The sequence below is a fragment of the Paenibacillus sp. Soil766 genome, from assembly GCF_001428105.1.
In the GTDB taxonomy this organism is placed as follows: Bacteria; Bacillota; Bacilli; order Paenibacillales; family NBRC-103111; genus Paenibacillus_E.
This window is the reverse complement of record NZ_LMSJ01000008.1, coordinates 115,343-168,750: the sequence shown is the minus strand read 5'-3', so window position 1 is coordinate 168,750 and position 53,408 is coordinate 115,343. Positions and strand designations below refer to the sequence as shown.

The 53,408-nt window shown below is 48.0% G+C and carries 31 protein-coding genes (1 of these 31 cut by a window edge); 2 read left to right on the top strand and 29 right to left on the bottom strand.

All coding sequences use genetic code 11. The features are described from left to right. Positions 1 to 258 precede the first annotated feature (258 nt). The 7 genes from ASG89_RS07580 to ASG89_RS38585 form a co-directional block, all read right to left on the bottom strand. Positions 259 to 777 (bottom strand): DinB family protein, encoded by a 519-nt coding sequence (locus ASG89_RS07580; protein ID WP_057309985.1) that lies wholly within the window; start codon positions 775 to 777, stop codon positions 259 to 261. A 108-nt stretch (positions 778 to 885) separates the two neighbouring features. Next, positions 886 to 2,481 (bottom strand): extracellular solute-binding protein, encoded by a 1,596-nt coding sequence (locus ASG89_RS07575; RefSeq protein ID WP_057309984.1) that lies wholly within the window; start codon positions 2,479 to 2,481, stop codon positions 886 to 888. A gap of 83 nt (positions 2,482 to 2,564) precedes the next feature. After that, positions 2,565 to 3,437 carry a carbohydrate ABC transporter permease gene (locus tag ASG89_RS07570; protein WP_063867766.1) on the bottom strand — a complete coding sequence of 291 codons (873 nt, stop codon included), beginning with the start codon at positions 3,435 to 3,437 and terminating at the stop codon, positions 2,565 to 2,567. Positions 3,438 to 3,452: 15 nt separating this feature from the next. Further along, positions 3,453 to 4,385: an ABC transporter permease gene (locus ASG89_RS07565; protein WP_057309983.1), complete on the bottom strand. Its 933-nt coding sequence runs from the start codon at positions 4,383 to 4,385 to the stop codon at positions 3,453 to 3,455. A 40-nt stretch (positions 4,386 to 4,425) separates the two neighbouring features. After that, positions 4,426 to 6,057, bottom strand: coding sequence for an extracellular solute-binding protein (locus tag ASG89_RS07560; RefSeq protein WP_235549651.1), 1,632 nt, complete (start codon positions 6,055 to 6,057; stop codon positions 4,426 to 4,428). A 226-nt stretch (positions 6,058 to 6,283) separates the two neighbouring features. Further along, positions 6,284 to 7,102: an S-layer homology domain-containing protein gene (locus tag ASG89_RS38590; RefSeq protein ID WP_414813249.1), complete on the bottom strand. Its 819-nt coding sequence runs from the start codon at positions 7,100 to 7,102 to the stop codon at positions 6,284 to 6,286. Positions 7,103 to 8,291: 1,189 nt separating this feature from the next. After that, on the bottom strand, positions 8,292 to 9,556 hold a 1,265-nt coding region (locus ASG89_RS38585), incomplete at its 3' end, for an InlB B-repeat-containing protein (RefSeq protein WP_414813248.1). Between the two features lie 1,159 nt (positions 9,557 to 10,715). Between ASG89_RS38585 and ASG89_RS07550 the strand changes: the two genes are divergently transcribed. Continuing rightward, complete coding sequence (locus tag ASG89_RS07550) at positions 10,716 to 13,322, top strand: LuxR C-terminal-related transcriptional regulator (RefSeq protein WP_057309980.1); 2,607 nt, start codon at positions 10,716 to 10,718, stop codon at positions 13,320 to 13,322. A 90-nt stretch (positions 13,323 to 13,412) separates the two neighbouring features. Here ASG89_RS07550 and ASG89_RS07545 read toward each other — a convergent pair whose 3' ends face one another. The 10 genes from ASG89_RS07545 to ASG89_RS07500 form a co-directional block, all read right to left on the bottom strand. Then, positions 13,413 to 14,981: a response regulator transcription factor gene (locus tag ASG89_RS07545; RefSeq protein ID WP_057309979.1), complete on the bottom strand. Its 1,569-nt coding sequence runs from the start codon at positions 14,979 to 14,981 to the stop codon at positions 13,413 to 13,415. Further along, a complete protein-coding gene (locus ASG89_RS07540) occupies positions 14,953 to 16,797 on the bottom strand; it encodes a sensor histidine kinase (RefSeq protein ID WP_057309978.1) in 1,845 nt (614 codons plus the stop codon). The genes ASG89_RS07545 and ASG89_RS07540 overlap by 29 nt, the downstream gene beginning before the upstream one ends. A 181-nt stretch (positions 16,798 to 16,978) precedes the next feature. Then, entirely contained in the window at positions 16,979 to 17,224 is a 246-nt protein-coding gene (locus ASG89_RS07535) for a hypothetical protein (protein WP_057309977.1), read from the bottom strand. Between the two features lie 119 nt (positions 17,225 to 17,343). Beyond that, positions 17,344 to 17,571 carry a spore germination protein gene (locus tag ASG89_RS07530; protein WP_057309976.1) on the bottom strand — a complete coding sequence of 76 codons (228 nt, stop codon included), beginning with the start codon at positions 17,569 to 17,571 and terminating at the stop codon, positions 17,344 to 17,346. A gap of 102 nt (positions 17,572 to 17,673) precedes the next feature. After that, positions 17,674 to 19,668 carry a family 10 glycosylhydrolase gene (locus ASG89_RS07525; RefSeq protein ID WP_057309975.1) on the bottom strand — a complete coding sequence of 665 codons (1,995 nt, stop codon included), beginning with the start codon at positions 19,666 to 19,668 and terminating at the stop codon, positions 17,674 to 17,676. 63 nt (positions 19,669 to 19,731) lie between these two features. Next, a complete protein-coding gene (locus ASG89_RS07520) occupies positions 19,732 to 21,579 on the bottom strand; it encodes a heparinase II/III family protein (protein WP_082592832.1) in 1,848 nt (615 codons plus the stop codon). Continuing rightward, positions 21,473 to 26,110 carry an Ig-like domain-containing protein gene (locus ASG89_RS07515; protein ID WP_063867764.1) on the bottom strand — a complete coding sequence of 1,546 codons (4,638 nt, stop codon included), beginning with the start codon at positions 26,108 to 26,110 and terminating at the stop codon, positions 21,473 to 21,475. The genes ASG89_RS07520 and ASG89_RS07515 overlap by 107 nt, the downstream gene beginning before the upstream one ends. Positions 26,111 to 26,173: 63 nt before the next feature. Continuing rightward, a complete protein-coding gene (locus ASG89_RS07510; protein ID WP_057309973.1) occupies positions 26,174 to 27,043 on the bottom strand; it encodes a carbohydrate ABC transporter permease in 870 nt (289 codons plus the stop codon). 13 nt (positions 27,044 to 27,056) lie between these two features. Then, the gene (locus tag ASG89_RS07505) at positions 27,057 to 27,956 is read right to left on the bottom strand and encodes an ABC transporter permease (protein ID WP_057309972.1); all 900 of its coding nucleotides are present in this window, start codon (positions 27,954 to 27,956) and stop codon (positions 27,057 to 27,059) included. 93 nt (positions 27,957 to 28,049) lie between these two features. Beyond that, on the bottom strand, positions 28,050 to 29,609 hold the full coding sequence (locus ASG89_RS07500; protein WP_057309971.1) for an extracellular solute-binding protein: 1,560 nt from the start codon (positions 29,607 to 29,609) through the stop codon (positions 28,050 to 28,052). A 303-nt stretch (positions 29,610 to 29,912) separates the two neighbouring features. Between ASG89_RS07500 and ASG89_RS07495 the strand changes: the two genes are divergently transcribed. Continuing rightward, complete coding sequence (locus tag ASG89_RS07495) at positions 29,913 to 32,246, top strand: helix-turn-helix domain-containing protein (RefSeq protein ID WP_057309970.1); 2,334 nt, start codon at positions 29,913 to 29,915, stop codon at positions 32,244 to 32,246. Positions 32,247 to 32,289: 43 nt separating this feature from the next. Here ASG89_RS07495 and ASG89_RS07490 read toward each other — a convergent pair whose 3' ends face one another. The 12 genes from ASG89_RS07490 to ASG89_RS07435 all read right to left on the bottom strand — a co-directional run. Beyond that, positions 32,290 to 32,766, bottom strand: a complete 477-nt coding sequence (locus ASG89_RS07490) for a GNAT family N-acetyltransferase (protein WP_057309969.1) — start codon at positions 32,764 to 32,766, stop codon at positions 32,290 to 32,292. 273 nt (positions 32,767 to 33,039) lie between these two features. Further along, on the bottom strand, positions 33,040 to 34,563 hold the full coding sequence (locus ASG89_RS07485; RefSeq protein ID WP_268795595.1) for a response regulator: 1,524 nt from the start codon (positions 34,561 to 34,563) through the stop codon (positions 33,040 to 33,042). A 1-nt stretch (position 34,564) separates the two neighbouring features. Next, positions 34,565 to 36,301 (bottom strand): sensor histidine kinase, encoded by a 1,737-nt coding sequence (locus ASG89_RS07480; RefSeq protein WP_082592830.1) that lies wholly within the window; start codon positions 36,299 to 36,301, stop codon positions 34,565 to 34,567. A gap of 211 nt (positions 36,302 to 36,512) precedes the next feature. Continuing rightward, entirely contained in the window at positions 36,513 to 37,628 is a 1,116-nt protein-coding gene (locus ASG89_RS07475) for a glycoside hydrolase family 105 protein (protein ID WP_082592828.1), read from the bottom strand. A gap of 100 nt (positions 37,629 to 37,728) precedes the next feature. Beyond that, the gene (locus ASG89_RS07470) at positions 37,729 to 39,372 is read right to left on the bottom strand and encodes an extracellular solute-binding protein (RefSeq protein ID WP_057309966.1); all 1,644 of its coding nucleotides are present in this window, start codon (positions 39,370 to 39,372) and stop codon (positions 37,729 to 37,731) included. 41 nt (positions 39,373 to 39,413) lie between these two features. Next, positions 39,414 to 40,286, bottom strand: a complete 873-nt coding sequence (locus ASG89_RS07465) for a carbohydrate ABC transporter permease (protein ID WP_057309965.1) — start codon at positions 40,284 to 40,286, stop codon at positions 39,414 to 39,416. Positions 40,287 to 40,305: 19 nt separating this feature from the next. Next, entirely contained in the window at positions 40,306 to 41,262 is a 957-nt protein-coding gene (locus ASG89_RS07460; RefSeq protein WP_057309964.1) for an ABC transporter permease, read from the bottom strand. Positions 41,263 to 41,535: 273 nt separating this feature from the next. Beyond that, positions 41,536 to 46,110: a family 43 glycosylhydrolase gene (locus tag ASG89_RS07455; protein ID WP_235549655.1), complete on the bottom strand. Its 4,575-nt coding sequence runs from the start codon at positions 46,108 to 46,110 to the stop codon at positions 41,536 to 41,538. A gap of 103 nt (positions 46,111 to 46,213) precedes the next feature. Beyond that, the gene (locus ASG89_RS07450; RefSeq protein ID WP_200963443.1) at positions 46,214 to 51,412 is read right to left on the bottom strand and encodes an S-layer homology domain-containing protein; all 5,199 of its coding nucleotides are present in this window, start codon (positions 51,410 to 51,412) and stop codon (positions 46,214 to 46,216) included. Positions 51,413 to 51,835: 423 nt separating this feature from the next. Next, positions 51,836 to 52,357 (bottom strand): ADP-ribosylglycohydrolase family protein, encoded by a 522-nt coding sequence (locus ASG89_RS07445; protein WP_057309961.1) that lies wholly within the window; start codon positions 52,355 to 52,357, stop codon positions 51,836 to 51,838. A 175-nt stretch (positions 52,358 to 52,532) separates the two neighbouring features. Further along, entirely contained in the window at positions 52,533 to 53,084 is a 552-nt protein-coding gene (locus tag ASG89_RS07440; RefSeq protein WP_157276560.1) for a DUF2569 domain-containing protein, read from the bottom strand. Between the two features lie 222 nt (positions 53,085 to 53,306). Further along, positions 53,307 to 53,408, bottom strand: the final stretch of a protein-coding gene (locus ASG89_RS07435) for a hypothetical protein (protein WP_057309959.1). It continues 687 nt past the right edge of the window; 102 of the gene's 789 nt are visible here — the last part of the coding sequence; the start codon falls outside the window, past its right edge — the gene reads right to left on this strand; its stop codon occupies positions 53,307 to 53,309.

Sequence of the window (53,408 nt, the reverse complement as noted above, 5' to 3'; positions counted from 1 at the left end):
GGAGCTGCTTTTTAACTATGTTAGTTTAAAACTTTGTGAATTTTTGCACGAAGATGTACCAAGTTGATGATGTGTAAGGTCTAATGCAACGCTAGTGCAGAAAATCCATCTAATTTGCGGAAGGCATGGGAATGTGCTCGATTTAGTGCAGATTTGAGAGGGTGGGGCGTGAGCTAGTAGGTTGAGCAAGTTCTACAAGCCCCTGAACATGAGCAATACAGTAAGTGACCGCGCAACGAAACCGTGGCTTCGACGCGTTTAAGCGTGCTGCTCAGCACCCGCATACCAGAACAACGCGTATTCCGTCATGACGGAGGCATGGCCCATTTGGCGCAGCATGGCCGTAACATTCCCACGATGATACGTAGCATGATTAACGACCTGTAAGACCATTTCAGTCATACTTGTGTCCCTTACACTTGCATAGGGATTATCGACCGTGATTTTCTTTTCCAAATCAGGCTGCTCCTGTAGAAATGCCTTGAATCGTAGCGACAACTCAGTGTACATGACTTCTAACTCATCCAAGTTTTTGCTCTCAATTGCTTCAGTTATCTGCCAAGAGGCTTCCATTGCCGCCTTCATATCCCGACCTCCAAGTATGTCTAACCAAACGCGATCCGTTAGGTAGATATGCGCAATCACTTTCGCAACCGTCGGAAACACACTTTGAATCTCCTGCCTGAATACCTCTGATGGAAGCTCCTTTAACCTATTTATTAGTGTTTGGTTCGCCCATACATGGAAGTCATACATACGTTCAGCTGTTTGTGTCATTCAACACACGCTCCTTCAATTCAATTGGTTTTATCATTATTTCCAGTTATGTCCTTATTATAAAACAAGTACCCTGACAGCATATTGTCAGGGTACTTCACGTTTTTTTTATTTTCCTTGCTTGTTCATGTAGTCCACATATTCTTTCTCTGCTTCCGCTGTAGCTGGATACCATTCTTTCTCCAAGAAGTCCTTAAACTGTTGGAGAGTCAATGTGCCCATCAAGTATTTCAATTCTTGATCGTCTTTTTTCTTCACTAGATCTGGAATTGCAGTATTCAGGTTCAAGATTTTAGGTGAGCGAACGGCAGGCACATTTACTACTGTCACTTGCTTCATCGCAGCATCCAATTGCGCTTTGTACGTATTCAGTCTTTCGATTGTATCCGCACCCTCGATTATAGCCGGGTTCCCATCAATCGCGTTCGCAAGCGTCATATACGTGCTCGTTGTTGCAGCAAGTTTAGTTGCTTGATCGGCTGTACGGGAAATATTTTTCGTAGCAGGGTCATAGCTGTCAAAAGTTAACCCTTTCATACCTAGTTGGAACAAGGTGTTCGCTTCCGTCGTATTACCCCAATCTATGAATTTCAATACGCCATCCACATTTTTGGATGATTTCGGAATCATCCAGCCGCCCCATGTTGCCGGTAATACAAAATCAGTAGCTACACCTTTACTATCTTTTAAGACAGGTTGATAGGAGTACTTTTTGTCAGACTCCTTATCCTTGGACAAATTCGCCATCACCGCATATTGGTGGGAATAAATGATACCGACGCGATTCTGATTCAGCTTCTCCTGATCCACATAAATTTTATTAATCAGGAACTCAGGATCGATGAGTTTTTGTTCATTTAGGCCTTTAAGATACGTCAAGAAAGGAATATATCCAGACATTTTCTCTCTGATTTTATAAGCACCATCGGTATCCTTGACCCCATTGATGATCGGAAGATTGAAAGCAGAGGCTAGGAAGAAACTGGAATTCCACACCGTGTTTGCGCCAAGGGTAGGATTGGACAAGCTCAGACAATAGGTGTCGGCTTTACCGTTTCCATCTGGATCATTATTCGTAAAAGCTTTACACACATTCGTAAACTCATCCAATGTTGTAGGTGCCTTCAGGTTCAGCTTGGTCAGCCATTGCTGGTTGATCATATAGCCCCAGTGATTCACAACGTTCGTTCTAGGGATTAGATAAATTTTACCGTCGTTAATGGATTTAACAGCGTCCCACATTTCTTTCGTAATGTTTTTCGTCAAATTCGGATACTTTGCAATCTTATCATCGAGCGGTGTCAGTAGGCCGTCTTTGGACCATTTCTCTAGATTCGCGTCTGCCCCGCCCCAGTTGTACACGAGATCTGGCAGATCACCGGATGCCATCATTACCTGAAGCTTCTCTACATAGTTGTTAATTGGAGGTGCTTCTACCGACAGCTTCACATTCGCCAGCTTCTCAGCCTCTGCAATTACGGGATTATTATCAATGACCACGTTCGCATTGACCCGGTTAAACATTTTGATGCTGACTGGCGCTGCTTTGGCCGGTGCTGCTGTCGCAGTACCTGCACTTGGTGCCGTAGATGCAGCAGTTGTGCTAGCAGGCGTATCTGTGTTAGAACTACAAGCCATAACGATGGAAGACAGTAACCCGATGCAAATGAGACTGCTTGCGATACTATTGACTGACCCTTTCAATACCAACATCTCCTTTATGATCGCTATTATTAAACTGCGGGATTGCAGATTTAATCGAAAGCATGGCACTACGAAATTCGAAACTATCCTTTAATCGAGCCTACCAGTACACCCTTCATGAAATACTTTTGTAAAAAAGGGTACACAAGCAGGATTGGCAATGTAGCAAAGATGATGATCGCCATTTTGATCGTAAATACCGTTATCCCACTGTTATTCATATCCATGGCATCTTTGGCAATGCCGCCATCATCGACGACCATCTCTCTCAAAATCAACATCAATGGCCACAGACTTCGCTTGGAGGTGTAAATAATCGCTGAGAAGAACGTGTTCCACTGAGTCACCGAATGGAAGATAATGAAAGTCGCAATAGCCGGCTTAGAAAGTGGTACGATAATTTTATATAAAACCTTGATTTCATTGGCCCCATCGATAAAAGCCGATTCTTCCAAGCTCGCCGGTATAGCGCTTACAAAGTTCTTCATTAAGATCAAATTGTAGGCGCCCAAGACGCCAGGTAAAATCATTGCCCATAAAGTGTTGTATATATGCAACGTTTTGATTAAGTAAAAGTTAGGAATCAAGCCGCCATTGAAGAACATCGTGAAGGTGATCAGAACCATGATCGTGTTTCTGCCCTTTAAATCCGTCTTTGAAAGCGGGTAAGCCGATATGAGAAGTAGGAAAATATTCAAAGCTACCCCGACAATCGTGATAATCAGCGTATTCTTATACCCCGTCCACATGAGCGGCATCTGCAAAATCTGCTTATACGCCGCTAGCTCGATATGATAGGGAATGAGCTTCAAGGGATTCGCCAAATACTCAGAGTACGGCGTAATCGAGAATGCAGCCACATAGAAGAATGGAAATAAGCAAGCGATTGCGAACAACGTCACAATGCCATAATTCACACCATCAAAAACTTTATCGCCAAACGATCGGATACCCACAACTGTAACCTCCTCTTACCAAATCCCATCTTCTTTCATCCACTTTGCGATCTGATTGCTCGCTAGCAGGAATATCAACCCAATCACAGAGGTGAACAGCCCAACGGTTGTACCGAAAGAGAACCTTCCACCAATCAAACCAACGCGGTATACATAGGTCTCAAACACTTCGGAAACACTGAGGTTCAGCGGATTTTGCAAGACAAAAATCTGTTCAAAGCCATTGCCCATAATATGACCCAGCCTTAGAATTAGCAGGATAATAATCGTCGATTTGATCCCTGGCAGCGTGACGTATAAGATTCTTTGGAAGCGGTTCGCTCCATCGATACTAGCGGCCTCATACAGTTCCGTATTGATGCCAACCATCGCGGCTAAGTACAAAATGCTTTCCCAACCCGATTCTTTCCACATGCTGCTGAAGATCACCAAAGGTCGGAAGTAATCCGTATCCGCTAGGAAGAACACCGGCTCGAAGCCAAATTGCTTCAGGAAAATATTCACGACGCCCCATGATGGGGATAAGAAGTTGACCAGAATGCCCCCAATGACAACCCAAGAAATAAAATGCGGCAGATAGATGATCGTCTGCGTAATCCGTTGATAGGTACGGTTACGCATCTCATTGAGAAGCAATGCCAGTAGAATCGGGAACGGAAACCCAAATACAAGTCGCAGAAAACTTAAGTACAACGAGTTCCAGAACACCGTGTAGAAATCACTGAGCCCGAACATGTATCGGAAATTCTCAAAGCCAATCCATGGGCTTCCGACAATCCCTTTGGAGAAATTGAAATCCTTAAACGCAATGATAATGCCGTACATCGGCACATAATTGAAAATGAGAAAGTAGACAACAGCTGGAATCAAAAGGATGTACAAATATTTCTTCTTATTGATGTAGCGCAAGGCAAGCTGCGTCTTACTCCTAGCCGTCTCAGATGCCATACCGATTCGTCACCACCTAACTGAGTGTCCCGTACGCCTCTCATTTGTTCTGAAGCGCACGTTGTTGCTTGAAAATATCATAAATATCCCTGCTCAAAATAATCGTATCCTTGTCCTTCTCATAAAAGGCTTTATACCAAGCGTCTACTTGTGCGCCTCCCGCTTTCTCCCACACAGCAATCGCATCCTTCTTCGCTTGTTCTGGCGAATAATTCGGTGTCAGTATGGCCTTCATCCAGATGGCACCCTCACCTACATCCACTTGTTTCATCGTATCTGTGAGAATCTGCTGAAGATCTTTCGGCAGCTGTGGCATTTGCTCGGAATGCGTGGGACCTGCCATCTGCAAATTAAAATCGATAAAAGAAGAATTCGCTTCGAACATCTTCTTAACTTCCTGCTGCAAAGAATCCTTCGTGTCCATTTTCTCCACACCGAAATAACATTTACCAGCAAGCGTTGGTGAGGATAGCATCCCGAAATCTCCAGAGGCATAGTTGAATTCTGTTTTCCACTTATTCAAGTCCGTCACCTGCGGACATTGCCCTGGCGGCGTCTTGCTATGCACACCTTCGAACCCATAGTACATGGTCTTCATGAATGTCTCCGAGGCTGCGAAATCTACATATTTCATAACCGCTTCAGGATTCTTCGCTTCGGCATTTACGAGACCTGTCATTTGAACCGGGTTGACGAGAATCGGGTTAAAGCGTCCCACTGGGGTTGCCGGATACGGCATAATAGCCAGCTCGGCATCTGGCGTACTCTTTTTCAGACCCAAATAGAAGTCATTATAAAAGGTAATCGGGACATTGAACTGGTCCATATAAATGCCGATTTTCCCATTCAAGAAATCTCGCTTGGCCTTAGCCCCGTACTTATCGATATAAAATTCCTTGTCAACCAATCCCTCATTGTACAATCTTTTCTTGAACGCTGTTACGGCTTGCATATTGTCCCATCCATGAATAAGCTCATTGCCCTGAACAACGAAATTCGGATAAGTAACACCGAACATTTCGTTCAGTATAGCGACTGAGTTATAGGCCAGCGCGAGGCCGAAGGTGTCCTTTTTCCCGTTCCCATCGGGATCCTGCTCGGTAAATGCTTTGGCAACCTGATACATCTCTTCCGTTGTTTGTGGAATGTTCAGATGCAGCTTCTCGAGCCAATCCTTACGAATAAAAACCCCTCGCTGTGGAATCGTTTCATTAATCCGGCCGAATTGATACAGCTTGCCATCTGTCCCCATCCCTGCTTTGCGCAATGCTGGAAATTTCGCCAAGAGTGCCTTGTACGTCGTGCTGTAACTCTCAATCATATCGTCGATGGGACGAAGCTGCCCCTGATCGATCAACGGATTCTTAATTTGCGGCGCATACTCAAGAATTAAATCTGGCGCGCCTCCACCTGCGAATAACGTGTTCAGCTTCTGCTCGGACTGAGTCCGTGGCACAGGTACGAAGGTAACATCCACAGGACCATCTTGATTGATCCACTTCGTCATCAAATTGTTTTCAATCGTTCCTTGGCCGGAAGGGATGTTGCCACGATCATAAATCGTGACCGTAATGTTGCCCCGTTTCGCAGACTTCTGCGCGTCGGTTTCTTGTGTGTTCTCAGAATGGGTAGAGCAGCCAGATATAATGGATATGATCACCACAGTGGTCATCAGTTTTGGAAGGCAAGTTCGTTGGATTGGATTACGCAGCGTACTTCCCCCTCTCGTTGTCATTGTGTTTATCATACCATTATGTTGTTAATTATAAGAAAATTAGGACGATGCGACATCTACGATTTATGGGAAAACGGATACGATTTTTAGATTGTGGAAAGGAGTAATAACGAAAAAGCAGCCCTCAATTGATTGGGGCTGCTTCATTTGGAATAATTTCACTTTAGCTTCTCTTCAGCGCCAACAGGTTCAGCAAAACCGTTACAGCTTCTGCTCTTGTGGCATGGTCTCCAGGAGCGAACTGGTTATCGCCTTTGCCTTGCACAATACCTGCTTGCTTCACTAGCGCAACGCTTGCTTTCGCCCATCCTGGAATGTCCTTGTTGTCAGCGAAGTCAGTTTCGGCATTCACTTCGACCAAATTATCCAAAGCACCTGCCATCATCGCGACCATTTCAGCGCGTGTAATCTCTGCAGCCGGACGGAATGTACCGTCCTCATAGCCTTTAATAAACCCTGCTTGCACCGCTTGTGCAACTGCTTTCTGCGCCCAACTTCCAATCTTTGCTGTATCTGTGAACGTCAGTGCCTCTTCTGTACCTTGCGGCTGCAACACATTCATCAGCATAACCGCAAATTCTGCGCGAGTCACGGTATGATCCGGCTTAAACGTGCCGTCAAGATACCCGCTGACCATTCCGCTGCTTACTGCTTGCTTGATATTGGCCTTAGCCCAATGTCCAGCAATATCGCTAAAGCTAATCGTTGGTTTCGTATCTGGTGCGGGCACAGTTGCTCCTTGACCTACAGCGAATACTGCATATTTCGTAAAATGGTTTACCTGAACCGTGATGGTACCCGCGTTTACTTTACCGCCTGTAACTTCTACCCAATCCTTCTTCACTTCATCATAGTAAAATACTGAAAGCTTTTTGTTGCCTTCTAAGTTTGCCCGATCAAAAACGAGGGTAAGTGTTACCGGATTGTTGAAGTCCTCTGAGAAGTTTTTCAGAATCTCAAAGATTGGACTGGCTAGAGCCATTTTGTCTGTAATAAGGTTTTGCGTATCCAGCACTTTGTCTATCGTTAATTTCAGTTCTTGGTTTGTAGCATTGGCTGGAATCCAAATCTTGACTACATCTCCCAAGCTAACCTCGCCGGCTTTACCTGTAGGAAGCGTTAATCTTCCATCTGTAGAAGTTACAGGGGTGTCGCTCGGTGTTGACGAACTATTCCCGCCACCTGATGGTGCTGATGCGGATACAACGACAACTTCTATGGTTACTGTTAAGCCGCCAGTATTGGTTGTATTCGCTGGTAAGCTTCCTAGTGTTGCTGTAAATGTATAGCTGCCTGCTACGGCTGGGTTGTAACTGTCTGTATCTTCCCATACCGTTACTGGCACGGTTATCGTGCCACCGTTTGCTGTTACCGTTGCATAGTTTGTTAGTAACGCGGTGGATACGGCTGCTCCATCTGCATAGGTTGCTGCGCCGGCTGTTCCTGCGGTAACATTCGCTAGTGCAACAAATCCTGTGATGTTTATAATCACTGGATTGACGACTACTTCCACAGTCGCTGTTAAGCCACCTGTATTGGTTGTATTCGCCGGCAAGCTTCCTAGCGTTGCCGTGAATGTATAACTCCCCGCTACAGCTGGGTTGTAACTGTCTGTATCCACCCATGCTGTTACTGGCACGGTCATCGTGCCACCGTTTGCCGCTACATTCGCATGRCTTGCCAATAACGCCGCCGATACGGCTGCTCCATCTGCATAGGTTGATTCGCCGGCTGTTCCTGCGGCCACATTCGCTAGTGCAACAAATCCTGTGATGTTTATAATCACTGGATCAACTACAACTTCCACTGTCGCCGTTAACCCGCCAGTATTGGTTGTATTCGCTGGCAAGCTTCCTAGCGTTGCCATGAATGTATAACTCCCCGCTACAGCTGAATTGTAACTGTCTGTATCCACCCATGCTGTTACCGGCACGGTCAATGCTCCAGCGTTTGCTGTTACCGTTGCATGGCTTGTTAGTAACGCGGTGGATACGGCTGCTCCATCTGCATAGGTTGCTGCGCCGGCTGTTCCTGCGGACACATTCGTTAGTGCAACAAATCCTGTGATGTTTGTAATCACTGGCTCAACCACAACTTCCACTGTCGCCGTTAACCCGCTTGTATTGGTTGTATTCGCMGGCAAGCTTCCTARCGTTGCCGTGAATGTATANGATACGGCTGCTCCATCTGCATAGGTTGCTGCGCCGGCTGTTCCTGCGGACACATTCGTTAGTGCAACAAATCCTGTGATGTTTGTAATCACTGGCTCAACGACAACTTCTACGGTTGCTGTTAACCCGCCAGTATTGGTTGTATTCGCCGGCAAGCTTCCTAGCGTTGCCGTGAATGTATAACTCCCCGCTACAGCTGGGTTGTAGTTGTCTGTATCCACCCATGCCGTTACTGGCACGGTCAATGCTCCACCGTTTGCTGCTACATTCGCATGGCTTGCTAATAACGCCGCCGATACGGCTGCTCCATCTGCATAGCTTGCTGAATCGGCTGTTCCTGCCGCTTTATCTCTAATCCCATCAAATCCTGTGATGTTCGTAATCACTGGCTCAACCACAACTTCTACGGTAGCTGTTAAGCCGCCCGTATTGGTTGTATTCGCTGGCAAGCTTCCTAACGTTGCCGTAAATGTATAACTCCCCGCTACAGCTGGGTTGTAGTTGTCTGTATCCACCCATGCCATTACTGGCACAGTCAATGCTCCACCGTTTGCTGCTACATTCGCATGACTTGCTAATAACGCCGCCGATACGGTTGCTCCATCTGCATAGATCACCGCGCCAGCTGTTCCTGCCGCTATATCTCCAATCCCATCAAAACCTGTGATGTTCGTAATCACTGGCACTGACTCTGCTGTTGTCGTTGCAACTGCACTTACGGTCTCTCCTATCGACTGTGCGGTTACGCTGATCGTATCTCCTGGAGCCAGCGTCAGCCCAGACACTGTCCAATTGCCGCCCGTTGCGGTTACCGGCGTCGTTGGTGTTCCGTTTACGCTAAGGATGATGATTGCTCCAACTGCTGCAGTACCCGTTACGCTTGTATCGCCTGCATGTACCGTGCTGGTTATCATAGGCGTTGCTGTTATGGTTATGCTCGTCCACTTTGCATACAGCGTCATATTCTCTGTAACGGCTGTCGTGAAGTCGTATGCTGTGAGCAGTTCGCTATCCGCATACCAACCTGCAAATATGTATCCTTCCTTTGTTGGCGGAGCAATAGGTTCAGCTGCAGTACCGCCGTAACTCACATTCTGGCTGCTCACAACTGAGCCGCCATTGCTGTTAAAGCTAATCTTCGGGTTCGAGTTACTCCATTTTGCAACAAGGCTAACCGAATCACTGCCTGTTGCTGTGAAATTTCCTCCTGCGTAAACGGCGGTGTCCGATACGACAATTGTATTCACGGTATTGTTAAAGCCCATGCCTTGGCTGGACCAGCTAGTTCCATTCCATTTGGCTATACGATTGGCCTCACCGCTGCCCGCTGTCGTGAAATTTCCGCCTGCATAAACATCAGTACCTGATAATGCTATCGTAGAAACCGTATTGTTCATCCCCGTGCCAAAGCTCGACCAGCTAGTCCCATTCCATTTCGCTATTTTATTGGCCGAAATGCCTCCCGCTATCGCGAAATTTCCGCCTGCATATACGTCAGTGCCCGATGCGGCAATCGTATACACTGAACTGTCAAAGCCCGTGCCAAGACTCGTCCAACTGGTCCCATTCCATTTCGCTATTCTATTCGCTGATACACCGCCTGCTGTCGTGAAATCTCCACCTGCATATACATCCGTGCCAGATACAGCTAACGCATAAACAGAATTATTAAGGCCCGTGCCCAAAAGGGACCAGCTGGTCCCATCCCATTTCGCTATATTCTTTGCCGCGATTCCTCCCGCTGTGGTAAAGCTTCCAGCTACGTATATATCCGTTCCTGATACGGCTATCGCATACACCGTTCCAGAGATACCTGAGCCAAGGCTGGACCAACTGGTCCCGTCCCATTTGGCTATTGAATTGATCGGGTTTCCGCCCGCTGTCCAGAAAATCCCACCTGCATATACATCTGTACCCGAAACAGCTACCGCAAACGTGGAACTATTAAGACCCGTGCCTAGACTAGACCAACCTGTCCCGTTCCATTTGGCTATATAATATGCCGAACTGCCGCCCGCTGTCGTGAAATTTCCACTTGCGTATACGTCTGTGCCTGAGAGAGCAATCGAACGTACATACGTGCCGCTAAGTCCTGTTCCCATACTAGACCACATACTACTAGATGCTTGCGCTGACCGGATGCCTGGTAAAAACAACTGCGCAACTACTGCGAGCACCAGAATACTTTTAAGAAAAATACCAGACACCTCTTTGTTCCAATTTCGTTTTGTTATATGCATAATACATTCATCCTCCCAAATAAATAACGCCGCACACTTCATTCAATCCCTATCAATCTCCCATTCTAGCAAAAGTGATAATGAAAACAATTTGCAAAAGTTAATTCCTTCCCATTTTCGACAAAAAAAACAGCGTATAGGGTATAATGGAGCAAAAGGTTTTTGCCACTATTACGGAGGAACGATGAACACCACACCCGATCATATCCTTTTAAAAACAAAAATAAGCATTCCCGTTACTAGAGAAAGCTTGGTCAAACGCAATCGATTGATGAGCGTCATTACAAAGGGTTTGCAAGGCCGGTTGACCGCTGTTTGCGCTCCTGCCGGTTATGGGAAAACGACGTTGCTTAGTCAGTGGGTTCGCGAGAGCGGAGGTCTCTGCGCATGGGTTTCTCTCGACGAAATGGATAACGATCCTGTAAGGTTTTGGAGGTACACAGCCCAAGCCTTGTCCGGTTCCTTACCTGCCGAGTCGCTTACGCGCATTTCATCGCTTGCCCAAGCCTTACCAGCGGTATCCATACACATGTTCCTCGATTCAATGATTAACGAACTGTGCATTTTATCCGAACCGCTCGCCCTCATTCTGGATGATTATCACGTGATTACCGATATGCGAGTTCACGATAGTCTTTCGTATTTTATCGATTATTTACCGAATAATGTCCATGTGCTGTTGGCAAGCAGAGCTGAGCTTCCCTTTCCTACTAGCAAATGGATGGCAAGAGACGAACGAACGGATATTAACGCTCTGCATCTTCAATTTACGATAGATGAGACCGAGTCATTTTACCAGGAAACCATCGAGCAACTTCTTTCCAATCGCCAGATCTTAAAAATGCTCGACAGAACAGAGGGCTGGGTAACAGGGCTGCAATTAGTGGCCTTTGCAATTCGTTCTCATCCGAACCATGACCATTATATTGAGCAGTTCAAAGGGTACAACCGCAATGTTTCCGATTATTTATTCGAGGAGGTGTTTAGCAAGCTTTCTGACGATTTTAAACATTTCCTGTTGCACACCTCTGTTCTGGACCGAATGGATGCTTGGATCTGTAACATTGTCTCAGAGCGAACCAACAGCGATCAAATGCTGGAACAATTGAAAGCTTTGAACCTGTTTCTAATCCCACTTGACGATCACGGCATCTGGTTTCGCTACCATCATTTGTTTTCCGAATTTCTCCGCAGTATGCTAAAGCGCAATGACCTTGCCAAGTGGGTGCAAGTAAACCAGTTGGCGAGCCAATGCTTTGCTGAACGGGGGTTGATGGATGAAGCCATCGATCATGCGATTGCAGCTGGCGACTTTCCGCTCGCGGACCGTTTATTAGAGCAACATATCCCCGATGTATTACAACGAGGAGAATTTACCACTTTACTCCGTTGGTTTGAATGCGCTCCACTAGAAATGCCGCGATCTCCGGAGATGTCGCTCTTTTACGCCTTTATTTTGACAGTAACCAATCAGGCGGATCGCGCCGAACTGCAATTACGGCACATTGGTCTGCAGGTTGATGCTGTGGATTGTACGGAAAGACGTATGCACCTTCAAAGCGGTATGTTATTTCTGAGATCCAACTTGCTTTTTTTCACTGGAAATTACGAAGAATGGCAGCAATTTGCGGATAGTATTACAGGCAGCATGTTGCCTGACAACGGGGTATTTTATAATTTCAATTACAATATGACCGAACCGCTTGTAAAACGAACGGCTTTGGGACTAAAGGGAGCACTCTCCTCCGCTGTAGAAATGGTTGGCATCCGATTTACCCATGTACTGGAGTCACATGGATGGAATAACGCACTCATTAACCTGTATGTGAAGCAATCGATGTGCGAAGGGTATTACGAATGGAATCGGTTGGACGATTGTCGGGCTCTACTTCACCAAGTCGGAAAAGCCGCAGGTACTAACCAGACCCCAGGACTGTTCGTACCCCACCGAATCATGCAAACCCGTCTTTATATGACAGAGGGGCACTTTCAACTCGCCCATGAATGTATAAACGAAGCGATTGAAGAAGGGGCAGCGAAGCTATTCGAACATCGTTGGCTTTTGTTTTTACGTGCCTTTAAAATTGAAATTTATTTATTGGAAGGGCGCGTTGCGCAGGCCAAGACTGAAATAGCCGCACTCCAAATTTCGCCGAAAGATACGCCAACCTTTAATAAAGAGTTCGAATATCTAACCTTGGTGCGGCTTTTGAGCAGACAACATAAATATTCGGAAGCTCTCCGTTTGCTGGAAAGGCTCAAACCACAGTCCGTACGCGAATGCCTGCTATCAAGCTTGGTAGAAATCTCACTGCTGCAAGCCCGGATCGAACATCAGCAGGGACAGCAAGCGGCTGCACTGCGCTGTCTCCATGAAGCGCTATTAATCGGCGAAGAGAACGGCTATATTCGCAGCTTCCTCGATGAAGGCAGCGTCATAGAGGAACTGCTCCACATGTATCTCAACAATCAAAGAAACCCTAATTCCCCTTCCTCGGAACGGAAAGGGGTATCTGCAGCGTATGTCCATAAACTTATCGAATTGTTCCCGCAAAGAGAGGGACGGGAGGCTGTCTCTTCAGCTTCCCGTCTAATCGAGCCATTAAGTCAAAGCGAATTAATCATGTTGAATTTGATCCGAAAAGGAGCATCCAACAAGCAAATCGCTGAGGAAATGGCTTTATCCGTGGGAACAGTCAGGGTGTACCTTTCTCGCATTTATGCAAAGCTAGGCGTCTCGTCCCGCACCCAAGCCTGGAGTATAGCCCAGAAGCTCGAAATTTTGGGCTAAATGTGCAGACAGCAACCCTATTCTGCTTCCGTTTCACGGCAAAAAAAGCCCCCATCGTCTGACTACGACAATGGGGGACTCTATGCATAATCAGTTCCGTATACTGCTCATGGGATCGGGGCGAACCATCTTGCGGTAATCCTTCGGCGTTAGACCTGTCGTTTGCTTGAATAGCTTAGCAAAATAGTTCGGCAAATCGTACCCGACGACGCCAGACACCTCGGTGATTTTCATATCCGTGTTAGCCAGCAGGCCCTTCGCTTTCTCCATCCTCAGTTCAATTAAATAATCAACAAAACTGCGTCCTGTTTCTTTTTTAAACAAATGACTGAAGTACGTTGCATTCAAATGCACTTGCGAGGCCACCAGCTGAAGAGGAAGCTGCTCCGCATAATGTTCCTCCATGTACCGAGCCGCCTTCCACACGACATTCTCGCTATATTTCTCCTGCCACGCCGTAAAGCTGCTCATGAAACGGTCCAATTCCATGCCCGTCCAATGAGATACCTCGTCATTGGTGCCACAGGCGTGCAGAAGCGCGATGCGCTCTGTCAATAACTGCGAGTCATACGCCATCTCAAACTGCTTGCGCGCTGTATCCTGCAAGGCAAAGCTGAACGACAAGGCCTCCACTTTCCCATTTTCCACAGACAATCTATAGATGTCCTTCATCAATTGGGCCAGATATAGCTTCATCGACTCGATTTGTCCAGCCAGAATAAAAGCAATCGTCTGCGTACTAATCAACTGCTGCTGCGCACGATTCGTCGATAACTGTTTGTCGACCTGAGCATCGTTTTTGCCCTCTGCCACAACCATCGAGGTACCTAACATCCTGCGCCCGGCCTCATATAGATCGGCAAGATCCTGTACGCCAGCTGCTGCCCCTGCACAATAAGAGGTCATCTGTAAGCCAAGCAACCGTTCCACCGTTTCACAAGCCGCTTCGCAAACAATCTTCTCTTCGAACGAATCCTGACAAAGCAAGGCAAATTGCCCATTCTCGATCAATAACAGCTTTCCATCCATGTGATACATATCGAGCAATTCGTCGATCATATTAAGCACCGCAAACTGCAGTAACGGCATATCCCGCTTCATATACTGTTTGTGTGACGGCATGAAGTCCGTGATCTGGAACAAAATCAATTTGCAGTCCGCTAAGCTCATCTCTAGCTCCACTGCTAATTCTGCACGATAGGGAAAGCGCAACAAGAGCCCTCTCAGCGTGTTCTCCAACAATAGGGCATGCTCCGTTTCCGCTTTGCGCAGATTCGCTTGTTTCTCCAATACTCGAACCTCAGCTTTATCTAGCGCATCATAAATATCCTGCTTACCGCAAGGCTTGATGAGCAAATCCATGGCACCGTACCGCAATGCGGCTTGTGCATATTGGAAATCCTGAAATCCAGTTATGACAATGAACTCGATATGCGGAAATTTGGCTTTGCTCCGTTTCAGCAGCTCTAGGCCATCCATCAATGGCATACGGATATCCGTAATGACGAGGTCTGGCAGCCTCTCAGCTATGAGGATTTCTGCCTCCTGCCCGTTCTCGGCCTCTCCGCAGACATGCCAGTTAGTTTCAGAGCCCGTAATCATTTTGGCAAGCCCTTTTCGAAATAAAGGCTCATCCTCCACTAATAAGATGTGGTTCATCCACCGTTCCCCCTTCGAAAGACATCATCTGTTCACACGGAAGAATCAAGCGCATCCGCGTGCCTTGCGGCAAACGTTCAATTTCTAAGCGATAGGGTTCACCATAAACCAAGTAAATACGACGTACAACATTCCGAACACCAATGCTCTCCCGTTCCCTCTGGTGATCATACACTGATTGGTCTTCCGTCAAACGAACAAACGTCTCCTCATCGATGCCGCTCCCATTATCCTCAATTTCAATCTGTAAATCCGCGCCATGGCGGAACGCTCGAATCCATAACCGCTTGTTGTCCGGCTGATCCCGAAACGCGTGAACGAATACATTCTCTACTAACGGCTGCAGGATAAGCCTCTGCATGCCGCACGCCAACAACTCTTCCTCTGCTTCAATGGAAACATGCAGCCCTTCACCGTGCCGAGCCTCTTGAATCGTCATATAATTGCGAATCTGCGTAAGCTCTTCCTGCAACGTACTTGGCGTAGATACTGATTCCAATGAATACCGCAACAAATCAGATAAACTTGTCACCAAAGAAGCCGTCTCTACATCGTCGTATAAGAGCATGATTTTCCAATAAATCGAATTCAGTGCGTTGTATAAAAAATGCGGATTCAACTGCGCCTGCAGTGCCTTAAGCTCCGCTTCCTGTTCACTCAGTTTGCTGACGTACACTTCCTTAATCAACGATTGAATGTTCTCAACCATCCGATTGAAGCTTTCCGCAAGAAAAGCAAACTCATCATTCGATGTTTTGGGAATTTCAACCTCCAAATTACCTCTGCGCAATTGATGCATAGCGGATACTAATCCGCGTAAAGGCTTCAACATCCTGCCGCTGAAAATCGAGACACAGACTGCCATCAGCAGGACACTGACGAGACCAGAAATGACGGCAACCTGATAGACCATCCTGCCCTTTTCCTCGATATCCGCTAAAGAAATACCACTAACCAGCTTAAATGAGCGGGCATCGTAGGTACTTTTCACAAACAGATAATCCTCATTTTCATTCCGCTCGATAAAAGAGCGCTCCTGATTCTCCCATGCGGGAATAATCCCAGCCCTGCCCTGCGGCACTCGACTATACAGCAATTGATTATATTGATCGAAAATATACGCCCCAGTCGTCCTGCCAGCCATTAGTTTGTCTAAGGGACTCGTCAGAAAAGACTCATCAATAATCATGACCAGCGTCCCGTAAACAGCTTGCTGCTTCGTCGATTTGAGCAAGCGGGTTGCGACCAGATTGCTCCTCTCCCCGGAAGGATCAGAGGAATCCGGAATATTTAATCGCTGCCACACGATCTCTGCCGAGGTCTGGTTCACACCCGTCTTCACCCTCTGGTAGAAGTCAGGAAACGTGATCTGCATCGACGGGTTCGTATGACTGAAGTAGTAATTATTCCCTTCCAAATCAACAATATATAGCGCACGTATTTGCGGTGTTTCGTTTTTCAATGGCAACAAAATTTCCGACAATTCACGTTCCAGAATAAATCTGCGATAGGCTTTGGTCTCGCCCGCTGGCGGCTCCGCACGGATCCCTTGCACAATTTGCTCAACTCGGGGGTGAAAAATAATAAAATCGGTAATCCGATACATATCTTGGATTTTGAATCCAATCTGCTCAATCGTCTGTTCACTAGTCGTTAAATATTGTTTACTAATTTCACTCTCGAACAAATTCAAATAAATACGATACGAAATGTACCCCGTAATGAGGGAACAAAGAATGATGATGATCGACAATGTCAAAATTAATTTCACTTTAAAATGTTGATTAATGTACTGCAGCACTTGCCGATGCTTCATCTACAGATGGCCTCCTGAATTGTGCCATGTCTTTCCTCTGTAATAATACCTACTAGTGTAATACATCCCCTTACTCCCTGACATCTATTTATTATCGAAAAACGGATACGATCTTTAGATGCACGAAAAAACCGCCGGTGCTTATCGCATCGACGGTCAGTTAGTTTTATTAGAATTGACACTAAAATTGACGGTATACAACAGATTCATAATCGAGCCGTTTTTTATCAAGTTCACGTTGTTCACGGTGTACCTGAAACCATGAACAGATACATATGACAACAATGCTAGCAAAGAGTAGAACGCCCAGCGCCTTCCACCAAAAACTGCCCAAGACAGAAGGATTGACCCCTATGATCAAAATAAGGACAGGAAGGAACCAGATCATATTTCCGATATATATCCGAATCACTTTTCGTTTTAACAAGCTTCTCTATCCCCTAAAATGGATTCGCGTTCCGTATATCTTTCGCAGCACCTTATCACTTTATGACCGTCAATTCCCACTCCAGTATCGTCCAATTTATGGAAGAAGACAGTCGGCAATTATATCGTATTATTCGGCGTATCCACAACATCAGGATCAACCGTATTCGTGCTCCCATTCAGCACATTCTGCACACTTCCAAAGCTATCCCCTGGCGAAAATGAGTTGGCTCCCGCAAAAATTTTGGAGCTGCTAGTCAGGTTAATTGCTAAGGTATCGCCAATCTGGACATTGGAGCCCTGGGCGACATTAAGAATTTTGATTCCTCCGTTAATAATTGCTGGCATGCTCCGGCCACTCCCTTCCAGCTCTTAACCATTGTATGTACTCATGTGCCTATTGGTCACTTGTTAGATGGATAGCCGGTTGAGCATGAAGAAGAACAGGTCCTAATGAACCTGTTCTTCTTTCGTGGAACATTCATACTCGATGACAACCATCTGGTGACACTCCAACCTAGGCATAGTGTAGAAAACCGTCTGGTCCTCGTATGTAAAGGTGAGCGCTGTCATCTGAGGTGCCATATACACGTTCTTCACGGTTTTGGAAGTACGTATGGAAACCTGGACGTCATATAGGGGAACGATATCTTCGATGACTTCGATGTTTTTCCCACGGCGGATTGGGGTTGCGTACAGCAAGTGATTAACCAGACGATTCTCTTCCTTTTGATCTTGCAGGGTGACTACGCCTTGCACCGGGAGATTGGTTCGCAGTGTCTTGTCAGGGAGCAGTCGATCCAATGCATGCAGGACCGCTTCTTTCAATATGAGGCTGCCTTTAGTCGCGTAATCTTCAAATACGTTCCACGCTATATACATACCTCTTCCGTTTTCTACCATACCCGGTCCGCCATATTCATTGCTGCTTGGCGTATGTTGGTGCGAGCAGAAAGTAAACAGATCGCGGTTAAAATAAGGGTTTTCACGGTGTGCAAGCTCGGTTCCGCCCGCGAGTTCGATTTTTTGTCCTTGTGAATAGAAAATGTAGGAAGCTTCTCTACAGCTTCCGAGACTGAACAGAGTACGGAAATAGTCGGGGCGATATGGATTTGTTCCTACATACCGCACCCCGAGTTCGATTGTAAATCGAGTCCCCTCCGGATCAAGGCAGGACCAACCCGTGGCGAGAATTTTGCCACCTTGTAATAGGAATGGCTCCAATTTACTCTGAAGCTTATCATCCACCGCTACGTAATCTGGTAAGATTAGCACCTTGTATGCCGTAAAATCATGTTCTTGATCGATGACATCGAACAGGAAATTGCCCTCAAGCAGCATGCGCACAGCTCCTGCATCGGAATCCGACTTGGACACATTGGCCTTCGGATGGAAGCCAGTTGCTTCCAATGATAGCAGCGCCACATCTGCAACATTCGTCGTCTTTACGCACCATGACTCCTTGGCCTCGACCTCACGATAAGCCGCGCCAATCAGGGCATAGGTCGCTTCATCCATATACCCGTCAGGATGCAGCTGATCGCCAATCGAACAGCCGGCGCCATTGGCCATGCTGAGTGCAGTTTCGTAACGGAGCGCGTTCGGGTGCTTATAGCCGCCGAATTCTCCCCAAGATGTATGGAATTTCCCCGTCATCCCGAGAAAATCGACGCCAAGCGGTTGCACATACCTAGCCGACAGCGGGAAGTGGTCATAGCCCCAACCACCCGTCGGCAGCGACTCCAGTTCTACATGTGTGTTCATACCAATGAGATCGCGTCTACCTCTCGTAATGTGTCCGCCATTGTGGAAGATTGGCAGCCCTGGCTTGATGGATTGGACCGTTTCCTTCACACTCGCCGTATAATTCGCATAGGTTTTCTCCCACAACTTTCGCATAGTCTGCTCATCCCGTGGATCCTGTCCTTCCTGGCGCACACTCTCTACACAGTTATGACAGTAGCATTTGCGGATTCCTATGATGTCCAGGAACAAGCCATCCAGATCATATCGGGACACGACTTCCCGGATCTGCTCGATCAGGATGTCCAGATAGGGAGAGTTTAAGCAGAACTGGTGATAGCCTGGCTGCATAAAGCCCTTGGCCCAATTCGTTTGGTCGCTCTCATCACGGATGAGCCATTCCGGGTGTTGTCTCGCCAGTTTTTCATCCAGGCCAGCCGATAGGTATACGGGTGTTTTCACGTTAATGTCATGTGCAGCCTCAATCATGGCGGCAAGCAAATCGAAGCTCAGCCCAGGATGGATGTCATTCGCCTCTGACGGATGGTAAGCCCAGCCGTGGTGGCATTTGGAAAAAAGTGTAACAGAATCCACATGGCCAAGCTTAAGCATGACCTGAAACTGCTTGGTATCAAAGCGTGCTCCAATTGGCGCTATTGCTTCGGAAGTATGAAAATCAAGATGCACCTGGCGAAATCGCATGCTTTCTCTTCCTTTCTATTCAGCAAAATCTATATAGTTAATTTCACTTTTCAGTGAAGGAGTTCAGTATAGGCAGCATGATATGATTAGCCTGCATGCATACACTTGAGCCAACTGCCTGGCTTGAAGATATAATCGATACACCATCAATGGCTGGGGATCTCGACTAGGTATCTCTACCGTTTCCACATGCGCCGTCAGTTCTAACGGGTCAAATCGTAAAACGACGCTCCCTTTCTCTCCCAACCAGGTTACCTCGCCACCGTTGATCACAGGCCTGTGGAAACTGATGAAATGCTCCGATATGCTCCGTTCTGACTCACTTGTTCCCTCATCAAATACGAAATGATCCGTTAACGTTAGCTCCGCTCTCGCTTCCTCTTGGCTGACCTTCCACTCGAAGGACCGTTTGAATGCGTGGATTCGTGCCTCCGGTCTATAGGCAAGCGTCAGATCCAGTTCAAACCTGACAGCGCCTTGATCCGTTTCGTATCTTGTGACGAAGGCCCTGTGCGCTTCACCGGCTGCCTGCTGCTCACCATTGATGATAGGAACCGAATGTCCCCCAGATGAGGCATGCAGGTGGTCATAGCGTTCATTCCCGAAATATTCTCGCGTGTATACGCCCATTCCGAGATCTGCCAACAGCGTATCACCCTCAGTATGGATAATAAAATGACCGAGGTCGTTATGGTTGTGAGGCTCGTTGTTATGACCTCCTTTGGCCGAGAAAGCAAGCAAACCTTTGGAGGTTTCGCGTTTATCCACCAACCAATCCGTACTGGGAAAGTAGAATGTTCCCTCTGCACCTTGCGCATGCAGCCATTCGGGCTCTGTCCACATCAAGTTGCGGAACACGAACGGCCAGCGATAGCAATGATCTTCATGAAACGAGGGCACACTTGACATTGTCGGTGGAGCGATGCCAAGTCTGCGGCATAACCGACTGATTAGTCCAGTTGCCGGCCTAAAGGTGGGCCTGCAATCCGAATAATTGATGCAGGAGGAATCGCTAAGTGCAACAGCTGCCGGGAATTCGGCAATCCGCTTGATTTTTTCTTGCTGTAACAAATCTATCGATCCATTCGTAAACTCATACAGCATCTCAGCCCAGTAGACAAAATACCCAAAACCGTACCTCCAATAGGCAAGGCCTTCAGGACAGCAGCCATCCTCTCCATATCCAGCAAGAAAGCTATCCATGGCGCTCACAACCCGATCCTGCATGCCAACAAGCCGCTCCCGGTCATCGATCAGCAACAGCGCTGCCATCCCGACGGCACCGCCACATACGGCCGACCAATTATTCGTCTTTGAAGTCCAGATGAAATGATGAGCACTTTCGAACACAGGCTGGAACACACGGTGCTCGATTTCTTGCTTCACCCTGTGCGTTACCCAATCATTCAAACGGTTCCCTACGAGATACAGCACTTCTGCCAAAGCATGCGCCGTTTCAGCGGCGAACAAGTCCACATAGCGGTTCGGAGGTACACGCGATATCAATACTTTCTCTATCGTATCCGGTAGATGGGCCGGTACGGCCCAGGCGTACTCATTACAAATTTCCCAGATCAGATTTTCTAACGTCTCCTTATACTCATCGCTATCATCAAGCGCCATCGACAAGGCAAGGGCAAGTAAGCGTCCTCTGCGTTCAAAATATGGCTTTTCGAATTCCTTACGAGTTCCTAACGAATGAAATGTCTGGAAATCCGAGAAAGACAGGAGAGGAACAGGCTCACGCCTGGCCCTCTCTGCTTCCTCACGTATTTCCTTCATTAATTGGGCTAGATGCGGGGCCTCAAGCAGGTCCCTTCTTCTCGCCGGTGTCAGAACCCCAGATGTCAGGGTTGTCGGCCTTTGTTGAACGGCTATTATCGCTTCTCTTAATTGATGAAACGGAATCATGGAATTCTCCTTTTTGGTTCATCGTCAGGTTCACCGTCATCGGCAAGTTACTCGCATCCCTCAGGAGTATCTCAGCAGCAGCTGATGTGATATGCTTACCCTTCTGTGCTTCCACTTCATGAATAAATGCATCCAATTGGTTATGCTGCAGCTTTACAACCAGACTGTTGGCAATTCCTTTATTATCAATCCATGACATGGCCGTAAACTGACTAATGAGCGCTTGCATCGAATCGATGTCCGCATAGGTTTGGAACGTGACCGTGTGACTTCCTTCGTTCCCCACTGCATCAACCCCCGTCACGCTGAGCGCATGCATCCCTAGAGGGAGCGTGTATAGTAGAATCTGATCTCCTTCAACGATTTGTTGCTCATCAAGCCATACTTGGGTCCTCGACGAATCTACACCGGACAAGGAATCGGTTAATATAAATTGAGGCGTGAGCACTTCACTGTTCTTCAACACCTGATTCACGCTCGGCGTGGAAACCGTTATACTTGGACCCGTCATATCTAGCTGAATAGTTTCCGATTGTACGACTTCCACGTTCCCGGCGTAATCAATAGAACGATAAGAAACCGTGTGGATGCCCTCCGTATCGATCACAATTGGCTGCAGATAAGGCTGCCAAGTCGCCCCTCCATCCAAACTATAGTTCGTTTGGGCCAGAGTGGACGATCGTTCACCACGATCTAATTGAATCGTAATCGGATTCACGTACCAGTTATTGGCTCCATCCGGCTGGGCAGGCGTGATGGATGCTGCCGTTATCGGCTCACGAAGCTGCGTAACCACGATGTCGTCAAAGAGCAAATTATCGAAGCCGCCTGCATAGAACCCAATCGTTCCGGTCAAATTGTGCGCAGGATCAGAAGCTTTTAACTTGAGGACCCCATTGACCAATAGGGAGATATCCGCGCCATTCACGATCAGTTCAAAGGTATACTCCGTATTCGGAGCCAAGTCCTCATAGTTCAGGTTGGACTGTTTCACAGTCCCCCAGGCACCGTTATACAGAATCCATTGCGACGCTCCGTCCACCGTCTTCCTATACCCAATTCGATCACCGCTGCCGGAAACCAAGCGATCAAAGATATATAACGTCGCTGCGCTCGGGATCGTGGCTGGTGTCTTCATCTTGAACGTCAAATTGTAGTTTGTGAACGAACGTGGAGATGTGGCGGACGCCCCTTTTAACAGCTTATACTTATGATCACCGTTAACCGTGATAATGCTACGATTCGGATCCACAGGCCAGCCGCCTCCGCCAGATTCAAAGTCCGTCTTCTGCAGAACGTCCGACACGATGATGTGGCTAGTTGCTGACGCCTCTGGAGTCTCGACCGATGTCACGGTAATGTCCGTCTCACCTGGTCCGACGGCGGTGACTAAACCATTCCCATCGACAACAGCTGCGGCGGGATTGCTCGATGTCCAAATAACAGCATGATTAACGCTATCTGAAGGATCAAAACTCACATGCAAGTTCAGCCCTTCATCTGCCCCGAGATTTGTGCTAGTTCGATCCAACAGGAGCCCTGCTACCTTCGTGGTCGGCACCGACAGCTTAATGTCATCGAACAGCAGATAGTCAAATCCACCTGCATAGAAGCCGACCGTTCCAGACGGATTATACGTTGAATCCGTCGCCTTTAACTTCAGCACACCATTCACATAGAGGCTGATGTCAGCCCCTTTTACAAGCAGCTTGATACTGTACTCGGTATCCGCCGCCAAATCTGAGTATGGCAGGTTCACTTCCTTAACGGTCCCCCAGGCTTTATTATAGAGAAGCCACTTGGACGTGCCGTCCTCAATCTTGCGGTAGCCGATGCGGCCCCCGCCGCTCGAACCTAATCTGTCGAAGAAATAAATCGTGCCGAGGCTCGGCATCGTTGGCGGTGTCTTCATCTTGAATGTTAGTTCGTAGTTGGCATATTCGTTCGGTGAAACTGCCGTCGCGCCTTTCAGCACTTTATACATATGATTGCCTTCCATATCTACGACGGAACGATTCGGATCCACCGGCCAGCTGTTTCGCCCCGTCTCGAAATCGGTATATTCATAAATACCGTCTCCGATCTCGACGTTAATCATGACTTCATCTTGAAGCAGCGGATTTTCTGCGGAAGTGACCGTGATGACGGCCTGACCGATGCCCGCCCCCTTCAGCGTTCCTTTGCTGTCCACTTTGACCACGCTCTGATCGCTGGACGTAAATAGCAGCTGTGGATTTGTCGCATCCCATGGCAGCACAGCCGTGTGAAGCTCATACGCTTTGCCGATTCCAATCGTCACGTTTGCGTCGTAAGCCCGAACACTTTGTACGGGAATGGTATCTGGCGCCAGATACGGTCCTGCTTTGCCAATAATTCCTATGTCGTCAAAAGGAATCGGATGGAAGCCAGGTATTTGCTGGAACACTGCGGCGTCGCTTTTCAGATTGAGATCGCCTCCCGCTAGATTGACAAAGCCAGGATCACTGTTCGTCACCCAGTTATTCGCATACTGCAGCAAATTAAACTTATCGTACGCCCCTTGCGCGTTAGTGATGCTGCTGCGAGCCCTGGTCGGGTTATATATCACATTGTTCTGTAAGGTATTCGTCGTCGGATAATACCGATTTTCCGTAAAGAAGTCCGCGAGCTCCGGATATTTGACCAAATACGGCGTGCCGACAAAATTGTTGTTTTGGGCAAATAACGCCTGCCATTTCGGCATGTAGTTCTTCGGGATCTGCTTATCTGGTGCATCACCTAGATAAATGTCGGCATAATCATAAGGGACTTCACTATCAATGAACAGATTATTCTGGGTCTTAATGTGTGCCCCGCCGTTATTTTTAATTGCGGAATTGCCCATTTTGTAGAAAATATTATCTTCAATCGTCAGCCCCATCGTGAAATTGTCTGGATAAACGCCCTCTACCCCAGCTTTGGTTTCGCCAATGTTGTGGAAATAATTTCCCCGAATGACAGTCCCCCGCTGTTGCGGTGTCTCGCCTGCGTTCATATAGATAGCTCCGAGGTCGGAGAACATTTTGCATACATCATAAATGTTATTGTACGCCACAAGATGGTCGTTGCCGAAGATCAGAATGCCAGGATGCGGTGCATCGTGAATTTCGTTGTGCGACACACGGTTGCCAACACCGGTCAGAATGACGCTCGGATTGTACGCCTTGTGATAATAAGCGAAGTCGTGGATGTGCGAATTTTCCACATAGTTGTTGCCAGGCTCCAGGGTGACACGGCTGCCTCCGTTCAATGTGACCGCTGTCCCGCCGATATGATGAATGTGACTGTTCGTTATCCCGTGATTCACCCCCGTAGCTGTCGCAAAATCATTGTATAACCATCGGCTTTGCGTATTAATCTGCACGCCGCCATTTGTAAAGTTGCGGATTTCGCAATGGGATAGCAGCACATGATCGCCACCCATAATCACCACAGCTGAATCGCGCCCATTCTCCAAAGTCAGATCCTCGAACGTGACATAGGAAGCCCCGACCGCATTAATCATCGGTGTTTTCAGCATCGTAACGGTAATCTCGGGATGCTCCGCTTCAAACGATGCGGTCGGCATGAAATACAAGACTCCCTGCGTACGATCAATGTAATATTCACCAGGCATATCAATTTCCTCGAGTAAATTTTGCGCGAAATGAAAATCCGGATACCAGTTCTTAAACAAGCCGCTCATTTCACCATAGCGCAATGTGATCTGTTTATTCACGGTATCAATCGAAGCGATTTGGTTATACGACCATTCCCAGCTGTAACCGAAAATACCGTCCAACCAAATGTCGTTGGCATTCGTCCAATATTGCGGCCGGTCGTACGTGTAACTGAATGTCCCGCCTCGATCCTGCAGATCAGCATCCTTACGTGTCGGACCCGCATCGATAATGTCCCCCATTTGCACCGTACCGTTATTCGGCCAGCGCGCAAGCGTCATGCCCTCGCCTGCCACGTACAGCTCCATGGGAGGAACCTGACTGACATCGTTCGCCTTGTAGTAACCGTGTCGGCTCATCACGCCGTAATCCGAAATGCCGTGACTACTCAGATCAACCTGCAGCACTTTAGTGCGGGCATCGGCACTAATGATCCGCTGCTGGATGGCCGGATCAGTAACTGGTGTAAACCAATTCTTTTCGAGTGATTGGCCGCCGGACAGACTTACTTTCTCGTTCGGATAGGCTTTGTAGATGATCGGACTTGCAGCCGTACCTGAATCCTGTCCCTCAATCTGGAAGCTAGCTGTTCTACTATACGTGCCGCCACGCAAATAAACGGTCACACCACCCTCCGGCAAGCCGGAAGTATTCTTCAACTGACGAACTGCATCTCGAGCCTTCTCTATCGTTTGAAAAGGTTCATCGATCCCACCTGAATTGGAATCGCTTCCATCGGTGGCTACATAGAAGGCCGTTTCCGGTAATCCGGATTCGGCATGAACGGCAGGTAACATAAACAAATTCGACATCATAGCTGTGATCGCGAGAATGATTGCTTTTTTTCTAAACATAGCACTACATCCCTTCGTAAAGAAAATTTTACTTGTCACAGGAGAGACGTATTCAGGACAGCGTTATCCCTTCACCGAACCAATCATTGTACCTTTCTCAAAGTAACGCAGCAGGAATGGATACATGACCAACACGGGAAGAGCGGATACAATGACCGCTGCCATCTTCAAGCTCTCAGGCGCAGGCGGAACTTCATTCACAGCTGTCGTAAACGGATCGAGCCTGTTCTCGATCAGAATTTGCCGAACGATCTGCTGTAACACGAACTTGGATTGATCGGTCACATACAGCAAATTGTCCATAAATGCATTAATGTGATACACAAGCGACCAAAGTCCGATCGTAACTAAAACAGGAACAGACAGCGGCAAAATAATACGAATGAGAATTCGCAGATCACGCGCTCCGTCAATCCGTGCTGCTTCAATTAGCGCATCCGGAATTGAGCGGAAGAACGAGATCATCACCAACACCTGAAATGCGTTCGCCGCATGCGGAAGCACGTAGACCCACCGCGTATTCAACAGATGCAGCTCCTTGATTAGCAAATAATTCGGCACGATCCCACCATCGAAGATCATGGTAAAGAGCAGGAGCAGTACCAATACCCGCTTCCATGGCATTTCATTGCGAGACAGCGGATAAGCTGCGCAAATGGTAACGATCAGGGTAAGGGCTGTGCCAACGACCATACGGAACAGCGTATTGCCGTACCCTTTCCAGATGAACGGGTAAGTCAACAGTTCCTTGTATGGCGTCAAGGTCAGATCCCTCGGAATCCAGTGAAAGCCGCTGCGGAGCGCCTCTCCCCTTCCGCTTAGCGATACCGACAGCACGTGAATAAAAGGGTAGACGACAATAATGGCGAGAACGCCAAGTACGATATAAATAAGGCTAACGCTTAATCGATCTTGCCAGTTTCCAGTTCTCATGTTGCGAATCCTCCTACCATAAGCCACTCTCTCCCTTGCTTAGTCTGCGCACCGTGAAGTTAGCCCCGAGAATCAGCAGCAACCCTACTAAAGACTTGAACAAGCCAATCGCAGCCGTATAACTGTATTGAAATTGCTGTAGTCCAACGCGATAGACGTAAGTGTCAATGACATCTCCCGTATCGAAGGTGACAGGATTGAGCAAGTTGATAATTTGTTCAAAGTTTGCGCTCAAGAAGCCGCCTAGGCTCAGAATGAACATAATCGCAATGGTTGGCATAATCGACGGAATATTAATATGAAACAAACGCTGCCAGCGATTCGCGCCATCCATGGTTGCTGATTCATGCAGTTCCGGATTAATGCCCGACAGGGCAGCAAAATAAATAATCGAGCCCCAACCGATATCCTTCAAAATGGCCGAACCCACCACAATGGAGCGAAAATATTCCTTATGCCCCATATAAAATACCGGTTTCCCACCAAACCAGCTGACGATCTCAGCCACAATGCCCGTGGTCGGCGACAGGAAATAGATAACAAGACCGGACATAATGACCCACGAAACGAAATGCGGCAGATACATGGTCATCTGCACAAAGCGCTGAAAAAAGCGGGATCTAATTTCATTCAGCAGAAGCGCCAGCACGATCGGTGCGGGAAAGGCGAACAGCAGCAAATAAAGATTCAGCAGCAGCGTATTACTCAGCAATCGGTAGAAATCGGATGAATGAAAGAGCGCCTCAAAATGCTTAAAGCCCACCCATGGGCTGCCCCATATGCCATCGACAACGCGAAAATCTTTGAAAGCGATCAGCACTCCGTAGATCGGGCCATATTTGAATACGAGAAAAAAGGCAAAGGCAAACAAATAGAGCGCAAACAGCTCCCTATTTTTCATAATCGTCTTCATGTCATGTGCACTTCCTCAGGGCCAGTTGCGGCTCCTCCCTCGGCAGCAGCGTATGACTTACAGCCGAGGATACGGATTCGCTTCTTAAGCTGATTATTTTTTAAACTGCTTATTGTACATCTCATTGGCTTCTCTGGTTAACTCGTCTCCACCCTTAGCTTTCCATTCTGCGACATACTTATCGAAATCACTAAGCGGCACTTCTCCACTGATGATTTGTGCAAAATATTTTTGTGTCAGCGCCGTCAAATCTTTTTTATATTTGCCATCGGACGGAAGCGCAGCGAATAATAACGCATCTGTCTGATTCGGTGCGGAAGAATAAGTACGAACCGCTTCGTTCAACTGCGGGTTTGAATATTTATCCCGGTAGGCCCGGGTCGTGATATTGCCAAGGGAGAACAACCGGATGCCAACTGCATCACGTTGCTCCTGCTTTTCGAAGCCCGTTAAGATTTTCGTTGCGCCAGAAGTCGCTCCGCTCGCTGCAAAATCCCATTGCGTTCCTTTAACACCCAAGCTCGTCATATTGATCGTTTCTTCGTCACTGCTCTCTGCTCGCAGTATTTCAAAAATTTTGTTCAGCTTAGCCGGGTCATTCTTCACCTTGTTGCCAAGCACGATGTAATTACTTTTAACTCCCCAATCCCAGCTGCCGCTGCCGCCAGGTCCCTTCGGATTTTTACCCAATTGGAGCTTGGCATTCGGATTGATGTCTTTCATCGCTACATTTGTCGCTCCATCAGCGAGTGCTGCTTTACCAACTTGCTCCTCAATCACACCGATCCGACTGTTATACAGCTTCTTGCGGTACGAATCTTGTGTATCTGTTATATATTCAGGATCGATCACGCCGTCTGCATACCATTTGCGCAGTTTCTCAAGAGCAGCCTTGGCTTCTGGCATAATGGAACCGTTCGTAATCTGACCTTGCTTTTCGTGCCACATGGTTGGTTGTACGCCAAATGCGCCAAATATCGAGTAGAAGCCCGTCGACCATGTCGACGTTGCCGTACCGGTCAAGCCGTAGGTGTCGTTCTTGCCGTTGCCGTCAGGATCCTTCTTGGCGAACGCATAAGCCGCCTGCTCGAATTCATCCAGAGTCTCTGGAAGCTTCGTGATACCGACCTTGTCGAGCCAGTCTTTGCGCCACAACATGGTAAGGTCATAAGGTTTCAAATCGATAAACATCGGTACTGCCCAGAGCTTCTCGCTAAATGTTACCGTCTGGAACAGCGCCTTCGACTGCTCAACATCTTTATAGTATTCAGGCATTTTATCTTTCACCATGCCCGGATCCAAGTCCATCAGAACCCCTTGTGCTTGGTAGGCAGATACATTCGATGGATCACCCAGCATGAACACATCCGGTACGTCACCGGAAGCGATACTGGCATCGGTCACTTTGACCGGTTTGATTTTGATATTGAATTTCTGTTCAAGCCACTTCTGTACTGGCGTATCGGCCACGACAGCCGGCGCTTGGAATTGAATGCCCCACGTAATTTCAATCGGCTTTGCAGCAGCAGTACTACTCGGTTGACTCGATTCGGAAGTTGTTTTCTTATCTGTGGAACATCCGCTAAGTACGCTTGCGGCCATACTAGCTGCTAATACGGTGAGTGCGACTGGTTTCATTTTATAGATAGGCACAATAATCTCCCCCTGCTTCACATCATGATTTCCGTTCCTTAACGCGCTCTACCCCGGCCGGGAATTGGGAACGGTTACATCCTTTACGATATCCCGTGGCACTCAACTACACAATGATCTCATTCGATTTTCATTATGTTTTTCCTTTCTGAGGCTGTTTTTATCGCTTTATGTTATCCGATTTTTCGTATGTTTTTCGCCTCTCGCCTTCCCCGTGCTTCATTCTGTGCTATAATTTGCATGGTGCTGAGTACGTTATCCACCCGAACTTGAAAACGCTAACACTACGAAAGGAGGGTTTGGATGCCTAGTCTTCAACTCATTCGCAACCGATCTCTCTTCGTCAAACTGCTGTTGTCTATGACGGCGATCGTCATTGTCACGGTCATCCTCATTTCCTCGGTCACCTATACGATTTCTGCCGATACCAGCATTCAGAATTCGATTGAATATAATCAATCCATCATGGAGCAGCAGCGAGAATTGATTCATAAAGAACTTTATGCGATACAGAATATCGCCTCGAGCATGGTCATGACCCAGTCCTATCTCTATCATAAAATCAACGATAAGCTGAGTGTATCTTCACTCATTGACTTGACTCGCTTTTTGGAAGAGCAGCAGAAGCTGAGTCCTTATATCGACTCCATTTATCTCGTATACAATAAACTTGATCTCATACTGACCTCCCGTTCCGATATGAAAATGTCTCCATTATCATCCTTCACAGACCGTTCTTGGATGACAGTCATGAATGAAGACACAGCGAACCGGACGGTGTGGCTTACCAATCGTCCTGGCAATGCGGCCAAAGGGACATTGGCCACCAGTTTAATGCAGAAAATGCCGCTCATTGGTCCAGTTGATGGGGCTATTGTGATCAATTTGAAGCTCGACGTGCTCTTTAAAGAATATTTGAGCCATTATCATAATAAAAAGGGACTGACGCTTGTCCTCGGTTCCAATGGCGAACCGCTCTACAGTGAAACGGAAGAAGCGGCTGCCCTCATCGGGAAGTTTGATCAAAGCGTGCTATCCGCTCCGGAAAGCGGCTCCTACGTTGACGATCGTCATTGGATTGTGACCTACACGACCTCTAGCGTGACAGGCTGGAAGTTTGTTAATTTGACCAAACGATCTGTTCTGCTCCAGGGCCTTAACCGCATTAAAATGATTGTGGCTGCCATTTCTGCGATTTACGTTACTGTTGCCATTGTGTTGTTGATCTATATCTCACAGCGACTATATCGGCCGCTCAAAAGCGTTCTCGCCTATATCAGCGGCGGCGAGAGAGCAAACCCAGAAGCCTCCCTGCCTGCCGCCGACGAAGCGAGCTTCATTCAGATGGCTTTCGAACGGCTTCGTCATAGCCGGGAAACGATCCTCAGCGAGAAGGAACGGGTAGAAACGTTGCTTGGCGACAACCGTTCAGCGATCAAGGAGAAATATTTGAGCGATCTTATCAAGGGACGGGCGATTTCTCAGCAAAGCAGTGGTCTGGAGAAGGATGCAGCGGAGCTTTTGGGATTAAAGCTAGATTTTGAACGCTTTGCCATCCTCACCATCGAGTTGGAGGAACAATCACTGCTGAATGACTCAACTGGCAATCTCCATTTTCATCTCTTTCAATATGGCTTAATTGAAGAAATTGGACTCGAGATCGACGGTGAAATCTTCGCCAGAGATGATGAACGCATCTTAATCATCATGCTTGCTGTACCAGCCAATCAAGATGATTTCCCTGTTGAGCTTGCGAGAAAACTGCAGAGTAACATGGAGAGCCGTTACAGCATCATGGCTACGATCGGCCTTAGCCGCATCCATGCAGGTGTGCAGTCGGCTCAAAGCGCCTATGAAGAATCGGTCGAAGCACTCAGCCTCAAAATGTATGTCGGCAAGGGAGAAATCGTGCCTTATACCATCGTTAGCTCTTGGAAGCAGGATGAAGAGACCTATTTCTACCCCTACGAGCTAGAGACCAAGCTGCTTCAGGCGCTGCTTCAGTTGCACGAGGAGGAATGTGCGGAGACGATTAGCCGTATCACCAAAGAGGTGACCGCCCGCAGGCTGGGAAAAGCCAATGTACAGCAACTCTTCTTTCAATTAAGCGGGGAGATTGTGAAAACGCTGGTGCAAACCGGAGGAGATATGACCGCCGTGCTCGGAGATCGACCGTTCGTGCCCTCCGATATCCAGACACTTCGCGATATGGAGGCACGCTTGATGGAGATGTGCGCCCAAATCATTGCGCACAATCGGGAGAAGCGGTTGAAGCTCAATGATATGACCTTGCAGCTTGCTACCGAATTTATGGAGAAGAACTATAATAACAACATCACGATCGAGACGGTTGCCGGACACGTGCAGCGAAGCACGTCCTTTTTGAGCCGTATTTTTAAGGAAACAACGGGTACAACAATCAACGACCATCTGATTCATCTGCGAATCAAACGTGCCTGTGAACTGCTGCGGCAGCCAAAATATTCGTTGGAAGACATCTGCCGTGAAATCGGCTATGCGAACGTCAGTTACTTCAGCAAGCTTTTCAAATCTCGCATGGGGAGTACGCCAGGACAATACCGCCTACTGCAGACGGTGGACCAGGTTCCGGCGGGGGGTATGGGGGATTCGGAGTAGGCGCGGGACGAAGTGGCTTAGCGGAACGTTGTAAACTAGCATATCAGAGTCGCAATACTGTGATGGATTCGTTATTAAACACTTCCCCGTTGTCACGAAAGCCGAAACTCTCATATAGCCTTTTGGCTGCGACGTTATCGGACTTATAAGGGATCCAGCAGAATTGTGCTCGCCCTGCTGGGAAAGTGCGGATAAATTCCAAGATTTTAGCCATGGCATTCCGACCATAACCACGGTTTTGGTATTGCTTGTCAATCATGAGTCGCATGATACAATAGTTGTCTTCTGCGATTGACGGCTCATCGTATCCAGTGATACCATAAGCCACCATAACGAACCCGACGGGTTGCTCATCCGCGTAAATGACGAACGGGAATGGATGTCCCCCATTCGTTGAAAGAACATAACAAGAAGCAACACTAGACAGATTTGACGCAACAAAGTGGCGTTGGTCCTCCGAAACTTCCAAGTTAAACATAGCACGCCGGTTTTCCAAAGTGATTTTTCTGAGAGTAATCATGCAGGGCTTCCCCCTTAAAATTTTTATTGTAATTCAAGCCATGGTTCTGGCTGACTCGGATTCTATTCATAGCGAAAGGAAACAATTTAATTTTTTACCTTTATTAAACAAAAATGTACATTTCTATTATAAACAAAAGAAGAGTTGCCGCGAGCGCAACATTTCAAAATCAAAAAAACACACCGGCCTATTGGAACGAGTGTGTTTTTTTGATTGCTGGTGTGAATGACTTCATTTTCTTAATGCTTTTGAGCAACCTTTTTCTTTGAGGAGTCACTGTCCAGCCATTTGCTTGCGGTATTCCTTCGGGGAGACTCCCGCTATTTTGTTAAACATATGAGTGAAATAATTAGAATCGTTGAATCCGGTAGCCTCGGAAATTTCGAATATTTTCATTTCTGTGCTTTTCAGCAGAAGCTTCGCTTTCTGTACGCGCAGGTTCTGGACATAGACGGTGACACTTTCCCCAATCTCCTTTTTAAACAAATTGCTGAAATAGCTGGGGTTGAGATGGACATGGGCTGCCACCTCAGCCAAGCCGCATACCCCCATGTATGACTCTTCGATAAACCGAATGGCCTGCTTGACGGGATTATCATTCTTACTAGCAAGCCAGTTATTGTGGGACTGCAGGAATTCATTAATGTATCCCTTCAGCCATGCTACAATTTCCTCCGACGTTGTACATTTGTAGACAGAATCCCACTCTATAGGGCGAACGATCATTTGCCATTCGGGAAACTGGACCTGCACCAGCCGGAGAATGGCAGCAGCCAGCAGCAGCGCTTCGATCTTTGCGGATTGCGGAGGTAAATAGCATATCCGGAGAGCTTGCCCCTGCATCTCCCGGCTCAGCAGACTGTTATCCTCCGACATAAGCCAGCTTACAATCTCCTTCTCCTTCTCGTAAAGCGCTGTCTGGTTGAGCAGTGATTCATTCACAGAACCGTGGTGCTTATACCCTTCCCGGCAATACCGTCTGTAGCCCTGGTGTAAGTCCTCCGTACTAGCGCATTGCCCTTGTCCGTTGCATTCAAGAACCAACCTTAGATAATGATGGACAGAATCGGTAAGTAACTGCAGCCATGAAGAGGATGTATCCTGCCGGGAAACACTCCGGTCCACCAATAAAGCCCACTCCGAAGCGTTCAAGGGAAACAGGCGAAAGCCGCCGGGAAACCATTTATTCAACTGCTCCCCTGCTATATTGGAGAAAGCAAACTGCAAAAGCGGCACATCCTGATCTGAATAATGCTTTTCCGGTGGGAAATAGGTAGGAACACGGAGAAAATGCAGTTCGCATTGCTTCATCCGTTTTAGCAGAGCGTCAACCTCTTCACCGTTGCAGGGCATGCCCATGATCGCCGAGCGTAGCTCGCTGTCTTCATGCTGGCGCTTCCAGCCCTCTACCAAGAGCTGGGACTGGCTTTCTTTAATCAGCTGCACATAAATCCGATCGAGTACGCATAAGATATCCGATTCCACACAAGGCTTCGTGATAAAGTCCAGCACCCCGAACTTGACGGCAGACTGGGCATATGTAAAATCCTTAAATCCGGTTACAAGCACAATTTTAGTTAGCCAACCGCGGTTTCTGATTTCTTCAGCCAGCCGCAGACCATCAATATGGGGCATCCGGATATCGGTCAACAAGAGATCCGGGACACATTTCTCCATCATTAACAAGGCGTCCCGGCCATTTCCAGCTTCCCCCATGACCACCCACTCGGCGGACCGCTTCCCTACCAGCCTCCTCAATCCCTTACGGAAGTTTGGCTGGTCTTCTGCAATAAACATCTTACCCTTCATCCGTCCCCTCCTCATGACTCCCCAGTGTCCCGGACTTAATAGGAAGCGTCATGTGAACAACCGTTCCTTTTCCTATACTGCTGATAATTTCCACTCCATAAGAGGGTCCGTATACCAGTTGAATGCGCCTCAACACACTTTTGTAGCCGATTCCCGTCTTATTGCAGTCTGGCAGCACAGCATCCTCCTCAGTCAAAATTCTCAGGGTTTCTTTATCCATGCCACAGCCATTGTCAGCTACCTCGATATGCAGCGCTTCATTAAATAGGAACGCTTTAATCCGCAGCACTCGGTCACTCTCCATATCACTGAAAGCGTGCACAAAAACATTTTCCACCACCGGCAGTAAGAGGGATCGCATCATCCGCAGATTCAGCAGAGACTCCTCAGCTTGAATAATGGTTTCAATCTCGCCAGTGAACAGCTCTGTCTGGATTTTGATGTAATTGCGGATCTGATGCAGCTCTTCACCAAGAGTCGTATCCGTCTGAACAGATTTAATGGAATACTTCAACATCTCCGAGATGGCATTGATCAGAAGCGCCGTCTCCTCTTGGTCGTCGCTATACAGCTTCCAATACAGCTCATTGAACAGGTTGTGAAGAAAATGAGGGTTCAGCTGCGCCTGGATGGCCTTCAGCTCCGATTCCCTCTGGCTGATTTGCGCCAAATATACCTTATTGATCAGCTCACTCACTTGCTCCGCCATGCTGTTGAAGCTGTCTCCGATGTAGCCCAACTCATCGCCGGAATCCACTCTTACACGGACCGTGAAATCGCCGGAACGCAGCAAACGCAGTCCCTGCATCAGATGGGCCAGAGGAGTCAGGAGTGTCCGGGTGGAAATCGTAATAAGCAGTGCACTTAGCAGGATCACGCCGATTCCGGCAAATGCCAATACCTGAATGATGTCTTTATTTTTCCTCTGTATCTCTTGCAAGGAAGCCCCTCCATAAAGGGTAAATCCTGCCGGAATCAGCTCGTGGCGGACAAACAGATAGGAGATGCCATTCATTTTGACGTAACGGGGATAATTTGCTTCTGTCAGTTGCAAGAGTTGCTCCATCTCGCTTTGGTCGGTATTGGAGTAAAGCATACCTCCCATAGGCTCCAGTAGCAGCACCTTGCCACTGCCGTTCTCCGTAAGATCTCGCAGCACCTTGGATACCAGGCTTTCCTCCATCACCAGCACCATGGTGCCATATGGGATAAGCTTCTCATTGAGCATCCGCCTAGCAGCAACCAGAACCGTTCTGCGACCGTCGGGATCAATGGTGCTGGCCGCCTCGGCCCGGCCCCAGACCATATTCCCCCGATGGGGCTTAAGCTTATCCATCATCCTGGTCAAGTCATCTGTTCCCGGCTCTCCCGACGCACCTGTCTTAGAAAGAACCGTCATTTCCCCGTTTTCATTGTATAAGAAAACGGAACGGATAGACGGCGCATCCACCAGCAGCATATTCAATTGCTCTTCCACATACTTACGGTTCTTGAATTGAGTGTAAGAATCGCTTACGGGAACGGTGTTCTCCCTGAGGAACAGTTCGATGTTCGGATTCAGGATAATGGATTGGGATACCCGGTTTATTTCCTGGAAGGACATCTCCAGTCGGGCCAAAGCCTGTTCGTTGGCGATGGAGAACTGCCTGCTGATTTCACCCTCCATTAACTGGATATTTGACCGGTAAACCATCCAGCCTGCCAAGGCAAAGGCAAGTGTTACCATACACGAGAGCAGCACGATCAGTTTGATCTTAAAGCTGCCCTTAATCTTTCCAGCTATATTTCCCGGCCAGCTTGTGGGATACAGTCAGCTCCCCTCCCCCCTTGAATTTCATACTGTATTATAAAACGCTTCCTTCCAAGTAAACAAGGTTTTCATTTTACCTGTCTACTTAAGAAGAAAGCGCATCATGCTCCGGTCCGGTTTACCCCTATTATGTTAAAGCTTCATACAAGGCAATAAGAGCAAGGGACTGCCCGTATGCCATCGGCATGATGGTAATATTTTTATAATGATCCTTATCCATTCCCATACCGGTTCCAGCCGAAACATTCAGCACAGTTCCATCCCCGCTAATATTTTGACAAACCGCCTGGATGGCTGTATCTGCAACAGTCTGATAGGAGGAATCCAGAATGCCGGCTTTTATGCCTTTTAGAATACCCGCAGCAATTGCGGCAGATCCGGATACCTCTTCATAGCTGGTAATGTCTTGCAGGACTGTGTGCCAGAGACCGGAAGCGGCCTGGAGCGGAACGAGAGCATTGATCTGAGCTTTATACGTATCAACTAGAAATTGACGGACGCCCGGGTTAATCGTATCCTGACAAGTTTCCAGGTAATCCACGAGGCCGTAGGTGAACCAGGAATTGCCACGGCACCAGAAGATGCTGCCAAAATTATCATTGCGCTCGAAACTCCAGCCGTGGAAGAACAGTCCGGTATGTTTGTCGAACAAGTACTTGATATGGAGCAGAATCTGGTGTACGGCTTCTTGCTCCCACTCCGGCCGGTTAAACTTTCGCCCAGCCTGGCTTAGAAACAAAACCGCCATAAAGAGCGTATCAATCCATATCTGCCCATTGTGCAAGTGGACTCCATCCCGGTTGCCAATTGCAGTGACTGTATGCTGGAAGCCGCCTTCTTTGGTTTTGGGCAGCTCATGAACGAGCCAATCCGCGTGATCCCGACATAGTTGTTCCAACTGGTTAGAAGGCTCCAACTGATCCAGGAGCATCACCAAAGCAAGATAAGGGGCGGTCGTATTAATGTTTTTGGACGGCAGTCCCACTTCCAAATTGCGGGAATACCAGTTCTGAAAAAATGCCATATAGCGGTGATCGCTATAATATTTCTGCAGTTTATACAGACCATAGAGACCGACGCCCTGGGGCCAGTCCCATTCTTCAATTCCGAAATCCCGTTGGACAATCCCTTTGCTTGTATCGGCCTGGACCACGGTTTTATCCTTCTCATAGTCGCTGCCGCCCAGATTCATAAGCTTATCTACGACCAGTCCAATTTTTTGGAGCAGCATTTCGTTTGTCATGATTCTTATACTCCTTCTCATATAAAATGTTCCGAAAGCAAACTTGGCCCGACCATTGCCGAACCAAGTCTGCATTCATTCTATTTCAGCCCCATCACCCTTACTTCTTATGCTGGGAGCGGACCAGCTCAAGGATATCCTTACCTAGGAAGGCTCTTTCTTTATTTTCTTTGTACCAGGTATTCATGAATTCCTCGATCTGTTTGCCGCCGCCTCTCTCCCACGCCGCTTTGGCATCCGCTACGGCCTGCTCAGGCGTATATTTGACCCCGCCGATAATGCCTTTGGTAAAGATGTCCTTCATTTCCTTGTCGACATTAGTATTGATCACTACCAATTCGCTCGACAGGGTAGGCATATGTTCATAGTGGCTCAGCGCAGGATACTGGGCCTCGGGATTAAGCAAGAACTCGTCGGCTTTCTTCAGCATGTCCAGACCGGCCTTCTGGTCAGGATCGCTCACGTCGAACGCAGTAGTGGAAGCCAGAAGCGGATTCTCGGGGAACGAGTAGATCATGGAGTAGTCCACAGCCCAATCCAGTTCCTTGGCATTCTTCGCAGGATCAATGACCTTGAGAAAACCATCCGCACCTTTTTTCCAATGCTCTCCTTCAATTCCTTTCCTCAGTATCAGACCGTTCTCCGGCTTGATGATGAAGTTAATATATTCCATAGCGGCCTTGGGATTTTTGGCTGCGGCATTGATCACCGTGGTCATTTGAACCGGATTAACCACATGATGAACGAATTGCCCCATGGAAGACTTGGGCTGCGCCATCGGAGCAATTACCGCCTCCGGAACAACCTTACGGAGCGTTTGGAGGTCTGTTACCGTACTCTCAAACCAGTTGCCGACAACAGGAGGAAGATACACGCCTATTTTTCCGTTCAAATAATCCTGCTTGGCTTTGGCTCCATTCTTATCCGCAAGGTAATCCTTATCGATAAGCCCTTCCTCAAATAACCTTTTCTTGAATTTAAGAGATTCCAGCGTATTATCCCAAGTCCTTACAATTTTGTCATCATTGGAGATTTTCCAGCCGTACGAGCCGAACATGGAATCCACCATGCCGTCCGAGGTATAGCTCATATTGGTTCCATAGGTATCCTTCTTCCCGTTGCCATCAGGGTCCTGCTCAACGAATGCTTTCAGAACGACAAGCAATTCTTCGGTGGTCTTCGGAACTTCCATGTTCAGCTTTTTCAGCCAATCCATCCGGATAAAGGCTACACTCTGCAGGTGGGGCTCATTAATTTTGCCCAATTCGTAAAGCTTGCCATCCGGCTTGGTGCCTATTTTGCGAAGCTGGGGGTACTTTTGCAGCAGCTTCTCGTATTCAGGCGCATACTTCAAGTAATCGTCTAGAGGCATCAATTGCTTCTGCTGGTACAGAGAGTTTCGGAACCCCGTATCGTAATCATTGACAATATCCGGCGCACTGCCCGATGCAAACAACACATTCAGCTTCTTAACTGCCTCTGCCCGGGCAATCGGCACATACTTGGCGGTTACGGGAGAATGCTCATTGATCCACTTGGTCCAACGGTTTTCCTCAACTGTTCCCTCCGCTGCGGGAATATTACCCCGATCATAGTTGGAAACGGTAATGGTAGCTTTTACTTCGGCCTTCCCCTTTGTCGCCTCTTCGTTTTGACTGCAGCCAACTGCCCCTGCTGCCATAACCGTCGACAATCCCAGTGCTAACGTGATTTTCATTTTTGGTGCGGATGTTTGTCCAAACATGTGGAATCCCCCTTAATTTATGATTGATTTCGTTGTTGCCGCTAACCCTTGATAGAGCCAAGCATAATGCCTTTGACAAAATATTTTTGCAGGAGCGGGTATACCACCAGCATGGGCACAACCATAACCATAACCCCAACCGCTTTCAGCTTCTCGGATACCATTTCCTGCTGCTGGATCATATCCATGGCCGACATGTTGAAGTTCCCCTGAATTTGCAGCATCCCTTGAACGATAACCGTAAGATTCTGCAAATTCGTCTTATTGATGTAAAGAATAACGCTCATGAACATGTTCCAATAACCCACTCCGTAGAATAACGTCAGCGTAGCCAGCATGGGAAGAGACAATGGCAGTATAATGCGCATGAGCAGTTGGACCTCGCCGCAGCCGTCAATCTGAGAGGAATCCACCACTTCTCCCGGAATGCTCTCAAAATAGCTTTTCATAATCAACATATTATAGGTGCTGATCAACCCGACAAACCAGAGGGACCAGTAAGTATTGGTCAAATGCAGACTATTCATGACCAGATATGTAGGGATCATGCCTCCGCCGAAGAGCATGGTGAATAAGGCGGCCATTGTGATCGGCTTGCGGGCGTAGAGGTAACGCCGAGATAAGGGATAAGCCATCAACACCGTGGCAAGCATGCTCAAGGCCGTTCCACATAAGGTAATTATTACGCTGTTGGTAAAAGCGCGCAAGGCCGGCGTATTCTCAAAAAAGTAATTGTAAACAGTGAAATCAAGCCCCACCGGCCATAACCAGACCTGACCCAGGTCAACCGCATGCCCCGAGCTTACGGACAACGCAATCAAATGCAGGAAAGGCAGGATGCAGGTGAGCGAAATGATGATCAGTACAGCGTGAATAACGATTACAAAAATTTTTCCGCCTGTTGAGTCCCTCAAGAGGAATTCCCACCTTTCTTCAGAATAATCCCTGATCGAATTTACGGGCTAATGCATTAGCCGAGAGCACTAGTACAAGACCGACTAGGGATTCAAACAAGCCCATGGCTGTGGTCAGACCAAACTGGGCCTGCTGCAGCCCCACTTTGTACACGTAGGTGCTGATGACCTCAGCTTTCTGCAGGACAGTGGGGTTCTGCAGATTGTAAACCTGGTCAAACCCTACTTCCATCAGACGACCCATTCCTAGAATCAGCAGCAGGATAATCGTAGAACGGATGCCCGGCAGAGTGATATGCCAAATCTGCCTAAACTTGCCTGCACCGTCCATCCCAGCGGATTCGTACAGGCTGGGGTCAATGCCGGAGAGAGCGGCGAGATAGATAATAGCGCCGAAGCCCATCTCTTTCCACATACCTGAGCCAATAAAGATGGCGACCCATGAGTTTGCACGGTACAGGAAAGGCACCGGCTCCATCCCCCATTGGCCCAGCAGCTTGTTAATGGTGCCGCCGTCGATGGAGAACAGGGTCAGGATAATGCCTGCAACAATGACCCAGGACAAAAAATGAGGCAAATAAATAATGGTTTGAATCCAGCGCTTTAACCAGCTCTTCCGGACCTCATTCAAGGCAATGGCGATAATAATCGGCGCAGGGAATCCGAAGACCAGATTCAGAACGCTCAGGGTAAGGGTATTCCAAATAATTTGCAGCGTGACGCGGGACTGGAATAAAATCTCGAAATATTTCCACCCGACCCACGGACTTGACCATATGCCATCGTGAAAATTGTAGTTCTTGAAAGCAATTACAAGACCGCCCATTGGCAAGTAACGGAATATCAGATAATAAAGTACTCCCGGTATTAGCATGACAAATAGCGGAATATTTTGCCGAAATCGCTTTGTCTGATAAAAAGCCTCTTTGGCTGCCGGTGCCCTATCCGTTCCTACGACGGCAGGCGTTGTTTTCATGGCTCCCCCTTCTTCCTGCTGAAAGTTTTTATTGAATGTGATGCTTATAATGTACCGCGGTTCGTCTATTCCGAGCCTTAAGAATCTTTAGGTCTTTCTGTGCGATTTTTGTTTCTCCTTCCAACGAGCAGAAGTCTCCCCGAAATGGGCAACATCTTCGTTCGTAGTCCTTCTTTGCTGAACAGTAATAAATCTGCGAAAAAAAAAAACAAGGAGCCGAGGGGATGTTCCCGCTTGGCTCCTTAGTTTTTACCTGTTATCTACTCAACCACTTTAGTTGTTGCGCCATGATATAAAACGTGCGAGCATGGCAGATACTTCCGCCCGGGAGACAACACTCGCAGGCTCCAGAAGGTTCCCCGGCTTGCCGTTAAGAATATCTGCCGATACAGCCCAATCGATGGCATCATTTGCCCAGGCGGACACTTCCTCGCTGTCGGCAAAGCTCTTGCCATTGTTCTTATCAGCAGGCTGTCCAGCGTAACGGTACAGGACAGTAATCAGTTGTTCCCGAGTGATGGAAGCTTCGGGGGTATTACCATCGCTGATCCCGGATGTAGTAGCCCAGTCTTTCGCCTTGCTGTACCAATATTCCCCACCTTCGGTCTCAACTCCATGCAAGCGGGCAAGCACGGTAAATAACATGGCCCGGCTCAAGGATACGTCGGGAGCGAAGATTCCCTGCTCCATTCCGAGCAGCCATCCCCGGCTTGCTGTAAAGGCAATCGCCTCCGCAGCCCAATGGCTGTTAAACACATCCTGGAAAACAACCTTATTATCGACCAGCTTCACCGTCATATTGCCCTTAACTGTAAAGCTCAATCCAGCTTCGGTGATAACCGTTCCGATCACTTCCTTGGTTCCGTTTTCCCGAATCGCAAAAGCCACCGTGGAAGCAGAAGCATTCTTAAACGGAATTGTGACCCTCGCTTGCGCTACGCCTTCGGGCAGATGGATAGACGCAGTTACGACACCCAGAGAAGTCGTGGCAGTCTCAACCTTGACTCCCTGTTTATCCGTGGTGACGGAACGGCTGCTTCCATCGGGCATGTTCACGGTCTCGCGCTTGCTCCCATTCTGCTTGGTGACAACCTCGGTAATTGTGCCATTGCGTTCTTTCGTTATAACTTCACGGTCGCCATTCAGCCAGACCGTAGTCTCCGTCACCGTACCAGTTGTTTGATCGGTGATACTGGTGGTCATGCTGCCATCCGCGTTTGTGACCCCCGTAGTCGGCGTAGTTGGGGCGATGGGATTGCTGCCGTCAATTTGGGACTCTCCTCCGCCGCTTCCACCACTGTCGTTATCATATACACCTACAGTTACAACACAAGAAGCTGTGAAGCCTTCTTCTTCAGTGGTTACCTTAATAACGGCTATACCTGCGGCATGAACCGTCACAAGCCCGTGTTCATCCACGGTAGCTACAGTTGGATTGGAACTGCTCCAGGTCACCGTCTTGTTGGCTACGTCAACGGGCTCCACATTTGCGATGAGCTGGACATACGAGTTTCCATTGTTGGTATACAGTTGAGCGATGTTCTGATTCAGGCTCACCCCGGTGACATGCACCGGCTGAGTATAGACCGTAATGGTCAAAACCACATGAGGGCTGGCTTTATGGGTAACCGTCTCAGAGTAACGAACCCAATACGTCCCGGGTGAGAGATTTGCGATGGTATCTGCTTCGACAGTTAACCATGTGCTCCCATTGTCGGAGGACCACTCCATGGAGGAGGTGACCCCGGTGATGGATCCATCATTGGCCCCAACCGCTGATTCATTGGTGTGCTTGAGCCCCTCGGGCGCAGCCTTCGGTCCTCCGGTAACCATCGCTTTAAAATCGTCAAAATCGATGGAGGCGTTGGCATAGCCATCGACGCCGAACCGCTGGCCACTCAGCTTGTCGCCGCCTGTATGGCGGAAGTTGTAGTCAGTGGCCACTTCGACATCGTCTATATAGACGGTATAAGTCTTGGCGTCCCCGTTTGCCACCATTTTGATTTTGTACCATGTATTGTACTGAAAGTCTTTGACTTTGACCTTCGTAGACGGCCCGTTTTGGACTATAATTTTACCCGTATCAAAAGCCGTGACCATGGAATAATTGCCCGTACCGCTGTCATTTCGCATCATGGCGCCATTGGCGTACTGGAAACTGTTGTTTAGTCTGGCGCGATATTCAATGACGATGCGCTGATCCCCCTCAGCCTTTACCTCGCCTGCATACGGCAGGAACAAGTTTGCCTTGCCCGAAGTAGCGGTTGTGATGAGCCTGAGGAATTTATTCCCGGCCTCTTCCTGCACAGTTGCGGTAGCCCCATTGGTCAGATCTTCGGTAGTAATGCCATAAGGGTACTTGCCAACCGTATCCCCGGAGAAATCCCGGTAAGCGTTATAGATGACGCCGTCCTGAATACTGTTCAGCGAATTTAACAAAGCTGTTTCCTCTTGAGCAAGCTTATTCAGTTCCTCGTCAAACTGTTCTTTGCTCAGATCGGCGTTTACGGCCATCTCTTCCGCCTTGTTGACTTCGGCCACTAAGGAATCATACTTGGATTGGCTATAGTTGCCCAGCCCATCGCCCAAAGGATAAGAGAAGTTAGCCAACTTGTTGCGGAGTTGAATCACAATCTCGTCAAGACCCCATCCCGGAATGACGTTTACGGCAATGGTGGAAGGAACATCACGGCCATCCAGCTTTATGGTAACAGGCACCTGAACAGTGCCCAGCGAGCTGAAATCAGGCCCCTCCCGCTCCCAGCTGGCAACCTCGGCCTTCTTCGACTGGCTGTTGTAGACAACATCAACAACGCTAGGCAGCTTAGGGGTCGCCCCGGAAGGAACCTTTACTACGGTGGCAACCTGAACCACATCAGAAGCTGCAATAACGGTCAAGTTGAGCGCTGCTTTCTTGCCGTTGTATTCGGCTGTAAGAAGCGCTGTTCCCGGTTTAACCGCATATACCGATTGGGTCACAGAATCCGAATCAATCCTGGCCACCCCAGGATCGCTGCTGGTAAATTGGGTTGCCGCTGTCACATTATGAACCTCGTAGTTGTTATAGCGTGCCATTACCTGCAATGACCCGCTTGACTCCCCACTGGTCAGGATGCTGTCCAATCCACTGATGGCAACGGACTGCACAGCTTTAGGCTCCGCAGCAACGGAAACCGTGGCTGTGGCCGTTCTTCCATTAGATGTGGCGGTGATTGTTGCACTGCCAGCACTTACAGCCTTTACCCTAACGCCTCCGTCAATAACGGCGACCTTCGTATCGGAAGAACTGAAGATTGCTCCTGTGTCAACAGCGGTATAGGTAGTGCCTGTTACGGTATACAAGGGCAAGCTGCGGGTTTCACCCAACCCCAACGTGTACCCCGGGGCATCGAATAACATTTCCGATGCATCCAGTTTAAATATATCCATGCTGTCGATTTCGGCAAGGTTGTTCCCCTTCGAGAAGCGGAGGATATTGTTGCCTTCTCTAAGATAGACTTTCGCCGAAGAGAGCCCCCAACGATTCAAGCCGGAATAAACGATGTTCAAATTGACGCCAGAGCTCCCGTTAATCGACAAGATATGGGAAGCATCTGCCGCATTGGGTGAGCCGTTGGCATTACGCACAGACAGCATATAAAATCCCGTCTCTGGCACGTTTACGGTAAACTGGGCATAATCGTTGGCGTTTTTGATATTGGCGATCTTCTTTCCACCGGAAGCGGTGCTTTCCAACCGAACAGCAGGAGAAGTTTCACCACCCGGAGCTTTCACCAACAGCGCGTTTTCCGCTTCATAGCGCTTCCGCACCGGCTCGCCCGAAGGCAGAGCAATCGGTATGTTCGGATCGGCGGGCTCTCCTAGGTTCGGCGTATTGTCTGCTTTCCAAGTAAATTTCTGCGTTTGGACTTTTCGGGTCCAACCCGATCCCGACCAACGGGCGGCATGGTAGATGATCCAGTCCTCTGTGCCATCAGGAGACGTGACGATGCTGTGGTGGCCAGGGCCGTAAACGCCATTGGCTCCTGAGAAGATCGGCGTGTCTTTTTTCACCCAAGAGTCGGGATTCATCAAATCGTCGCCGATCTTGGCCGTGATCAGCCCGAGGCAATAACTGTCTGTCCAGCTTCCGTTTGCAGAATAGACCAGATTGATCGTGTCGCCCTTGATCGTCACTTCTGGACCTTCATTGATTCTGGCCGGGGAAGATTCCCAATCATATTCAGACGTCGAGAGCAATACCCGTTCGGAACTGATGGTCCGTGGGTCACTCATCTGCGCAATATATAAATTTTGGAAGCTTCCGTCCGTTTCTTCCCAACCGGACCAGATGAAATAGTGTTTCTCATTTACAGTCAGCACAGTGCCGTCAATCGCCCAACGGTCGGTAGAATCAGTCATCTTCCCTTTGAACTCCCAGGTGCCGGTCAACGGATTTTCACTTTCGTTCTCCAGCACGTACATGCGGTGGTTTGCATTAGTTCCGTTGTCAGCCGCAAAGTAAATATACCATTTGGATTTGCCGTCGGTATCTTTGAGATAATGCATTTCAGGCGCCCAAACATTGGAGCTGTACATTGTGCCCTTAACCGGCGTCCAGGCCAGGCCCCTCTCACCAGCCTCAATGCCGGTGATCGTTTTCGCTCTGCGGATCACGATGCCACTGGAGTTGGCAAATACGTTGTAATAGTAGCCATCGGTGTGTTTGTAAACCCAGGGATCGGCTCCTGTCTGCATGATTACATTGTAGAAATCCGACACATTCTTTCCCTCCTGCGCAAATGCCGAATCCGTCTTGGCTGTCTTCGGTTCTGCCGCCGCAGCCAATCCGCTCCATTGCGGCAGCATCAGCAGTACTGCAAGACAAAGCAACAGATGTCTGAATTTTTTTTTGACCATGTACAATCCTCCTTGGAATCATATCATCCTGTTGTCAATGGCGTTCCGTCTTCTATTGTCTGTTGCGCAGCATGTTCAGCATCACTCTGATCGCCTCTGCTCTTGTTGTTTGATCACCGGGAGCGAATCGGTTTCCTCCTTCGCCTTCAATAATGCCCCGCTTGCTCAAGTTTGCAACGGCACCCTTCGCCCAGACAGGAATAGCCGTGTCATCCGCAAACTCTGTTGTTGTTGCCTTTTCGTCTGACTGGTCCAGGGCATTGGCAATCATTTTAGCCATCTCACTGCGGGTAATCTCAGCATCCGGGCGGAAGGAACCATCCTCGTAACCGGTAATGATCCCTCTTTGCACCGCTTGCGCCACGGCATTCAGCGCCCACACGCCTATCTTCTCCTTATCGGTGAACGTTAGTTGTGCGCTGTAGAGGGGATTCCCTTGCAACTTGAGCGCATTAATGAGCATGGCGGCAAACTCGGCGCGTGTTACGGCTCGATCCGGCTTGAACGTACCGTCCGGATAACCGCTGACGATTCCTAGATCAATCGCTTGTTTGGCATCGGACTCCGCCCAGTGTGCCGTCAGGTCACTCAAGTTGACCGTCGGTTTCGGATCGATCAGGCTCGATGCCTGATCGACGCCGAATACCGCAAACTTGGCAATGTTGTTCACCTTCACGGTAATGGAAGTGGTCTCACTGACCTGACCGCCCATTTCCATCCAGTTTTTTCGTGCTTCGTCATAGGAGAATACAGTCGGCTTTTGACCCATCTTTAATTTGGTAGGATCGAAAGTAATGGACAATGTGATCTCCTTATCGAAAATTCCTGGGAAGTCCTTCCGAATCTCAAACACCGGACTGAGCAGTGCATCTTTGACTGCAAGCAGCTTTTGTGTGTCTGTTACCTTGCTGATGATAAGTTGGAATTCCTTTCGAGAAGCGCCGGCAGGGATCTCGATCTTAATCTCATCACCTATGCCGAATTCGCCCTTCTTATCTGCTTGAACCGTAAATTCGCTGTTATTCGCTGAAATAACTCCTTCGCTCGTTGGTGTTACTGGTGAACTGCCGTCGGAAGAATCCCCACCATACGAACCTCCCCCAGAAGAACCACCCGAATTTTCAACCTTCCATTGCGCATACAGAGTCAGGTCCGCCCCGCCTATTGTGAATACCTGGCCTTCCGTGTAGCTGGTTCCGCTGCCATCCGCCCGTACATTCCAGCCGGCAAAGAAATAGCCCAGCTTCTTCAGATTGCCGGTATTGCCATAGACCGATACCGTAACACCTTGCCCATAACTACTGTCATCTACCGGCGCAAGACCGCTTGCTGCGCCGTTGCCGTTATAGGTAACGCTGTAGGACGGTGTTCCGAATATCGCAGTGATCATCACCGCCTCGTCTGGCATGGTGAAGGTATTGCCAGTCACATTTAGTCCACTCGGACTATTCACCTGCCAGCCCTTGAAGAAGTTTCCAGGATCTGGTATAGCGGTCAAGGTAATCGCCGTATCTTTGACCGCTGACGATACATTGGCGCTAACAGTGCCATGCCCCTCGGTTGTCACTGTTATACTATGGTTAGCCAAAGCATAGCTGTCCACCACATTGACACTTAACACAGCCGGATTCCCCTGATTAAACAAGATAGAGAAGTCCGCCTTATCACCGCTCTGCAACCCCAACCCGACCATAGTCTCGTGCTTGATGGTCAGCAAATCCCCATTAATCGTATAACCTTCTGTTCCCAATGTGCCATTATATACGACACCTGTTACTGTCGCTGTGTACACCACCCCGGTAACAGTCTTGGCTTCATTCCATATAATGCTGGCGCTTACATCCCCAGGAACATAAAGATCGAAGGTGGCCTTTTCAGGACTAACATCCGCGTCCTTCTTAGTGACGGTAATGGTGAAGTCCTTAGAGTAGTTCACACCGATGTCGCTTCCTTCTTCTATCGTAGCGGTGACAATGACTGTTCCCGCTCTTGTGGCGGACAGCACATTCCCATCCAGGGTAGCTCTTGTTTGCCCGGCATCCTTGATGCTCCAGGAGATAGTTTTACGTGTGGCCCAATCCGGCGAAACTGTTCCGAAGAGAGTCAGCTCCTGGCCTGCCTGCACCGCCTCCGGGACAGTAGTCATGTCCGACACCGAGTAGAAGGTATTGTCATAAAGGTTGCGCAGCTCAATCTTAAACCGCTGGTGATCTTTCCCCTCGTCATCGGCCAACCGTATAACAGCGTTGTTTCCTTTGGACGCTTCATTGACCGTAATCACTTTTCCATTGCTTCTATTGATGATTTTGTAATAATCGCCATCCTTCTCCAAAGACCACTGTTCGGTATCGGAGGGAATAGGGGCTTCCTCAATAGTCTGATTTAGAATAAGCTCCTGGATACCCGAATCAGGCTTGATATCGAGGAAACGTGCGCCACGCATAATCAGAATCCGGTAATAGCCTGTTCCCAGATCCACGAATCGCATCAATTGACTATTGGTATCGCCATTGGAAAATTGGATGACGGCCGCTCCCTGATTGTATTTCTCCCCTGCCACGCTCAGCGCCTTGCCGCTATGCTTCGGCTGGATCTTCACCATCTTCTCGGGGGTAAGCTCCCTGGCCGTCGTGCTCATGAATCCACCGCTGAATTTATCCAGGATCAGGCTGTCTATATTGAGCTGGCCCGTATCCGCTTCCTCACGGCGGAATTCAATGATGTTTTTTCCGGCCTGTAGATTGACAGTCTCGGTCGCATCCATCCAGGTATCCCAATTCACTGTCGGCGGCATGGAAACTTGCTTGATCCGGTTGCCGTTCACATACAGGGTCATGGTTCGATTCGACGACTGTACACCCGAATAACGCAAGGTTGACGTATAGGCCGCCGTATAGGGGACATTCACTTCAAATCGGACAGCATCCCCTTTTTTCTGGAATAAGCCTACATAACCGTTGCCTTCAAACCATAGACGGTCTCTGCCGATCCCCGGCGTGCCTGAGAGGGTTGCCGCTTCCGCCTGATATTTCCAAGGCGTGCGCTTATTCAGATGAATATGATCGATCTGGATGACGCCTGAATCCCCGGCTGCGCTCCTATAGGCGATGCTGTTTTTCCCTTTCTTCAGGGGAACGGTCACCGTGTATTCCTTCCACATCCCGGCGCCTCCAGAGTGGGGAAGGACGATGTCCTGCACAAGCGCGCCGTTCACCTCCAGCGACAATGTTTTGCCAACCTGCTCTGTGGCGTACCGCAGCTTGAGATCATAGCTGGCCGCATATTCGGCCTCCACAGAAAATTCCACGGACGAGTTCACCTGGGACAGGCCGCTCACATACCCGATTCCCGTATTGCCATCCTGAGCCTGAACGATTCCGGCATCCGCCCCGCCTGTCGTTTTGGCGGATTCCGCCTCATACGTCCAGGTCGCCGCTTCGGTAACGGTGATATAATCGAGATTCACATTCGCCGTATCGCCATTGTCATACCTATAGGTGATGACATTGCTGCCTTCTTTCAGGAATAAGTTGTCATAGCGGTCGGCCCACTTATCCCATTCCTTCAGACCGAAGAAATTCGCTTGTTTGATCTTCACGCCATTCACATACATGGTCAAGGTTCGATCGTCCTCGCCTCCCGCGCCATAAGCCAGCTTGACCGAATAGCTGCCCGCATGAGGGGCGTTTACGGTAAAGCTGATCGCCGCGTTCGGCTCCGTGAACCCGCTGGAAAAACCTGAACCGCTATATCCCTCATGATTTTGAGCGATGCCCGCGCCGCCTGACAGCTCCGCGTTCTCCGCTTCATACAAGACGCTTTTCTTGGCAATGATCGCGTCCAGCCCCAATGCGCTTTTACCGGAAAGACGCACGATGTTGCTGCCTGTATTCAGCCGGATGTTTTGAACGGTTTTTAAGTCGAAGTTCAGCTTGTTCTGCGGTCCGGCATTAGACGGGAATACAAGCGCGGCATTAGCCTCCTGGTTCACGCCCAGCGTCATGGTGACCGGCTCTGCCGTATTGTTGTTGTAGCGGAAGTCCAGCGCGTATGTCCCCCCTGAATTCGTGTTGATTGTAAATTCTACATAGTCGCTGTCATTGCCATTGCTATACCGAGCATATCGGCCTGACGAGGCATAGATACTGTTCATTGTTGCTTTTGCAGCCCCTGATAGTTGCGCGTCTTCCGCTTCATAGACTTCGCTCTTCTCCTCCCCGGAGGGGCGGCTAAGCACTGTGCCGGGGTTGGATGGGATGCCTAGATTGATGAAGTCATTGTTGTCCCAATTTATACGCTGGGCGCGAACTTCTCTATTCTTTCCGCCTTGACTATGGGTCGGTATGCCATGGTATGTAATCCAGTCCTCTGTGCCGTCTTCTGATTTCAGAAATAACGGCGAGCCAGTCGAATAAGAACCATTTTCATCCGAACGTTTCATGATCGGCTCGGGATGTTTATTCCATGCCGCTTCATTCTCCACACTTTGGGCCAAATCAGCCCAGGACAGGCCCACCGCATAATTATCATGCGTGTAGCTGCTGGCGGAATAGGCAAAATAAACTTTACCATTCCGCTCCACCACGGCTGCGCCTTCATTAACATTATCAACATACTTCTCCCAGTCGTGGGTCGGCCTGGCTAAAGTAAACTCTTCGCCTTCCAATGTCCACGGGTTTTTCATCTTTACTATTGTGGGACACTCATCAAATCTCTCGTTCCCCGTTTTTGGATCTATATAATAAAAATATTTGGTATAGGTAAGGTACCTCTGTCCATTGATGGTTACAAAGCCGGTAGGCAGTCCATAGCTTTGCGTATTCAACAACCCCTGCTGGGGTGTAAGTCCGTCTCCATTATCATATGTTCCCTTCAGTTCCCAGGTCCCTTCAAATGGGTCGGGCGAGCTATTCTCCAGAACATAAGAGCTGGGATGACCATAAGCAAAGCGCCCCGCTTGATCGCTATTCTTCGGACCGGATGCGAAATAGATGTACCATTTGCCATCAATTCTGTGTGCATCTGGCCCCCATATAAATTCCAGGTTCTCAGGTAACTTCCATACTTCTTTACTCTTTGCGGTGGAAACGCCCAGAATGGTTTCATGCCGTTTCAATACAACATTGCCATCGCCTGCAGCGGAATAATAGTATCCATCCTCTTGCCGTTCAATGGTAGGGTCGGCTCCTTTCATCAGCGGGTTAAGATAATGGGATGATACATCCGCATAGGCGATATTTGTCAACATCATTACGATCACTACCACCAGGGGTATAGCACACAGTCCAATCCTCCTCATTGCAACAATTTCCTCCTTTAGGAATTTTATTTGGAGTTTATTGCTAACAGGGAATGATCGCTCATAAATGAATCGCTTTCATTTCCACTAAAAGCTTTGCTCCATCGATGCTTTCACTGTACTTTGATTCCTCCATTCCAGGCCTTAAGAATCTTTAGGTGTTTCTGTATGATTTTTGTTATTTAAGTAAATCCGCTTTCAAACGGATCTCTTCATAAACTTCCCTAATAAAATTCTGGCTTTTACTTCAATAACCGAAAGAGGAGCTTGCCGCGAAGCAAGCCCCTCAACTATAGTTTCCCGTTACTTTAACGCCGGGATCTCTTATCTTTATTGTTGAACACGTTGTTCTATCGTCTCCGCTTAGTTGAACAATCATATTACAATGTTGTACTTGTCATTGAATAGTCCAATTACTTGCCTTAACTTGAAATCTAGTCTTAGCATGACTTCCGATACAATATCCTTTGGTATTTCTTTATAGTAAGCATGTGCTATACCTCCAGTAATACACGCTATCGTGTCACTGTCTCCGCCAATTGAAATTGCCTTTCTAATCGCATCCTCATAATCCGTCGACTCTAAAAATGCAATAATCGCTTGTGGGACCGAACCCTGACAGCTTGGATCAAAAGCATAGTTGGGTCTTATGTCATCTAGTCTTTGCGTGAGATTATATTTGAATTTCTGCTGAATAAATGATTGAATTTCATCTTTTGATGTATTGTTTCTCGCGAGAAAGACTGCGCAAGCTACTGCTTGAGCTCCAATAGCTACCGTTAGAACAGTATCATCTGTAAATCTCGTAAACCTATCATAGAGCTTAAACTCAGTAGATTTGGTATTATGCCACTCAAATAAGGATCCAATTACATCTCCTATAACTGCTCCTAACATAATTCCCCCCTTGCCAAATCTTATTAGCTTTCGCCATAATTATCGCATACAAAGTTGCTTCACCCTTCTTCACCTTAGCAAAGCAAATAGATGCACGCGGCAGCATTAGTTGAGAAAAGGCAACCAATCTATGTAGACTGGATGCCTGAGCCTGCAATTTAAATACGAAATTTGATTAATTAATAAATGTATTCTTTACTCGTTTTGAATTTATAAAGTAGGGTATCCATATTAAACAAGTTACCAATGATTTAACAATATTCCTACCTTGTTCGCCCATAAAATCGTGAGTAGCCATTTCCTCAATGGAGTTTGTAATAAAATAATAGCCAATATTAACGATAAAGTTGATTACATAAAAATTTATAACCATATACTTCAATAACTTCTTTTTTTTCAAGATAAGATACCCAAGGAACACTGGAAAAATCACAAAAAATATATTTATAACTGTTTCATATATTATAACAAATGAATATTTCCAGGTTTCTTCATATAATTGGGATAAAAGTCCATCTCGATAAATGGGTAGTATAGTACCAATCAAATAGTATAAAGAGTTCCCAAAAGTTAATATGAACCCTAACGCCACAAAGTAAAGCCAGCCACCAAAACCATAAGGTTTAACTTTTTCCTCTATGGGAGGTAATTTTCCTGCAGTGTTTTCCAGATTTATTGCTAGGTCATTCTCCGTATTTGTCATTGAGACACCATTTAATTTCTCCATCGGCTGGAGGATTTGCTGATACAACTGTTATTTTCGGGAACAATTATTTTTCACCATTCATTCCAAATTTGCTGAATCGGTGATACCATCCATCGTTTCTCTGGCATAAAAGCACCTTTTTAGATATATTTGATTGCAAATTCAATATCTTTTCATGTCTATTTCGGATATTTCCACTACTTCATTGGTGTGAATTTGTACCACACACTCTTACTCGATATTTTAGCCTATGACCTCCACCATATTGCTAAAGACCTCTTCCCAATCAAGGTTCGCATTCTCTATTGTATAGCTTCGAAATGGCAGCATATCTAGTAGCCTAAT

Excerpts from the sequence above, each read along its gene's own strand:
- ASG89_RS07475 (WP_082592828.1), bottom strand. The coding sequence starts at position 37,628 with ATGACAAACGAAATGCTGCTCCAAAAAATTGGACTGGTCGTAGATAAG.
- ASG89_RS07580 (WP_057309985.1), bottom strand. The coding sequence starts at position 777 with ATGACACAAACAGCTGAACGTATGTATGACTTCCATGTATGGGCGAAC.
- ASG89_RS38590 (WP_414813249.1), bottom strand. The coding sequence starts at position 7,102 with ATGGCTCTAGCCAGTCCAATCTTTGAGATTCTGAAAAACTTCTCAGAG.
- ASG89_RS07540 (WP_057309978.1), bottom strand. The coding sequence starts at position 16,797 with ATGAAGCATCGGCAAGTGCTGCAGTACATTAATCAACATTTTAAAGTG.
- ASG89_RS07460 (WP_057309964.1), bottom strand. The coding sequence starts at position 41,262 with ATGAAAACAACGCCTGCCGTCGTAGGAACGGATAGGGCACCGGCAGCC.
- ASG89_RS07450 (WP_200963443.1), bottom strand. The coding sequence starts at position 51,412 with ATGATGTTGACAAATATCGCCTATGCGGATGTATCATCCCATTATCTT.
- ASG89_RS07440 (WP_157276560.1), bottom strand. The coding sequence starts at position 53,084 with ATGGAGAAATTAAATGGTGTCTCAATGACAAATACGGAGAATGACCTA.
- ASG89_RS07525 (WP_057309975.1), bottom strand. The coding sequence starts at position 19,668 with ATGCGATTTCGCCAGGTGCATCTTGATTTTCATACTTCCGAAGCAATA.
- ASG89_RS07455 (WP_235549655.1), bottom strand. The coding sequence starts at position 46,110 with ATGCTGCCGCAATGGAGCGGATTGGCTGCGGCGGCAGAACCGAAGACA.
- ASG89_RS07565 (WP_057309983.1), bottom strand. The coding sequence starts at position 4,385 with ATGGCATCTGAGACGGCTAGGAGTAAGACGCAGCTTGCCTTGCGCTAC.
- ASG89_RS07545 (WP_057309979.1), bottom strand. The coding sequence starts at position 14,981 with ATGAACCACATCTTATTAGTGGAGGATGAGCCTTTATTTCGAAAAGGG.
- ASG89_RS07515 (WP_063867764.1), bottom strand. The coding sequence starts at position 26,110 with ATGTTTAGAAAAAAAGCAATCATTCTCGCGATCACAGCTATGATGTCG.
- ASG89_RS07485 (WP_268795595.1), bottom strand. The coding sequence starts at position 34,563 with ATGTTTATTGCAGAAGACCAGCCAAACTTCCGTAAGGGATTGAGGAGG.
- ASG89_RS07490 (WP_057309969.1), bottom strand. The coding sequence starts at position 32,766 with ATGATTACTCTCAGAAAAATCACTTTGGAAAACCGGCGTGCTATGTTT.
- ASG89_RS07560 (WP_235549651.1), bottom strand. The coding sequence starts at position 6,057 with ATGACCACTGTGGTGATCATATCCATTATATCTGGCTGCTCTACCCAT.
- ASG89_RS07495 (WP_057309970.1), top strand. The coding sequence starts at position 29,913 with ATGCCTAGTCTTCAACTCATTCGCAACCGATCTCTCTTCGTCAAACTG.
- ASG89_RS07530 (WP_057309976.1), bottom strand. The coding sequence starts at position 17,571 with ATGCCAGCAATTATTAACGGAGGAATCAAAATTCTTAATGTCGCCCAG.
- ASG89_RS07470 (WP_057309966.1), bottom strand. The coding sequence starts at position 39,372 with ATGTTTGGACAAACATCCGCACCAAAAATGAAAATCACGTTAGCACTG.
- ASG89_RS07510 (WP_057309973.1), bottom strand. The coding sequence starts at position 27,043 with ATGAGAACTGGAAACTGGCAAGATCGATTAAGCGTTAGCCTTATTTAT.
- ASG89_RS07505 (WP_057309972.1), bottom strand. The coding sequence starts at position 27,956 with ATGAAGACGATTATGAAAAATAGGGAGCTGTTTGCGCTCTATTTGTTT.
- ASG89_RS07520 (WP_082592832.1), bottom strand. The coding sequence starts at position 21,579 with ATGATTCCGTTTCATCAATTAAGAGAAGCGATAATAGCCGTTCAACAA.
- ASG89_RS07480 (WP_082592830.1), bottom strand. The coding sequence starts at position 36,301 with ATGGTAACACTTGCCTTTGCCTTGGCAGGCTGGATGGTTTACCGGTCA.
- ASG89_RS07445 (WP_057309961.1), bottom strand. The coding sequence starts at position 52,357 with ATGTTAGGAGCAGTTATAGGAGATGTAATTGGATCCTTATTTGAGTGG.
- ASG89_RS07550 (WP_057309980.1), top strand. The coding sequence starts at position 10,716 with ATGAACACCACACCCGATCATATCCTTTTAAAAACAAAAATAAGCATT.